The 54,567-nt window shown below is 66.0% G+C and carries 58 protein-coding genes (2 of these 58 cut by a window edge); 28 read left to right on the top strand and 30 right to left on the bottom strand.

Annotation, left to right across the window (positions count from 1 at the left end):
* The 11 genes from flgK to ACQZF9_RS05735 form a co-directional block, all read right to left on the bottom strand.
* Nucleotides 1-1,015: the 5' portion of a flagellar hook-associated protein FlgK gene (flgK, locus tag ACQZF9_RS05785; RefSeq protein ID WP_428312304.1), read on the bottom strand. 872 nt of this gene lie to the left of the window's left edge; the window shows 1,015 of its 1,887 coding nt (coding positions 1-1,015); the start codon lies at nt 1,013-1,015; its stop codon lies beyond the left edge, outside the window.
* A 32-nt stretch (nt 1,016-1,047) separates the two neighbouring features.
* Nucleotides 1,048-1,971 carry a flagellar assembly peptidoglycan hydrolase FlgJ gene (gene flgJ / locus ACQZF9_RS05780; protein ID WP_428312303.1) on the bottom strand — a complete coding sequence of 308 codons (924 nt, stop codon included), beginning with the start codon at nt 1,969-1,971 and terminating at the stop codon, nt 1,048-1,050.
* Between the two features lie 152 nt (nt 1,972-2,123).
* Complete coding sequence (locus tag ACQZF9_RS05775; protein ID WP_428312302.1) at nt 2,124-3,230, bottom strand: flagellar basal body P-ring protein FlgI; 1,107 nt, start codon at nt 3,228-3,230, stop codon at nt 2,124-2,126.
* 5 nt (nt 3,231-3,235) lie between these two features.
* On the bottom strand, nt 3,236-3,907 hold the full coding sequence (gene flgH, locus ACQZF9_RS05770) for a flagellar basal body L-ring protein FlgH (RefSeq protein WP_428312301.1): 672 nt from the start codon (nt 3,905-3,907) through the stop codon (nt 3,236-3,238).
* The gene (flgG, locus tag ACQZF9_RS05765; protein WP_428312300.1) at nt 3,904-4,689 is read right to left on the bottom strand and encodes a flagellar basal-body rod protein FlgG; all 786 of its coding nucleotides are present in this window, start codon (nt 4,687-4,689) and stop codon (nt 3,904-3,906) included. Before flgG ends, flgH begins: the two co-directional genes overlap by 4 nt.
* Nucleotides 4,690-5,213: 524 nt before the next feature.
* The gene (locus tag ACQZF9_RS05760; RefSeq protein ID WP_428312299.1) at nt 5,214-5,960 is read right to left on the bottom strand and encodes a flagellar basal body rod protein FlgF; all 747 of its coding nucleotides are present in this window, start codon (nt 5,958-5,960) and stop codon (nt 5,214-5,216) included.
* 12 nt (nt 5,961-5,972) lie between these two features.
* A complete protein-coding gene (gene flgE / locus ACQZF9_RS05755) occupies nt 5,973-7,190 on the bottom strand; it encodes a flagellar hook protein FlgE (RefSeq protein WP_428312298.1) in 1,218 nt (405 codons plus the stop codon).
* Between the two features lie 60 nt (nt 7,191-7,250).
* Complete coding sequence (locus tag ACQZF9_RS05750; protein ID WP_428312297.1) at nt 7,251-7,925, bottom strand: flagellar hook assembly protein FlgD; 675 nt, start codon at nt 7,923-7,925, stop codon at nt 7,251-7,253.
* Nucleotides 7,926-7,928: 3 nt separating this feature from the next.
* Nucleotides 7,929-8,336: a flagellar basal body rod protein FlgC gene (gene flgC, locus ACQZF9_RS05745; RefSeq protein ID WP_428312296.1), complete on the bottom strand. Its 408-nt coding sequence runs from the start codon at nt 8,334-8,336 to the stop codon at nt 7,929-7,931.
* Nucleotides 8,337-8,350: 14 nt separating this feature from the next.
* Nucleotides 8,351-8,767, bottom strand: coding sequence for a flagellar basal body rod protein FlgB (gene flgB / locus ACQZF9_RS05740; protein WP_428312295.1), 417 nt, complete (start codon nt 8,765-8,767; stop codon nt 8,351-8,353).
* A gap of 152 nt (nt 8,768-8,919) precedes the next feature.
* Nucleotides 8,920-9,849 carry a chemotaxis protein CheV gene (locus ACQZF9_RS05735; protein WP_428312294.1) on the bottom strand — a complete coding sequence of 310 codons (930 nt, stop codon included), beginning with the start codon at nt 9,847-9,849 and terminating at the stop codon, nt 8,920-8,922.
* Nucleotides 9,850-9,985: 136 nt separating this feature from the next.
* Between ACQZF9_RS05735 and flgA the strand changes: the two genes are divergently transcribed.
* The 6 genes from flgA to ACQZF9_RS05705 all read left to right on the top strand — a co-directional run bounded on the left by flgA (nt 9,986) and on the right by ACQZF9_RS05705 (nt 13,747).
* Complete coding sequence (gene flgA, locus ACQZF9_RS05730; RefSeq protein ID WP_428312293.1) at nt 9,986-10,678, top strand: flagellar basal body P-ring formation chaperone FlgA; 693 nt, start codon at nt 9,986-9,988, stop codon at nt 10,676-10,678.
* Between the two features lie 148 nt (nt 10,679-10,826).
* Complete coding sequence (flgM, locus tag ACQZF9_RS05725; RefSeq protein WP_428312292.1) at nt 10,827-11,150, top strand: flagellar biosynthesis anti-sigma factor FlgM; 324 nt, start codon at nt 10,827-10,829, stop codon at nt 11,148-11,150.
* 5 nt (nt 11,151-11,155) lie between these two features.
* On the top strand, nt 11,156-11,584 hold the full coding sequence (locus tag ACQZF9_RS05720; protein WP_428312291.1) for a hypothetical protein: 429 nt from the start codon (nt 11,156-11,158) through the stop codon (nt 11,582-11,584).
* 312 nt (nt 11,585-11,896) lie between these two features.
* On the top strand, nt 11,897-12,517 hold the full coding sequence (locus tag ACQZF9_RS05715; RefSeq protein ID WP_428312290.1) for an energy transducer TonB: 621 nt from the start codon (nt 11,897-11,899) through the stop codon (nt 12,515-12,517).
* Nucleotides 12,518-12,591: 74 nt separating this feature from the next.
* Nucleotides 12,592-13,317 carry a MotA/TolQ/ExbB proton channel family protein gene (locus tag ACQZF9_RS05710; RefSeq protein ID WP_428312289.1) on the top strand — a complete coding sequence of 242 codons (726 nt, stop codon included), beginning with the start codon at nt 12,592-12,594 and terminating at the stop codon, nt 13,315-13,317.
* A gap of 1 nt (nt 13,318) precedes the next feature.
* Nucleotides 13,319-13,747, top strand: a complete 429-nt coding sequence (locus ACQZF9_RS05705) for an ExbD/TolR family protein (RefSeq protein WP_428312288.1) — start codon at nt 13,319-13,321, stop codon at nt 13,745-13,747.
* Nucleotides 13,748-13,854: 107 nt separating this feature from the next.
* On the opposite strand, the gene ACQZF9_RS05700 is transcribed toward ACQZF9_RS05705, so the two are convergent.
* From ACQZF9_RS05700 to ACQZF9_RS05655, 10 genes are all read right to left on the bottom strand, one after another.
* The gene (locus ACQZF9_RS05700; RefSeq protein WP_428312287.1) at nt 13,855-15,279 is read right to left on the bottom strand and encodes a sulfite reductase subunit alpha; all 1,425 of its coding nucleotides are present in this window, start codon (nt 15,277-15,279) and stop codon (nt 13,855-13,857) included.
* Nucleotides 15,280-15,297: 18 nt separating this feature from the next.
* On the bottom strand, nt 15,298-16,224 hold the full coding sequence (locus tag ACQZF9_RS05695; protein WP_428312286.1) for an FAD:protein FMN transferase: 927 nt from the start codon (nt 16,222-16,224) through the stop codon (nt 15,298-15,300).
* A gap of 104 nt (nt 16,225-16,328) precedes the next feature.
* The gene (locus tag ACQZF9_RS05690; RefSeq protein WP_428312285.1) at nt 16,329-17,186 is read right to left on the bottom strand and encodes a DUF4198 domain-containing protein; all 858 of its coding nucleotides are present in this window, start codon (nt 17,184-17,186) and stop codon (nt 16,329-16,331) included.
* Nucleotides 17,186-17,782, bottom strand: coding sequence for a DUF2271 domain-containing protein (locus tag ACQZF9_RS05685; protein ID WP_428312284.1), 597 nt, complete (start codon nt 17,780-17,782; stop codon nt 17,186-17,188). Before ACQZF9_RS05685 ends, ACQZF9_RS05690 begins: the two co-directional genes overlap by 1 nt.
* A 38-nt stretch (nt 17,783-17,820) precedes the next feature.
* On the bottom strand, nt 17,821-18,450 hold the full coding sequence (locus ACQZF9_RS05680) for a PepSY-associated TM helix domain-containing protein (RefSeq protein ID WP_428313377.1): 630 nt from the start codon (nt 18,448-18,450) through the stop codon (nt 17,821-17,823).
* Nucleotides 18,451-18,467: 17 nt separating this feature from the next.
* Nucleotides 18,468-19,148 carry a Fe2+-dependent dioxygenase gene (locus ACQZF9_RS05675; protein ID WP_428312283.1) on the bottom strand — a complete coding sequence of 227 codons (681 nt, stop codon included), beginning with the start codon at nt 19,146-19,148 and terminating at the stop codon, nt 18,468-18,470.
* A 71-nt stretch (nt 19,149-19,219) separates the two neighbouring features.
* Complete coding sequence (locus ACQZF9_RS05670) at nt 19,220-21,538, bottom strand: catecholate siderophore receptor Fiu (protein WP_428312282.1); 2,319 nt, start codon at nt 21,536-21,538, stop codon at nt 19,220-19,222.
* Between the two features lie 244 nt (nt 21,539-21,782).
* A complete protein-coding gene (locus ACQZF9_RS05665; RefSeq protein ID WP_428312281.1) occupies nt 21,783-22,007 on the bottom strand; it encodes a hypothetical protein in 225 nt (74 codons plus the stop codon).
* 14 nt (nt 22,008-22,021) lie between these two features.
* Entirely contained in the window at nt 22,022-23,098 is a 1,077-nt protein-coding gene (locus tag ACQZF9_RS05660; RefSeq protein WP_428313376.1) for a fatty acid desaturase family protein, read from the bottom strand.
* Between the two features lie 113 nt (nt 23,099-23,211).
* Complete coding sequence (locus ACQZF9_RS05655; RefSeq protein WP_428312280.1) at nt 23,212-24,312, bottom strand: ferredoxin reductase; 1,101 nt, start codon at nt 24,310-24,312, stop codon at nt 23,212-23,214.
* A gap of 135 nt (nt 24,313-24,447) precedes the next feature.
* On the opposite strand from ACQZF9_RS05655, the gene ACQZF9_RS05650 reads away from it, so the two are divergent.
* The gene (locus ACQZF9_RS05650) at nt 24,448-25,125 is read left to right on the top strand and encodes a TetR family transcriptional regulator (RefSeq protein WP_428312279.1); all 678 of its coding nucleotides are present in this window, start codon (nt 24,448-24,450) and stop codon (nt 25,123-25,125) included.
* Between the two features lie 108 nt (nt 25,126-25,233).
* On the opposite strand, the gene rmuC is transcribed toward ACQZF9_RS05650, so the two are convergent.
* Entirely contained in the window at nt 25,234-26,631 is a 1,398-nt protein-coding gene (rmuC, locus tag ACQZF9_RS05645; RefSeq protein ID WP_428312278.1) for a DNA recombination protein RmuC, read from the bottom strand.
* 270 nt (nt 26,632-26,901) lie between these two features.
* On the opposite strand from rmuC, the gene ACQZF9_RS05640 reads away from it, so the two are divergent.
* Together ACQZF9_RS05640 and ACQZF9_RS05635 are read left to right on the top strand one after the other, a co-directional pair.
* Nucleotides 26,902-30,534 carry a M36 family metallopeptidase gene (locus tag ACQZF9_RS05640; protein ID WP_428312277.1) on the top strand — a complete coding sequence of 1,211 codons (3,633 nt, stop codon included), beginning with the start codon at nt 26,902-26,904 and terminating at the stop codon, nt 30,532-30,534.
* 207 nt (nt 30,535-30,741) lie between these two features.
* Entirely contained in the window at nt 30,742-31,248 is a 507-nt protein-coding gene (locus tag ACQZF9_RS05635) for a DUF6438 domain-containing protein (protein ID WP_428312276.1), read from the top strand.
* A gap of 9 nt (nt 31,249-31,257) precedes the next feature.
* Here ACQZF9_RS05635 and pspF read toward each other — a convergent pair whose 3' ends face one another.
* Nucleotides 31,258-32,337 carry a phage shock protein operon transcriptional activator gene (gene pspF / locus ACQZF9_RS05630; RefSeq protein ID WP_428312275.1) on the bottom strand — a complete coding sequence of 360 codons (1,080 nt, stop codon included), beginning with the start codon at nt 32,335-32,337 and terminating at the stop codon, nt 31,258-31,260.
* Between the two features lie 203 nt (nt 32,338-32,540).
* On the opposite strand from pspF, the gene ACQZF9_RS05625 reads away from it, so the two are divergent.
* The 4 genes from ACQZF9_RS05625 (at nt 32,541) to ACQZF9_RS05610 (ending at nt 34,341) form a co-directional block, all read left to right on the top strand.
* On the top strand, nt 32,541-32,834 hold the full coding sequence (locus tag ACQZF9_RS05625; protein WP_428312274.1) for a hypothetical protein: 294 nt from the start codon (nt 32,541-32,543) through the stop codon (nt 32,832-32,834).
* A gap of 58 nt (nt 32,835-32,892) precedes the next feature.
* Nucleotides 32,893-33,582, top strand: coding sequence for a phage shock protein PspA (gene pspA, locus ACQZF9_RS05620; protein ID WP_428312273.1), 690 nt, complete (start codon nt 32,893-32,895; stop codon nt 33,580-33,582).
* A 62-nt stretch (nt 33,583-33,644) separates the two neighbouring features.
* Nucleotides 33,645-33,878, top strand: coding sequence for an envelope stress response membrane protein PspB (locus ACQZF9_RS05615; RefSeq protein ID WP_428312272.1), 234 nt, complete (start codon nt 33,645-33,647; stop codon nt 33,876-33,878).
* On the top strand, nt 33,871-34,341 hold the full coding sequence (locus tag ACQZF9_RS05610; protein ID WP_428312271.1) for a PspC domain-containing protein: 471 nt from the start codon (nt 33,871-33,873) through the stop codon (nt 34,339-34,341). Before ACQZF9_RS05615 ends, ACQZF9_RS05610 begins: the two co-directional genes overlap by 8 nt.
* 110 nt (nt 34,342-34,451) lie before the next feature.
* Here ACQZF9_RS05610 and ACQZF9_RS05605 read toward each other — a convergent pair whose 3' ends face one another.
* The 3 genes from ACQZF9_RS05605 to ACQZF9_RS05595 form a co-directional block, all read right to left on the bottom strand.
* The gene (locus ACQZF9_RS05605; RefSeq protein WP_428312270.1) at nt 34,452-35,315 is read right to left on the bottom strand and encodes a hypothetical protein; all 864 of its coding nucleotides are present in this window, start codon (nt 35,313-35,315) and stop codon (nt 34,452-34,454) included.
* Nucleotides 35,305-35,823 carry an RNA polymerase sigma factor gene (locus tag ACQZF9_RS05600; RefSeq protein WP_428312269.1) on the bottom strand — a complete coding sequence of 173 codons (519 nt, stop codon included), beginning with the start codon at nt 35,821-35,823 and terminating at the stop codon, nt 35,305-35,307. Before ACQZF9_RS05600 ends, ACQZF9_RS05605 begins: the two co-directional genes overlap by 11 nt.
* An 83-nt stretch (nt 35,824-35,906) precedes the next feature.
* A complete protein-coding gene (locus ACQZF9_RS05595; protein ID WP_428312268.1) occupies nt 35,907-37,643 on the bottom strand; it encodes a vWA domain-containing protein in 1,737 nt (578 codons plus the stop codon).
* Nucleotides 37,644-37,808: 165 nt separating this feature from the next.
* Here ACQZF9_RS05595 and ACQZF9_RS05590 point away from each other — a divergent pair, with 165 nt between their 5' ends.
* The 9 genes from ACQZF9_RS05590 (at nt 37,809) to ACQZF9_RS05550 (ending at nt 46,134) form a co-directional block, all read left to right on the top strand.
* Nucleotides 37,809-38,465, top strand: coding sequence for a TetR/AcrR family transcriptional regulator (locus ACQZF9_RS05590; RefSeq protein ID WP_428312267.1), 657 nt, complete (start codon nt 37,809-37,811; stop codon nt 38,463-38,465).
* A gap of 33 nt (nt 38,466-38,498) precedes the next feature.
* On the top strand, nt 38,499-39,311 hold the full coding sequence (locus ACQZF9_RS05585; protein WP_428312266.1) for a TIGR00266 family protein: 813 nt from the start codon (nt 38,499-38,501) through the stop codon (nt 39,309-39,311).
* A gap of 90 nt (nt 39,312-39,401) precedes the next feature.
* On the top strand, nt 39,402-40,448 hold the full coding sequence (locus ACQZF9_RS05580; RefSeq protein WP_428312265.1) for a M48 family metallopeptidase: 1,047 nt from the start codon (nt 39,402-39,404) through the stop codon (nt 40,446-40,448).
* Nucleotides 40,449-40,531: 83 nt separating this feature from the next.
* Nucleotides 40,532-41,857: a DUF1329 domain-containing protein gene (locus ACQZF9_RS05575; RefSeq protein ID WP_428312264.1), complete on the top strand. Its 1,326-nt coding sequence runs from the start codon at nt 40,532-40,534 to the stop codon at nt 41,855-41,857.
* Between the two features lie 215 nt (nt 41,858-42,072).
* Nucleotides 42,073-42,645: a glycine zipper 2TM domain-containing protein gene (locus ACQZF9_RS05570; protein WP_428312263.1), complete on the top strand. Its 573-nt coding sequence runs from the start codon at nt 42,073-42,075 to the stop codon at nt 42,643-42,645.
* A 24-nt stretch (nt 42,646-42,669) separates the two neighbouring features.
* Nucleotides 42,670-42,960 (top strand): hypothetical protein, encoded by a 291-nt coding sequence (locus ACQZF9_RS05565; protein WP_428312262.1) that lies wholly within the window; start codon nt 42,670-42,672, stop codon nt 42,958-42,960.
* Between the two features lie 30 nt (nt 42,961-42,990).
* Entirely contained in the window at nt 42,991-43,692 is a 702-nt protein-coding gene (locus ACQZF9_RS05560; protein ID WP_428312261.1) for a response regulator transcription factor, read from the top strand.
* Nucleotides 43,693-43,763: 71 nt separating this feature from the next.
* Nucleotides 43,764-45,131: an ATP-binding protein gene (locus ACQZF9_RS05555; RefSeq protein WP_428312260.1), complete on the top strand. Its 1,368-nt coding sequence runs from the start codon at nt 43,764-43,766 to the stop codon at nt 45,129-45,131.
* 4 nt (nt 45,132-45,135) lie between these two features.
* Entirely contained in the window at nt 45,136-46,134 is a 999-nt protein-coding gene (locus ACQZF9_RS05550) for an alpha/beta hydrolase family esterase (protein ID WP_428312259.1), read from the top strand.
* A gap of 54 nt (nt 46,135-46,188) precedes the next feature.
* On the opposite strand, the gene orn is transcribed toward ACQZF9_RS05550, so the two are convergent.
* On the bottom strand, nt 46,189-46,755 hold the full coding sequence (gene orn / locus ACQZF9_RS05545) for an oligoribonuclease (protein ID WP_428312258.1): 567 nt from the start codon (nt 46,753-46,755) through the stop codon (nt 46,189-46,191).
* A 381-nt stretch (nt 46,756-47,136) separates the two neighbouring features.
* Between orn and ACQZF9_RS05540 the strand changes: the two genes are divergently transcribed.
* Both ACQZF9_RS05540 and ACQZF9_RS05535 read left to right on the top strand, forming a co-directional pair.
* Complete coding sequence (locus tag ACQZF9_RS05540) at nt 47,137-47,526, top strand: energy transducer TonB (protein WP_428312257.1); 390 nt, start codon at nt 47,137-47,139, stop codon at nt 47,524-47,526.
* Nucleotides 47,527-47,639: 113 nt separating this feature from the next.
* Entirely contained in the window at nt 47,640-47,981 is a 342-nt protein-coding gene (locus tag ACQZF9_RS05535) for a 4a-hydroxytetrahydrobiopterin dehydratase (protein WP_428312256.1), read from the top strand.
* Nucleotides 47,982-47,988: 7 nt separating this feature from the next.
* On the opposite strand, the gene recR is transcribed toward ACQZF9_RS05535, so the two are convergent.
* Nucleotides 47,989-48,588, bottom strand: coding sequence for a recombination mediator RecR (gene recR / locus ACQZF9_RS05530; RefSeq protein WP_428312255.1), 600 nt, complete (start codon nt 48,586-48,588; stop codon nt 47,989-47,991).
* A 49-nt stretch (nt 48,589-48,637) separates the two neighbouring features.
* On the opposite strand from recR, the gene ACQZF9_RS05525 reads away from it, so the two are divergent.
* Nucleotides 48,638-49,414, top strand: coding sequence for a sulfite exporter TauE/SafE family protein (locus ACQZF9_RS05525; RefSeq protein ID WP_428312254.1), 777 nt, complete (start codon nt 48,638-48,640; stop codon nt 49,412-49,414).
* A gap of 73 nt (nt 49,415-49,487) precedes the next feature.
* Here the strand turns inward: ACQZF9_RS05525 and epmA are convergent, their stop codons facing one another.
* Nucleotides 49,488-50,438, bottom strand: a complete 951-nt coding sequence (gene epmA / locus ACQZF9_RS05520) for an EF-P lysine aminoacylase EpmA (RefSeq protein ID WP_428312253.1) — start codon at nt 50,436-50,438, stop codon at nt 49,488-49,490.
* Nucleotides 50,439-50,442: 4 nt separating this feature from the next.
* Nucleotides 50,443-51,012, bottom strand: a complete 570-nt coding sequence (gene efp / locus ACQZF9_RS05515) for an elongation factor P (protein ID WP_428312252.1) — start codon at nt 51,010-51,012, stop codon at nt 50,443-50,445.
* A 97-nt stretch (nt 51,013-51,109) separates the two neighbouring features.
* Here efp and epmB point away from each other — a divergent pair, with 97 nt between their 5' ends.
* The 3 genes in view from epmB to ACQZF9_RS05500 are tightly spaced (at most 56 nt apart) and all read left to right on the top strand, a layout consistent with a single transcriptional unit that may run on beyond the window.
* Nucleotides 51,110-52,129 carry an EF-P beta-lysylation protein EpmB gene (gene epmB, locus ACQZF9_RS05510; RefSeq protein WP_428312251.1) on the top strand — a complete coding sequence of 340 codons (1,020 nt, stop codon included), beginning with the start codon at nt 51,110-51,112 and terminating at the stop codon, nt 52,127-52,129.
* A gap of 18 nt (nt 52,130-52,147) precedes the next feature.
* On the top strand, nt 52,148-54,238 hold the full coding sequence (locus tag ACQZF9_RS05505; protein WP_428312250.1) for an EAL domain-containing protein: 2,091 nt from the start codon (nt 52,148-52,150) through the stop codon (nt 54,236-54,238).
* Nucleotides 54,239-54,294: 56 nt separating this feature from the next.
* On the top strand, nt 54,295-54,567 hold the 5' portion of the coding sequence (locus ACQZF9_RS05500) for a RidA family protein (RefSeq protein ID WP_428312249.1). 216 nt of this gene lie beyond the right edge of the window; the window shows 273 of its 489 coding nt (coding positions 1-273); it begins with the start codon at nt 54,295-54,297; its stop codon lies off the right edge, out of view.

Genomic DNA, 54,567 nt, shown 5'->3' with positions numbered 1-54,567 from the left:
CGGTGTTATTGCGCGACGGCGTCGTCGTCGGTGTCGGCACCGTGAACAGGTTGCCGCCCATCTGGCCGTATTGATCCATGCCTTCGGCATGCTGCGCGTTGATCGAGCTGGACAAGGCGGCGGCGATCGTGCCGAGCTGGTTCATCGCCGGGTCCAGCACTTCGCGACGGAAATCCAGCAGGCCGCCGATCGTGCCGCCGGAAACCTGCGAGGTCACCGTGACCGGCGCGCCGCCGCTGTCCAGCAGCAGTTCGCGTGGCCGGCCGTAAGTGTCGGCGGCAAGCGTCAGGCTGCTCGCCCGCGAGCCCAGCACCAGCGCCTGGCCGCTGCCGAGCGTGACGTTGATCGAGCCGTCTTCCGCGGTCGTGGTGCTGATGCCGACCTGGTTCGCCAGCGCGCGCAGCGTGGTGTCGCGCTGGTCCATCAGATCGTTCGGCGCGGCGCCGGCGTTGGCCGCGGTGGCCTGCGCGATGCGCTCGTTCAACTGCGCGACCTGTTTGGACAGCACGTTGATCTGGCTGACCGAGTCTGCGAGACGCGCGTCGATATCGCTGTCGCTCGCGTTGAAATTGCTCTGCAGTTCGTTGAAGCGTGACGCCAGCGCGGACGCACCACTGAGCACCACCTGGCGCGCCGCCGAAGAAGACGAGCTGGAACCGAGGCTGTTCACCGAATCGAAGAAATTCTGCAGCGACGACGACAGCCCGGTGTTGGTGCCGGACAGCCAGCCGTCGACGCTCGCCGCCTGCGCCGAGAACGTGCTGATGCGCGCCAGGCTGCTGTCCTGGCCGACCAGGCGGCCGAGCACGAACTGGTCGCTGAGCCGCTGCACCGAATGTACCTGCACGCCCGAACCGGTCACGATGCCGCCGCCGGACAAGGTGCGCGCGGTCAGATCGATGCGCTGACGGCTGTAACCGGCGGTGTTGGCGTTGGCCACGTTCTGGCCGACCACGTTCAGCGCCGAGCGGTACGCCAGGAGTGCGCTGCTGCCGATGCCGAGTAGGTCTGCCATATCCGTTCCTAAGCCCTTTTTCCCAAGCCTTGCTAGACGCTGATGCGATTGCGCGCCGAATCCAGCGCGGCGCTCATGTTGGAGCTGTTGGCGACGTCGACGATCTTGCCGGCGTAGCCCGGGTCGGTTGCATATCCGGCCTTCTGCAAGCCCTGTGCGAAGCCCTGCACGCTGTCGGCGCGCAGCGCATTCAAGTAGCGCGGGTTGTCCTTCAGAAAGCTCACGTAGTCGTCGAAAGCATCGCCAAGCGAGTCGTAGGACCGGAACGAGGCGCGCTCGGCAGCGAACGCGCCGTTGCTGTATTCCTGCGTCGCGGTCTGCACGCGATCGCCGCTCCAGCTCTTGTTGGCCTTGATGCCGAACAGGTTGAAGCTGCTGCCGCCGTCGCTGTCGCGCGACACGTGCTTGCCCCAACCAGTCTCCAGCGCGGCCTGCGCCATGATCGCGCGCGCCGGCACGCCCAGCGCCTGTGCTGCACGCTCGGCATGCGGACGGATCTTGTCGATGAAATCCTGCGCATCGGTCGGCGGCCAGGCTTCGCCCGCACCGCTTGGTGCGCTCGCCTGCACGTCGGCTTTCGCGGCGACACTCTGATATTGCGAGGCCGCTGCACCGGCGTTGGCAGCAGCTGGCGCCGCCGCCGACTTTGCCTGCGTCAGCTGCTGCACCAGCAGATCCGCCAGGCCCATGCCCTTGCCGCTGGACAGGCTCAGCGACAGCTGCTGGTCGTACATGCCCTGATAGAAATCACCCTGCTCGCCGAGGCCGCTATCGCCCGGCAGCGCATCGCGCATGCTCTTCAGCATCATCTGCGTGAACAGCGCCTCGAACTGCTGCGCGCTCTTGCGGATCGCGCCGGCCTCGTCCGCGTGCACGCCGTTGCGCAGGCTCTGCAGCTGACCGAGGTCGAGCGCGTTGAGCTGCTGGCCCGAGAGGATGGACGAGCTGTTGTTCATGGCTGTTGAACCCGGAAACGCAGCCCGTTCCTCCCGAGTAGACCACGCAGTGGGCGTATCGAGGGACGCATCGCTGTCGTTGCGTCCCTCGATACGCCGCAAGCGGCTACTCGGGAGGAACGGGCTTTGGTGGCGAGCTTCGTGGCCACGACTCAGATCACCACCAGCTCGGCGCGCAGCGCACCGGCCTGTTTCAGCGCTTCCAGAATCGCGACCAGATCACCCGGCGAGGCGCCGATCTGGTTGACCGCGCGGACGATGTCGTCGAGGTTGACGCCGGCCGGGAACTTGAACATCTGGCCGCCGCTCTGCGTGACTTCGATCGACGACTGCGGCGTGACCACGGTGTCGCCCTTGGAGAACGGCAGCGGCTGGCTGACCTGCGGCCGCTCGGTGATCGTCACCGACAGGCTGCCATGCGCGACCGCGGCCGGCATCACCTCGACCTTGCTGCTGATGACGACGGTGCCGGTGCGCGAGTTGATGATCACGCGCGCCGGCGCGTCGCCCGGCGTCACGTCGATGCTCTCGAGCTCGGACATGAACATCACGCGCTGATTCGGATCCTGCGGCGCCTGCACCGCGACGGTGACCGAGTCCACCGCATGCGCCACTGGTGACTGCAGCGCGGCATTGATGCCCTGCGCCAGGCGCGTTGCCGTGGTGAAATCCGCGGTGTGCAGATTCAGCAGCAGATCGCCGCCGGCGTCGAAACCGTTCGGAACGGTGCGTTCGACCGACGCGCCGCCGGGAATGCGGCCGGCGCTGGGCACGTTGACGCTGACCCGCGAACCGTCCTTGCCGGACACGCCGAGGCCGCCGACGATGACGTTGCCCTGCGCGATCGCATAGACCTGGCCGTCGGCGCCCTTCAGCGGCGCCATCAGCAGCGAGCCGCCGCGCAGCGAACCGGAGTTGCCGATCGAGGCGACGGTGATGTCGATCATCTGCCCGGGCTTTGCGAACGGCGGCAGCTCGGCATGAATCGCGACCGCGGCGACATTCTTCAACTGCGGATTGACGTTGGCCGGCACGGTGACGCCGAGCTGCATCAGCATGCTCTTCAGGCTCTGCACCGTGAACGGCGCCTGCGTGGTCTGGTCGCCGCTGCCGTCGAGACCGACGACCAGGCCGTAACCGACCAACGCATTGGTGCGCACGCCCTGCACCGACGCCAGGTCCTTGACGCGTTCGGCGCGGGCCGGCGCGGCGCAGGCCAGCGAAACCGCGACAGTGATACCGATCAGAAAAGTTTTCATGTCGATCAGAACGGCATCCACGGAGAATTGAAGAAGCGCGACACCCAGCCCTGGGCGTTGGAATCGGCCAGCGCGCCGCGGCCGGCGTAGCTGACGCGCGCATTGCCGACGCGGTCCGAGGTGATGCTGTTGCTGGTGCTGATGTCGGCGGAGCGCACGATGCCTTCGAGCTTGACCACTTCGGAGCCCTGGTTGAGCTCCAGCAGCTTTTCGCCGCGCACCAGCAGATTGCCGTTGGCAAAGCGCTGCACGACGGTGACGGTGACGCTGCCCGACAGCGAGTTGCTCTGGCTGGTGTCGCCCTTGCCGTCGAAGCTGCGATCACCGGAGAAACCCACGCCATAGGTGAGCTTCTTGCCGAAGGCGCTGATGTCGCCGAGGCTGGTGTCCTGCTTCTTGCTGGTCGAGGTCGCCGCGGATTTCTTCGCCTGCGTGCTTTCCACCAGCACCACGGTCAGCAGGTCGCCGACGTTGCGCGCGCGGTTGTCCTCGAACAGGCTGATGCTGCCGCCTTCGGCATAGATCGCACCGGCCTGCGGAATCGCCTGCGGCACCGGCGTGATGATCGCGGTGTCGTCGGATTTTTTTTGCATGATGCCCGGCACCGAGCAGGCGCCGAGCAGCGCGGCCGAGGACAACAGCACCAGCTTGCGAATGAGAGCGCTCATCGCGATCACAGATTCTGGGTGATGAACTGCAGCATCTGGTCGGTGGTCGAGATCGCTTTCGAGTTCATCTCGTAGGCGCGCTGCGTCTCGATCATGTTGACCATCTCCTCGACGACGTTGACGTTCGAGGCTTCCAGCGAACCCTGCACCAGCGAGCCCAGGCCGTTGAGACCCGGCGAGCCGGTTTGCGGCGAGCCGCTGGCCGCGGTTTCGGAGTAGAGGTTTTCGCCGCGCGCCTGCAGGCCGGCGGGATTGATGAAGTCGGCGATGGTCAAGGTGCCGATCTGCTGCGGCGTGGTCTGGCCGGCCAGCGTCACCGAGACGATGCCGTCGGCGGAAATCGACAGCCCTTGCGAGCCCGCCGGAACCTGCAGGCCCGGCTGCACCGGATAACCCTTGCTGGTGACGATGTTGCCCTGGCTGTCCGGCTGGAAGGCGCCGTCGCGCGTATATGCCATCGTGCCGTCGGGCTGCAGCACCTGGAAGAAGCCGCGGCCGTTGATCGCGACGTCCATCGAGTTGTTGGTCAGCGACATGTTGCCCTGCGTGAACAGCTTCTCCGTCGCGCCGATGCGCACGCCGGTGCCGATGGCGAGACCGGACGGCGACTGCGTCTGCGTGCTGGTCTGCGCGCCGGCGGTCTGCACGTTCTGGTACAGCAGATCCTGAAAGTCGGCACGGCCGCGCTTGAACGCGGTGGTGTTGACGTTGGCGAGATTGTTGGAGACCACGGCCATGCGCGTCTGCTGCGCATCGAGACCGGTCTTGGCGACCCACAGTGCTGAATTCATTGTGTTGCTCCGACGCCGGAGGGTTGGCGTTTGGAAGCTTCTATACAAGCCGTGGGCCAGGGGCTGCGAGCGGGGTTGTGACGGGTTTTCGGCGCGCGGCTTTAGGGGTTTATTTTTTTGGCCGCCGCTCAATTGCGATCGTCATTCCGTGTTTGCACGCTTAGCAGGCGCGGCCAAAGAAAGCTCGCCCTGGAAAGTCGCCGGCTGCGCCGGTGCCCGATCGTGAGGGCGTGCTCGGGGTCGGCGACTTTCGAGGGCGCCCGGTACAGCGAAGTAACCGGACCTGTAGGAGCGGACCCTGTCCGCGACTGTGCCGTTGGAGTGTGAGTCGCGGACAGGGTCCGCTCCTACAGCCCGAGCGCTTCGCTTTTGACTTTCGGGTTCCCCTGAGAAGCGTCGCGGAAAAAGTCGCGCGCCGCGGGGGACTAAATTGTCCTTTCTTTTGGTTACCTTCTTTGCAGGAGCAAAGAAAGTAGCTCTCGGCCGGACAGGCCAAACCTTTCAGCGTGCAACGACACCCTCTATCACCCGCTCATCTTCATCAACGAGCTGGACGCCTGCGCATTTTCATCCGCCGTCTTCATCAACTTGCTCTGCAACTCGAACTGCCGTGCCAGCGAAATCATGTTGACCATGCTCTCCGCCAGGTTCACGTTCGAGCTCTCCAGCGCGCCCGAAGTCACCACCGCGCCAGGCGCGCTATCGAGCCGCACGCCAGGCGAAGAACGCATCAGGCCATCGGCGCCGCGCGTCAGTTGCGAGGGCTGCGCACTGACCACCTTCAGGCGTCCGACGACGGCCTGCGTCGCCGCGCTCTGGCCGGCCGGAACGATCGAGATCGTGCCGTCGCTGGCGATGCTCATCGCGCTCGCCGGCGGGATCGACAGCGGCCCGCCCTCGCCCATCACCGCTTCGCCGCTGCCGGTCAACAGCCGGCCGAGGCTGTCGATCTGCAGATCGCCGCGACGCGTATATGCCTCGCTGCCATCGGCGCTCTGCACCGCCAGCCAGTTGTTGCTGCCGGACAGCGCGATGTCGAGATCGCGGCCGGTCTGCTGCAGCGTGCCGGCGGACGAATTCCAGCCGCCATCGGTGCTGCGCACGTTGACGCGTGTCTTCAGGCCGTCGCCGCGCACCGTCACCGCCTCGGCCTCGACCAGCTGCGCCTTGAAGCCCAGCGTGTTGGCATTGGCGAGATTGTGGCTGTTGACCGCCTGCGCCTGCATCGTCTGCGTGGCGCCGGTCATGCCGACGTAGAGGGCGCGATCCATGGTCGGGCTCTATTACTTCAGATTCATGATGGTCTGCAGCAGCTCGTCGGTGGTTGAAATCACCTGCGAGTTCGCCTGGTAGTTGCGCTGCGTGGTCATCATGCTGACCAGCTGCTCGGTCAAGTCGACGTTGCTGGCCTCGAGTGCGCCGGACTGCACGTTGCCGAAGTTGGCGCCGCCGGCGACGCCGGAAATCGGTTGGCCGGAGGCGAAGGTTTCCGCCCAGGTGCTGGAGCCAAGCTGCTGCAGGCCCTGCTGATCCGGAAAGATCGTCATCACGATCTGGCCCAGCGGCGTCAGCTGGCCGTTGGTGTAGCGCGCCTGCACGACGCCGGCGTCGGTGATGGTCAGGCCGCTGAGTTCGCCCGCGGCGTAGCCGTCCTGGTTCAAGGTGCCGATCGTGAAACTGTCGCCGTACTGCGAGCTGTTGGCGACGTCGAGCGTCAGCGACAGCGCGCTGGCGCCATTGCCCACATTGAACGCGTCGAGCGCGAGCTTGCCGTCGGCGGGCGTGGTCAACACGCCGGCGCTGTCGAAGCTCAGCTGCGTGCCGGTGCCGACTTCAGTGCCATCGATCGTCGTGTGCACGTCCCAGACGCCGGTGTCGGCGGTCTTGGCGTAGTACAGCGACGCGGTATGCGGCGTGCCCAGCGAGTCGTAGACCGTGGTCGACGTGGTCTTGTTGTAGCTGCTGGCGTCGCTGGCCGAAAACGGCGTCGTCGCCGGCACGCTGGCGCTGGCCGGCAGGTTCACCGACGCGGTCACGTTCTTGGTCGCGGCCGGCGGATTGGTGCTGCCGGAGATGTGCAGGTCCACCGCCGAGGCGGTGTTGAAGGTGCCGGTGCCGGTCGGCGGATACACCTGCAGGCGCGCGCCCGCGGTGTTGCCGACGTAGCCGTTGCGATCGGTCGAAAACGCGCCGGCGCGGGTGTAGACGCGCGTGCCGTTGTCGCTCATCGTGAAGAAGCCGTCGCCGCTGATCGCCAGATCCAGCGCATTGCCGGTGTTGTTGATCGTGCCCTGCGAAAACTGCTGCGCGATGCGGTCGACCTTGACGCCCGAGCCGCTGTTGGAAGCCGACAGGTCATATGACGACAGCCGATAGAAATCGCCGAACTCGGTGCGCGAGCTTTTGAAGCCGACGGTGTTCGAGTTGGCGATGTTGTTGGACAGCGTGGCCAGCTCGGTGGTGGCGGCGTTGAGGCCGGACAGCGCGACATTGAAGGACATGGTGGACTCCGTTGCGCGGCGCCGTTGATGCGCCGCATTGACGAGGAATGAGAAAGAGACTTACTGGATGCGGCTGACGTCGCTGAACGCGACTTCGCCGAGATTGAGCATCTCGACGTTGAGCCCGCTGCTGCTCATCGACACGCTGTTGACGCGATCCAGCGCGTAGGTTGCCGCCGCGGTCGTGGTGCTGCCGCTGCCGACCGTCGCCGAAATCTTGTACATGCCCTGATCCAGCGCGCCGCCGTCGGAATCGGTGCCGTCCCAGTTGAACGAAAGCTGGCCGGCGGGCTGCGTGCCGAGGTCCAGCGTGCGCACCAGCACGCCGCTGCCGTCGCGAATCTCCAGGCGTACGTCGCCGCTGGAGGGCACGTCGACCGCGCCGCTCATGCCGGTGCCGTAGAGCACGCCGACGCTGCTCGGCACCAGCACGTCGTGGCCGATCAGCGTCGAAGCCTGCAGCGACTGCGCGGAGCTGAGCTGTGTCGCCAGATCGCTGAAGGAGCCTTGCAGCTTCTCGATGCCGGAGACCGTGGAAAACTGCGCGATCTGGCTGAAAAACTCGGTGTTTTCCATCGGCTTCATCGGATCCTGATTCTGGATCTGCACCGTCATCAGCTTCAGGAAATCGTCCTGGCCCAGCGTCTTTTTCTTGGTCGTCTCGGTGGTGGAGTTGCTCATGCCCAGCGCGGCGTAGATGCTGTCGCTGGTGGTATTGGAAACGGCGGTGGTCATGTTTTAACGTCCCAGTGACAGCGTGCGGATCGTCAGATCCTTGGCGGTGTTCATCATCTCGACATTGCTCTGATAGGCACGCGATGCGGAGATCATGTCGACCATCTGCTCGACCACGTTGATCTTCGGCGCGTAGACATAGCCGTCGGCGTCGGCCAGCGGATGGCCGGGTTCGTAACGTTTCTCGGGCTCGGCGTTGCTTTGCAGCACGTCGGTGACTTTGACGCCGGGCATATCGGTGCCGCCGGCATCGGCGGAGGCCTCGAACACCGGCATGTGCGCGCGGTAGGCCTTGCTCGGATCGCCGACGACGCTGTCGGCATTGGCCAGGTTGCTGGCGACGGTATTGAGTCGTGTCGATTGCGCCGACATCGCCGAGCCGGCGATATCGAAGATGCGGAAGGAAGACATTTTTCTTGCGCTCCTTACTGGCCGGTGATCGCGGTCATCATGCTTTTCACGCGGCCGTCGACGAAGTTCAGGCTGGCCTGGTAATGCAGCGCGGCGTCGGCGAACTTGGACTGCTCGATCTGCGCATCCACGGTGTTGCCGTCGACGCTGTTCTGCGTCGGCACGCGCCACACCAGGCCGGGAATCGAATCGCCGCCGACATCACCGGTGGCGAGTGAATGGCCACGGCTGCTCGCGGACATCGCCAGTGCGCCGTCGGCGCTGCTGTCGTTGCTGCCGAGCGCCTGCTGCAGGGTCGCGGCGAAGTCGATGTCGCGCGCCTTGAAGTTCGGGGTGTCGCTGTTGGCCAGATTGCCGGCGAGCACGTCCATGCGCTTGCGCTGCACCGCCAGGGCGTCGGCATGCAGGCCAAAGAGAGGATCGAGTGCCATCGAAAGGGTCCGGGTCGTGGGCTAACGAGCCGTACCTCCAAGCGGTGTGCCAGCGGGTGATTCCTGTCGCCCCACTGTAGGAGCGGACCCTGTCCGCGACTGCCGGTGGAGCCTGAGTCGCGGACAGGGTCCGCTCCTGCAACATCAGAATTTCAAGCGGCTTTCTGCAGGTCCAGCCGATCCAGCACCGCACGTGCCAGCTCGTCCGCATTGAGCTTGGCGATGAAGCGATCCGCGCCGACTCGCTTGATCATCGACTGGTTGAAGATGCCCGACAGCGAGGAATGCAGCAGCACGTGCAGGCCGGCCAGGCGCGGGTCGCGCCGGATTTCCGTCGTCAGCCGGTAGCCGTCCATATCCGGCATTTCCACGTCCGAGATCAGCATCAGCAGCTCTTTCTCCAGTGCGCCGGGCGTGGCCGCCAGCTGCTGCAGGTAGTTCAGCGCCTGGCGGCCGTCGTTGAGCATGATCGCCGGCACGCCGATCTGGTCGAGCACGCGCTGGATGTGGCCGCGCGCCACCCGCGAGTCGTCGGCGACCAGCACCTTGCGGCCGGCCAGCGCGCGCTTCACCGCGGCATCGTCGACGGTGGTTTCGGCAACCCCCTGGGCGTCGCCGACGATCTCCGCGAGGATGCGTTCGACGTCAATGATTTCAATCGACTGCTGATGCACCAGCGTGATCGCGGTCAGATAGTTCGGGCCGTTCTCGACCTCCGGCGGCGGCAACACGTTCTCGACGTCGACATGGATGATGCGGTCCACCGAGCGCACCAGGAAGGCCTGGGTGCTGCGGTTGAATTCGGAGACGATGATATGGCCGGCACTGTCGTCGCCGTGGCGGTCCAGCGCCCTCCACATATCGATCACCGGCACCACCTGGCCGCGGATCTCGGCGACGCCGGCGACGAAGGGATGAGCGCTCGGCATATGCGTCAGCGAGGGGCACTTCTGCACCGCCACGACCTTGAGCACGTTGATGCCAAAAATCTGGCGCTCGTCGAGACGGAACAGCAGCAGCGCCAGCCGGTTGAAACCGGCCAGCTGGGTCTGGGCCTCGATGCGTTCAAGCAAACTCGCCATGGTGTGCGCTCGGTGATGTCGACTGCTTATCGGCCCGAATCGCGGCAACTGTAGGCCGGCAATCCTTTATCGCCTTGTACCAGGCACGGCGCTTGCCCCTGAGCCCTGCAATCCCGTGTCTGACCAGGACGCTGCCATGTCTTTCAAACTTCACACCCTGCTGGTGATCGCGCTGCTCGCCCTGCCCTATGCCGCGGTCTTCGCCGACGATGCTCAGGCGGTGGACAGCCTGCGACGCGCCGCCGAAAGCTACGTGCAGGCACAGGCTCCGGCCGGCGCCCAGGTCAACGCCGACGCGATCGACGCGCGCATGCGCCTGCCGGCCTGCGCGGTGCCGCTGACCGCCACCAGCAACGCCGTCGGCGGCGGCCAGCGCTGGACCGTCGCCGTCACCTGCACCGCGCCGCAGGCCTGGACCGTGTATGTGCCGGTAAAAGTCGCCAGCGTCGTGGACGTCGTCGTCGCCGCGCGCAACCTGCCGGCCGGCAGCCAGCTCGCCGCCGCCGATCTGCGCATGGAAAAACGCGATACCTCGGCTTTAGCCCAGGGTTATCTGGCCGATATGTCACTGGCCGTCGGCCAGATGCTGAGCCGGCCGCTGGCCGCCGGCGCCGTGCTGACGCCGCCCGGCATGACGCGCGCCGCGGTGGTCCGCCGCGGCGACCTGGTAACCCTGGTCAGTCGCAGTGGCGGCTTCGAGGTGCGCAGCCAGGGCAAGGCACTGGCCAACGGCGGCCTCGGCGAACGCCTGACGGTGGAGAACAGCAGCTCGCATCGCGTGGTCCAGGGCCAGGTCGCGGCCGACGGCACCGTCGAAGTCGCGCTCTAAAGGCCCCCGGCGGCGTGCGTAAGCCGGATGACGGCTTCCCGTTGCTGCGCCCGCAAAAAAAGACTGAAAGTCGCGTCTAAAGTTTGACGCCAAGCTGCCGATACCGGATTCAACAGGGCAACCGCCCGTCCGATTGAGACCCAAGGTCATGAGCACGAAGATCGACTCGACCCCGACCAGCCTGCCGCCGTCCCCCTCGCCGCTGAGCACCAGCAAGCTGGCCGCCAAGAGCGCCTATGTGTCGGTGGAAACCGGTGCCGGTACGCGCAGCAACGGCCGCGGCGACGACACCGTGGAGATCACCGGTGACGCCATGAAAATGCAGAGCCTGGAAAAGTCGCTGTCCGGCACGACTTCGTTCGACGCCAAGAAAGTCGCCGAGGTGCGCCAGCGGATCGCCGACGGCCAATATCAGATCAACCCCGAGCGCATCGCCGAACGCCTGGTCACCAGCGACGCCCTGCTGGGCTGATCGCGATGAACACCCTATCCGGCGGCAACGGCAGCGACGCAGGTGCGGCGCTGCTGCTAAACCTGATCGAGCGCTCGCTGCTGAGCCTGCGCGGCATGGTCAGCCTGCTCGATGCCGAGCACAAGGCGCTGCGCGGCGGCGACGTGGCGGCGGTGAAGCATCTGAGCCAGGAGAAATCCGCCGGACTGCTGAGCCTGCAGGCGCTGCTGATCCAGTTGCGCCAGCGGCCGTGGCCGGCGCATATCCCGGCCAACGAGCTGCTCGACCTGCTCGATCGCTGCCAGGAACAGAACCGCGCCAACGGCGTGCTGATGAATTTGCAGGCCGCGCGCCGCCAGTCCGGCAGTGCCGGACTGGGCCTCGCCAGCGACGGCTACGGCCGCCAGGGCGCCACGCCGCTGCGCGCGGAAGTGCGCACGCTCGCGAGCTGCTGAGGCGCAAAGAGCCGGTTGAGGGCCTTTCAGGCTCAAACTGCCTTGTATCCCGAGCACCCTCACCCCTGCCCCTCTCCCGGTAGGAGAGGGGTGCATGCGATCTGTTCCAAGGCCGCACGATCCGTCGCATCGCCAAGCTCCGCGGCGCGCCGGTAAAACCCCAGCGCAAACAAACCGCGCTGCTCGCATTGATGCAGCGGATCGCAGCACCTATACTGCGAATCATTCGCAATTACCAAATGGCGCTCCGCCACCATGGCCTCCGTTGCTGCTGCTGGGCCCGTCTCCTACAGGCCATTGAAGGCCGCTTCCATGATCAGCGTGATCGCGGCGCATGCGGCTGCTTTCGGCGTGTTGTTGGTGTTTGCCCAAGAGGCGGCCCAGCCGCCCGAGCCGCAGGTAATGTCGGTCAGCTTCCTGACGCCGGCGGAGCCGGTGAAGCCGCCGGAGCCGGTCCCGCCGGCGCCACCGCCGCCCGAACCGGTGCTCAAGCCCAAACCCAAGCCGGTGATCGCCAGCACCAGGACCACGCCGGTAGCCGACGCGATCGTCGCACCGCCGCCGGTCGACCAGCCCGATCCCGAGCCGGCCGCGCCGGTGCAGGCCTACGCCGAAGCCGCCGAGCCGGCACCGCCCGGCCAGCCGGAGCCGCCGCGTTTCGACATGGCCTACCTCAGCAACCCGCAGCCCAGCTTCCCGGCCATGTCGAAGAAACTGCACGAGGAAGGCACGGTGGTACTGCGCGTGCATGTCAGTGCGGCAGGCGAGGCGCTGACGGTGGAAGTGGCGCAGTCCAGCGGTTACCAGCGGCTCGACGACGCGGCGCTGCGCGCGGTACGCAAATGGAAATTCGTGCCATCCAAACGCGGCGATACGCCGGTCGACGGCGTGGCGATGGTTCCGATGGTGTTTTCGCTGAAGAAGAACGCCTGATACGCGACGTGGCTTTTCACCGCTGATTTTTTCGCCTCACTTTCTCGCTTCACTTTTCAGGGAATCGCATACACATGGAAACGCAGAGTCTGGGCATCGGTCACTTCATCGGACAGGCGGACGTGGTCGCCAAGTTCCTGCTCGCGGTCCTGCTGATCATGTCGATCGCGAGCTGGTACCTGATCGTCAGCAAGAGCATCCGCAATGCGATCGAGCGCCGCCGCAGCGCCGAGTTCCTGAACTTTTTCTGGAACGCGAAAGACCTGATCGAAGTACAGGAGCGCGTCGTGCGTGAGCATCCGGAAGAGCCGTTCTCGCACCTGGCGCATCACGCGATCTTTGCGCGCGAGCATCACGCGCGCTTCGGCGCCAGCCGCCTGGAAGACGCCGGCAGCGGCCCGGAATTCCTGACGCGGACGATCCGCAAAGTGATCGACGAGGAAACCGCGAAAGTCGAAAACGGCCTGACGATCCTGGCTTCGGTGGGTTCCACCGCGCCGTTCGTGGGCCTGTTCGGCACGGTCTGGGGCATCTATCACGCGCTGGTCGCGATCGGCCTGTCCGGCAGCGGCTCGCTGGACAAGGTCGCCGGCCCGGTCGGCGAGTCGCTGATCATGACCGCGGTCGGTCTGGCGGTCGCGATTCCGGCGGTGCTCGGCTACAACTTCCTGGTGCGCAGCAACCGCGTGGTACTGGCGCGCCTGGATACCTTCGCGCACGATCTCTACGCGTTCCTGACCACCGGCACGCAGTTCGCGACCGCCGCGCCGCCGGTGCGCTCCGTCAACAAGGGAGCCTGACATGGCCTTCGGCAGCTTCGGCCACAAACCCAACGCGACCCCGATGACCGAGATCAACATGGTGCCGTTGATCGACGTGATGCTGGTGCTGCTGGTGATCTTCATCATCACCGCGCCGCTGCTGACCAATTCGGTGAAGATCAATCTGCCGCAGGCGAGCAGCGAGCCGACCAAGGTCGAGCCCGACAAGATCGATTTTGCGCTCGACGACAAGGGGCAGATCTTCTGGAACGGCGAGCCGGTGTCGATGGCACAGGCCAGCGCGCGGCTGCAGGAAGCCGGCAAGCAAGAGCCGACGCCGGAACTGCATGTGCGCGCCGATCGCGACACGCGTTACCAGGTGCTGGCGCAAGTGATGGCCGAGGCGGCGAAAGCCGGCGTCACCAAGATGGGCTTCGTGTCGGATCCGGCGGCGGCTTCCGCGCCTTAAGCCGTTATCGCGTCATCCGTAGGAGCGGATCCCATCCGCGACTGTGCTGTTGATGGCCTCAGTCGCGGATAGGATCCGCTCCTACAGGTGATGTAGCGGCAGCATTCTCAATACACGTCGCGACGATAACGTCCCGCCTCGCGCAGGCTCTCCACTGCAGCATCGCCCAGCGCGGCGTGCAGCGCCTGGTCCACACCGGTCGCCATGCCCTGCGCACTGCCGCAGACGTAGATCGCCGCGCCGCGGCTGACCCAGCCACGCAATTCATCGGCACGCGCACCCAGGCGATCCTGCACGTACTCGTGCCTGTCGCCATCGCGCGAAAACACCAGGTCGAGCTGCTTCAGCGAGCCGGCGTCGTGCCAGGCCAGCAGCTCGTCGCGATAATAGAAATCATGCTCGGCGTTGCGCTCGCCGAAGATCAGCCAGTTGTCGTAATGACCGCCGGCGATGCGGGCTTTCAACAGCGCGCGCAAGCCGGCGAGACCCGTGCCATTGCCGATCAGGATCACCGGCCGCGCATCCTCCGGCGGATGAAAACTGTTGTTGGACCGCAGCAGCGCCGGCAGCGTGCTGCCGATCGTGCCGTGTTGCGTCAGCCAGCCCGAGCCGACACCGAGACTGCCGTCGGCGCGGCGCGTCTGGCGGATCAGCAGATGCACGCTGCCGTCCGCGGGCAAGGACGCGATCGAATAATCGCGCAGCACCGGCGGATCGCCCGGTAACTGCACCGCGATGACGTCGCCGGCCTGCCAGCTGGCGTTGCCGGCGAGCGGCGCCAGCGCGACGTGAAAGCATGGCGCGCCGACGCTACCGACGTTGAGCTGACGGCGTTCGATCAGCCGCCAGGGCTGATACTCCGGCTCCTGCCATTGCGCCACGCCGAGACGGCTGCGCCACAGCGCCAGTGCAGCGGCATCGGCGTTGTCGACGTCGATGCGCTCGAACAACGGTGTTGCGCCCTGTTCCTGCAGCCAGCCGTCGAGTCGACGGCCCCAGGCGCAGAACTGCCGATATTCGCGATCTCCCAGTGCGAGCAGGCCGTATTGCAGCTCGCCGAGCTCGGGTGCTTCGGTCATCACATGCCGAATGAAACGCAGCGCGCCATCCGGCGGATCGCCTTCGCCGGTGGTGCTGGCGATGAACAGCGCGCGGCGCGCCTCGCTCAGCGTGGCCGCGTCGAGCGTCTCCAGCGCGACCGGCCGCGCCGGCACGCCGGTGGCCTGCAAGGCCTGCACGGTCTGCAGCGCGATCTGTTCGGCGTGGCCGGTCTGGCTGGAGTGGATCACCAGCAGCGCCTCGCCCGCTTGCGCGGTCTGCTGCTGGCGCCGGCGCACACGACGCCATTGCAGCAGGCCAAAAAACAGCGCGTAAATCAGCAGCGCCGCAATCGCGGCCCGCCAGCGTGCGTCGCCCGGATCGCGCCAGCGCAAGGCAGCCGGCTGCAGTGAAAACAGCCACGCCGCGATCGCGAGCAGCGCCAACAGCAGCAGGCCAGTCGCCAACGCGACCGAGAAAGCGGGACGTTTCATCGCACGGCGAAGCAAGGATCAGGAGTCGAGCAACGCAAGTAACGCGCTGCTGGCGAATTCATCGGTGCAAGCTGCATCGTCACGCCGGCGCACGACGAACAATGCCGCGATGCCATGACGTTCGGCGTAGGCCATGCCGTCCTGCAAACCCAGTACGGTGAGCGCGGTGGCCAGCGCGTCGGCCTGCATGCACTCCGCGTGCAGCACGGTCACCGACGCCGGCGCGTTGCGCACGGGTCGGCCGTTGCGCGGATCCAGCGTGTGCGCATAGCGCCGGGAATCGCGCTCGAAGTAGCGGCGGTAATCGCCCGACGTCGCAACCGACAGACCATCGAGCGCGACGACCCAGCGCCCCGAATCGGAACGAGCATCGGGCACGCTTTCCAGCTCCACCCACCACGGCGAGCCGTCGGGTTTGCAGCCCTGACCGCGCAGTTCGCCGCCGACTTCGGCGAGGTAGTGCGTGATGCCGAAGCGCTCGACGCAATCGGCGACGCAGTCGACGCCGTGGCCTTTCGCGATCGACGACAGATCGACATAAAGACCGCCCGGCTGCAATGCGAGTTGCCTTGCGTCGTCGAGCAGCAGACGAGACCAGCCGACGCGCCGCAGTGCCGCGCGAATGTCGTCGTCGGAGGGAATGTCATCGCGCGGCTCGCCGGGGCCGAAACCCCAGCAATTCACCAGCGCACCGGCGGTGACGTCGTAAGCGCCGTTGCTGCTTTGCGCCAGGGCCTGCGCGTAACTCAGCACCTGGTAGAAAGCACGCGGCAACGCGATCCAGCTGCCCGCTTCGGCCGCGTTGAAACGCGACAGATCCGAGCCCGCCTCCCAGGTGCTCATCTGCGCGACGATGCGATCCAGCGCCGCCTGCACCGCACGCTGCAAGGCCTCGACGTCGAGCGTATCGCCCGCAGCGCAGCGCAGGCTCCAGCTTGTGCCCATCGTCGCGCCCTGCAAGCCGTACAAGCGCGCGCCGGCCAGCGGTCCGGCTTGCGCCGCCGCGCTCAGCTGCGCCGGCAGCAGGACGCGATTCGCCGCTGACCCGCTCAGGGCGCGAGCACCTCGAACACGCCGGCGTAGCTGCTGCGGCGTTCTTTCGCCGGCTTGTCCGCCTTGTTGTCGGTGACCGATGCGGTCAGCAGATACACGCCGGGATTCGGCCAGGCAATGCTGACCTGGCCCTTGTCGTCGGACTTCAGCTCGAGCGCGTCGACGCTGTCGCGATACTGTGTGCGATCGGCGATCACTTCGACGTCGATGCCCTTGGCCGGCTTGCCGTCGAGCAGCAGCTGGAACGTCGCGGATTCGCCGGCATACAGATCGTTGAACGCGGTGACCGGCACCAACTCCAGGCCTTTGCCGCTGGGCTTGAGCGCGCCATCGCTGGGCTTGCCGGCGGTGACGTAGGTTTCGAGCCGGCCGATCATCTGGCTGACTTTCAGATCCTTGGCTTTGGCCGGCACTTCCTTGGCAAAGGCTTCGGCAGTGAACGGCGTGCCGCGCGGCGGCCAGCGCTTGGTCTGGCCTTGCTCGTCCCAGCTCGCCATCGTGTTGCCGTTGATCACCGCGATCTTGTAAGTGCCGGCCTGGCTCAGCTGCAGATCGAACACGCTGCGCGTCTTGCCGGTGGATGCGTTCTCCGGCTGCACGACGCTGCCGTCCGGCGCGGTGATCGTGAGATTGTCGAGCCGCATCGGCGCGTGATCCTTGATGAACGGCAGCGTCGACACGCCGGCGTCAAAGGTGACCCACTGGCCGACCGCGAGCACGGTCTTGGACGGCTCGATCCAGCCCTGGTGAGCGGAGGCGACGAGCGGCATCAGCAGCGCAATGGCGGCGCTGACGGCGGTGGTTTTAAGCGTGCGGCTGCGCATGGCGTTGATCGTCCTTGTGAGAGTCGGCATCAGGGTTTCAGCTGCAGGCTGACCGCGCCGAGCTCGCTCTTGCCCTGCGCTTTCAGCGGTGTTGCGGCGCTGACCGGCCACTCGAACGGGATGTCGAGCAGTTCGCGGCCGCCGTCTTCGCGCGCGGCTTCGACCAGCAGCTTGTACTTGCCCGGCGCCAGCTCGGCCAGCGGCGCGGTACCGGTCTTGAAACTCAGCTTCTGCTCGCCGACCGGACGCGTCGCACCGCTGACGCCGTCGACCGGCAGGCTCAGTTCGCGGCCGCTGCGCCGCCAGAACTGGCGCAGGTCCGGCAGCCACTTGGTACCGCCTTCGCCACCGGCCTGCGGCGGCTTGGCATCGCCGGGCTTGGCATCGCCGGCCGGCGGCGCCGCGCCGGGGCCCGGGCCGCCACCGCCCTTCTTCTGCGAATACCAGATCGCGAGATTGGCGGCGACGCTGCGATCTTCACGCTCCAGCCAGATCGCGACATAGGGGCGGTGATATTCGGCGACATCGAGCTGCGGGATCTGCACGCTGATGTCGAGATCGGCGGCCATCGCCGCGGGCGCCGCAGAGAGGCTGCAAAGCGCCAGGGAAAATGCGGTGCGTTTCATCGTTGAACTCGTCCTGAGTCGGTGAATGTTGGGGAACGTCAGTGAATGAACAACAGCGCCAGCAGCAGCGGGATCAGCAAGCCCAGGCCGGTCAGCGGCCAGGTGCTCGGACGACGCTTGGCGTGCAGCTGCAACAGGAACAATCCGGTGATCGAAAAGATCAGGCAAGCCACTGCGAAGACGTCGATGAACCAGCTCCACATCGTTCCGGTGTTGCGGCCCTTGTGCAGATCGTTCAGGTATGAAATCCAGCCGCGATCGGTGCGCTCGTAGGTCGCCTCGCCGCTTTCAAGATCGATGCTCAGCCAGGCGTCGCCGCCGGGCCGTGGCATCGACAGGTAGACCTCGTCGTCCGACCATTCCGGCGCGCCGTCGGCGCCGTGTAATGACCACTCTTTGGCGAACCACTGCTGCACGTCGGCCGGCAATTCGCTCGCGTCTTTGGCGCCCGGCGCGGTCAATTCGGCCAGCAGGGGCGCCGGCAGTTCACCGCCGTGCTTGCTGATCAGCGGCTTGCTCTTGATCTGCGAGGCGTGATTCAAGGTGATGCCGGTGAGCGCGAAAGCGAGCATGCCGACCAGGCACAGCGCGGCGCTGATCCAGTGCCACTGGTGCAGCTGCTTGAGCCAGAACGCGCGGCGCTGCGCGCGAGAGGCGACTTCGGCCATCGTGGTCGCAGGCGCGTTCACAGATCCGCCCAGCGCCGTAGCAGGTTGTGATAAACGCCGGTCAGTTGCGTCACAGATGGATGGTCGGCCACGGTCTTGTTGAGATTCTGGATCGAGCGATCGAGGTCGTAGAGCAAGGCGCGCTGGCCATCGTCGCGCACCATGCTCTGAACCCAGAAGAAGGCCGCGATGCGCGCACCGCGCGTCACCGGGCGGACTTCATGCAGGCTACTCGCCGGATACAGGATCAGATGTCCCGCCGGCAGCTTCACGCTATGCGTGCCGTAGGTGTCGTCGACCACCAGCTCGCCACCGTCATATTCCTCGGGCGCCGCCAGAAACAGCGTCGCCGAAATGTCGGTGCGCACTCGATAAGGCGCCTCGCGGGTGAGCCTGACCGCGGTATCGATATGGCCGCCGAAATGTCCGCCGCCTTCATAGCGATTGAACAGCGGTGGGAACACCTTCAACGGCAAGGCCGCGGCAGTGAAGAGCGAATTCTGTGCAAGCTGCCGCAGGATGATCTCGCCCAGCTGCTTGGCCAGCGGATGGGTTTCCAGCAGTTGGCGGTTGTGCTTCACGCGCGCGGCCTGCGGCCCGGCGGTGATACGCCCGTCGTCCCAATCCGCGCCGTCCAGCGCCGCACGCAACTGCGCGACTTGTTCGGCATTCAGCAACTCTGGAATCTGCACCAGCATGTGGATTCTCGAAGGAAAGGTGAAGGGCCCGCGCGCTTGCGCACGTGAGCCCTTCTTACCATGTGCAGGCTTCAGAAGCTGACGTTCAACGTCGCCAGATACGAGCGCGGCGTGCCAGGGAAGTAACGCTGACCCGAGTTGTTGACGCTGCCGACATAGTCTTCGTCGGCGACGTTGTAGACGTTGAGCTGCACGCCGAGGTTCCGGGTGACGGTATATTTCGCCATCGCATCGAAAACCGTGTAGCTGTCGATGTCGAAAATGCCGGTGGTCAGAGCGCCGGGGTTGTTGTTGACGGTGCGCGCCTGCGAATCCACGTAGCGCAAGCCGCCACCGATCTGCAGACCAAGCGGAAACTCATACGTCGTCCACAGCGTAGCGCTGTTCTTCGGCGAGAAGTTGATCGCCGCACCGGTCTGCGTAGAGCTGCCGTCGGTTGCCAGCGTGCCTTCGGATACTTCGGTGTCCTGGAAGGTGTAGCCGGCGCTGATCTGCCAGGCTTGCGTCAGCTGTCCAACCACGCCGAGTTCGACACCTTTGACCTCTTTCTCGCCGTACTGAACGATCGTGTCTTCGCCCTGACGCGCCAGATCGTTCTTGTTGGTGCTCTTGAACAGCGCCGCGGTGGCGAGCAGCCGGCCGTCGAGGAATTCCCACTTGCTGCCCAGTTCGAGGTTCTTGGCCTTCTGCGGATCCAGCGCCGGGCTGTTGATGTTGGTCGCCGTCGCGCTCAGCGTGAAGTTGTCACCACCCGGCGGACGCAGCGAATTGGCGTAGGTGAAGTAGACGCTGCCGTTGGGCAAGGGTTTGAAGACCAGGCCCGCCTTCCAGCTGAGCAGGTTGTCGGCGGCTTCGACATGCGACGCGAGCACGGTGCCCACCGGCAGCGTCGGGTTGGCGGTGGCCGTCGACAGCGCGGCGGAATCGGTGACGGTTTCGTACCGCTCCCAACGCAGGCCGCCGTTCACGGCCCACTGCTCGGTGAGCTTCATCGTGTCGAACAGGTAGACCGCGCCGGTGGTGGTGTGGCCGTCGGCATAGGCCCCGGTCTTGACCACGGTGGCCGCGGGCTCGCCCGGGTCCGGGTTGTACAGGTTGGCGGGCGTCTGCGTCTGACCGGTCGCCAGGCCGTAGGCCGGCGTGTCCTGCGATTCGTAGATGAACTCGACGCCGCCGCTGAGCGTATGGCTGAACGAGCCGGTCGCCACGTCGGCGGTGAAGTTGGTCTGGTTGGTCAGGATCTGGTTTTTGCGATAGCTGCCCTGGCGTGAACGGTTCTGCGTCCATTGAGAGCTGTCGGGCTGGAACACCGCCGGCGTGGAGGCGTCGCCGTCGTCGTCGTATGTCAGGTTCGGCGCCTGCAGCGGGGCGGTCAGCACACGCTGCTGCTCGCTCCTGCCGTAGCGCGACAGGTTGCGCACCGTGACGCCCGGCTGCAGATCGTGTTCGATGCGCAGCGTGAACATGTTCGCTGTCAGATCTTCGTAGTCGGCCGAAAGACCGTAGAAGTTATCGGTATCGACCTTGTCGGCTTCCACCGCGGCGGCTTCCAGCGTCGGATTGCGATAGCCGTCGAGACCGATAGCGGAGATGCCGCCGTCCGGCGTGTTGTTCTGCTGGACGTGCTGGCTGAACGCGGTGATGCGGGTCGCGGTGCCCAGACCGAAGGCGATCGACGGCGCGATGCCCCACTGCTGACGCTCGATGAAGTCACGACCGGCGACGCCGCCGTCCTGACCGACCAGATTCAGGCGAACCGCCGAGTGCTCGCCGATGGTTTGATTGAGGTCCGCGGTCACGCGACGACGCGACTCGCTGCCGTAGCTGACCGAACCGGTAGCGGCGTTCTCGGCGAACGGCGTCTTGCTGACCAGATTGACGTAGCCGGACGCCGCACCGCGGCCGTTGTCCGAGCCGGAGGGGCCCTTGACGATCTCGATCTGCTCGATATTGAACACATCGCGTACGGCGGCGCCCAGATCGCGGATGTTGTCGAGGAAGATGCTGCCCTGCGAATCGAAGCCACGCATGAAGATACTGTCGCCGCTCTGGGTGTTGCCGTTCTCGCCAAGCTGGAAGGTGATGCCCGGCACATTGCGCAGCGCATCACTGAGGCTGACCGCACCCTGGTCGGCAATCAGTTCCTTTTTGACCACGATGATGGTTTGCGGCGTATCCACCAAAGGCTGGGTGAACTTGGGCGACGAAACGGTTTCCGGCTTGTAGCTGCCTTCGGTCTGATCTTCGACACGAACCGCCGGCAAGGCGACGGCGCGCTCGGCGCTCGGCGTGGTTGCCGGAGCGCTTGGCTGCTCGCTTTGAGTCATTCCCGGAACGGCGTACACAGCCAATACCGCCGCAGCCAGCGGCGTCATACGGAACCTCATCATCGAATCACTCCCTAAACGATATGGATTGACGGTGGCTAACAGCAGTCCACACCGCGCCTTCCCTGGCCGGCGGTGCTCTGGCTTTCCGGGTCGTTAACTTTTTGTTAATTAACTGAACGCGATTCTACATGAGAATCATTAACATGCAAAAAGAGGATCCGGATGGCTGATTTTTGCTGGCTGCCGGGCGCGGCAACGAAAACGAGCCCCGTCGGGGCTCGTTCCACACATCGTCGGTGCCTGCTTACTTAGCTGATTTTGCGGGTTTTCTTCGGCTGGACTTGGTTGCCGCCGGCGCCTGCTTCGCGGCCTCGACCACCTCGAATACATCGCCCGCCCATTCGCCCAGCTCGCGGCTGACGTCGCGGACCACGCCGGTAATCAGCGTGGTGACGCGCCCGACCCGCTCGGCTCCGGAGTCGACGGCGACCTGTAAAACGTCCTTGATCAGCTCCAGCTTGCTCGGCATCGCGCGGGTCTCGTTCAGGCGGCGACCGGGAGCATCGCAGAACGCGGCGGCAGCGCCAATTGGAAAATGCGCTTGACTACGCTGCCGAACTGCTTGCCCAGCGAGCCGCTGTTGTACTGCAGGCCGTAGCGGACGCAGATTTCGCGCACTTCGGCGGAGATTTCAGCGTAGCGATGGCCGGGCAGATCGGGGAACAGGTGATGCTCGATCTGGTGGCTGAGATTGCCGCTCATGATGTGGAACAGCTTGCCGCCGTCGATATTGGCGCTGCCCAGCAGCTGGCGCAGATACCAGTGGCCGCGGCCCTCATTGTCCAGTTCGCTCTTGTCGAAGGTCTGCACGTCGGTCGGGAAATGGCCGCAGAAGATGATCGTGAACGTCCAGTAGTTGCGGATCAGGTTGGCGGTCAAATTACCGGCGAAAGTGAAGCCGGCACCGGGGCCGGCCAGCGCCGGGAACAGCACATAGTCCTTCATCCACTGGCGGCGCACTTTCTTCCACACGCCTTTCAGGATCGGCATCGCCTGCTTCAGCGAGCGCTTGCCCTCGAACACCTGGTCGAGCTCGGCGTCGTGCACGGCGACGCCGTACTGGAACAGCGAGGCGAGCAGGAAGGCATACAGCGGATTGCCCAGATACTTCGGATGCCAGGCCTGCTTGTCGTCCATCCGCAGAACGCCGTAACCGATGTCGCGATCGACGCCGAGCACGTTGGTATAGGTGTGATGCATGACGTTGTGCGAATGCCGCCACTGGTCGCCGGGGCAGGCCGTGTCCCAGTCGAAATTCTTCGAGTTCAGCTGCGGATCCTGCATCCAGTCGTACTGGCCGTGCATGACGTTGTGGCCGATCTCCATGTTGTCGAGGATCTTGGACACCGACAGCGCGGCGACACCGCCGAGCCAGGCCGGCGGGATGAAGCCGAACTGCAGCAGGCCACGGCCGGCGATCTCCAGCCCGCGCTGCCATTTGACGATGTTGCGGATGTAGGTCGCGTCGCGTTCGCCGAGGTCGGCGAGTACGCGCAGGCGCAGCGCATCGAGCTCCTTGCCGAAAGCCTCGATCTGCGCAGCGCTGAGCGCCGCGATCATCGGATTGCTCGAGCCGCCGGCAACCGGCTTGGACTTGCTGCTCGGATTGCGCGGCTGGGTCAGTGCTTTGCTGCGGGCCATGAGGGGCTCCTGCTGCTTTCTAAAGTGAATGATCAGATGTCGAGCGAAACGTCGCCGACGGCGGCGCTGACGCAGATCTGGATGTCTTCTTCGCCGGCCGAGGACAGCTGGCCGCTGCGCAGATCACGCACCACGCCCGAGGTCTTGCGGCAGGTGCAGCTGTGGCAGATGCCCATGCGGCAACCCGCTTCCGGGCGCAGGCCGGCGGCCTCCGCCTGATCCAGCAGGCTGCGGCCGTCGTTGGCGGCGTAGCGTTCGCTGCGAACGAACTTCAGCTCGCCGCTGATGGTGTCCGGGTCGGCCGGTGCGGCAGCCGGCGCGGCGACAAAACGCTCGACACGCAGCCGCGATTCGCAGCCGCGCTCGGCGCACAGCGTGCTGACGGCGTCGATCAGCGCCGCCGGACCGCAGACGAAAATATCGGTGCCCTGCATATCCGCGATCAGCGCATCGACCTGCTCACCGCAGAAACGGCGCGCGCCGGCGTCGCGGGTGCGGACGATCTGCAGCTTCCAGCCCGGATGCGCAGCGAACAACGCGCTCAGCTCATCGGCAAAAATCGTATCGGCGGCGCTGCGCACGTAGTACATCAGGCTGACCGCGCCGTCGTGGCCGCGCTTATCCAGCGTGCGCAGCATCGACATCATCGGTGTGATGCCGCTGCCGCCGGCGATCAGAAGCAGGGGCGCGCCCGGCGCATCGGGCAGCACGAACTCGCCTTCGGCCTGTGACAGGCCGACCACCAGGCCGGTCCGTGCGTGCTGGTTCAACCACTTCGACACCTGGCCGCCGTCCTGGCGCTTGACGGTGATTTCGATCAGGCCGTCCTCGGCGCCATGCGCATCCGACAGCGAGTAGCAGCGGCTGCGGCGCACGCCGGCAACCTCGACCTGCACCCGCACGTACTGGCCGGCGACGAAGCCTTTCCAGAGCGGATTGGGGCGCAGGCGCAAGGTCACCGAGTCGGCGGTCATGCGGCGCACCGAGACGACGCGGGCGCGGACCTTGCCTACCGACCACATCGGGTTGAACGGCTCCAGGAAGCGGTCCACGCCATGCGGCGCAGTCAGCGCGTCCACCAGCGGCGAGCCGAGGAGGCGGTTGAGGCGGCCTGCGAGGATCGAGTCGAACATGGGCGGGAACCAGACAAGTGAACGTGTGTGCACATCCTGACAAGCCCTCAAGGCGATGTCAACACTTGTTCACATTGAGGTCATCTTCACCTCTGGTCTGCGTATACTTCGGCTTTAGTCACGCGCGCTTAGGCCATGCCGTCGGTTACCGAATCGATTACCGAGAAACTCGAGCAGGTCGCGGCAGGGCGTGAAACCCGGGGCCAGCGCACCCGCATCGCGCTGCAGGAAGCGGCGCTGCGCCTGCTCGGACATGACAAGAGCTTCAGCAGCCTCAGCCTGCGCGAAGTGACCCGCGAAGCCGGCATCGTGCCGACCGCGTTCTATCGTCACTACCAGACGATGGAGGAGCTCGGCCAGGACCTGGTCGCCGACTCCTTCCTGGCATTGCGCCGGATGATCCGCTCGGTGCGCAGCGAGGGCCTGCCGGTCGACAACATCATCGGCCGCACCGTCGAGGTGCTGGTGAGCCAGGTGCACGCCAACCGCCTGCACTTCCAGTTCATCGCGCGCGAACGCTACGGCGGTTATTCCAGCCTGCGCTTATCGATCCAGCAGGAGATTCGCGCCTTCGGCGCCGATCTGGCGACCGATCTGGCGCGCTTTCCGATGCTCGATCGCTGGGACGCCGAAAGCCTCGAAATGCTGACCACGCTGATGGTCAATGCAATGGTTTCGATCGCCGAGCAGATTCTGGATGCGCCGCTCAACGATGCGAAAGTCGAGAAGGACATCATCCGCCGCGCCGAGCGGCAGTTGCTGTTCATTTCGCTGGCGGTGCCGGCCTGGCGGCCGGCGAAGCTCGCGAAGTAAGGCCAATCCGTGATTGCCGCCAGGCGGCAATCCGGAGGTCTCGTCGACCGCTGCCTTGGTTGGGTGCCTTGCGGTTGCCCGCCATCGCGGGGGTGACAGCCTGCGAAGTCAGTCGGCGCTCTGGGTCGTCGAGTTGCCCAGCACCAGTTCCGGCGCCTGCAATTGCCGTGTCGCCTGCTGCAGCCCGTCGAGCGTCGCGATGTCGCCGTTGCCGGCACCGAATTCCTTGAAGCGACGCGCCTGCGGCAGCACTCGCGATTCCAGCGTGCCGACGGCGTCGTTGTAGGTGTTGACCGCGGTGCCGAGATTCTTTCCGAGCTTGCCGAAATGCTCGGCGAGCTTGCCGATGCGCTCGTAAAGATCGCGGCCCAGGATCGCGATCGCCTGCGCGTTTTCAGCGATGGTTTCCTGGCGCCAGCCGTAGGAAACCGCACGCAGCAGCGCGATCAAGGTCGTCGGCGTCGCCACGATCACACCCTGCTTGACGCCGTCCTCGATCAGCGCCGGCTGCTGCTCCAGCGCCGCGCTGAAGAAGGACTCGCCCGGCAGAAACATCACGACGAATTCCGGCGTCGGATCGAACTGCTGCCAGTAATTCTTGGCGCTGAGCTTGTTGACGTGATCGCGCAGCTGCCGCGCGTGATGCGCCAGGTGAGTTTGGCGCAACGTGTCGTCGGTGCTTTCGACCGCGTCCAGATAAGCCTGCAGCGGCGCTTTCGCATCGACGATAACGCGCTTGCCGCCGGGCAGACGCACGATCAGATCGGGCCGCAGACGACCGTCGTCGGTCGTTACCGACACCTGCTGCTCGAAGTCGCAGTAGTCGAGCATGCCGGCCATTTCGACCACGCGTTTCAGCTGGATTTCGCCCCAGCGCCCCCGCGTCTGCGGCGCGCGCAGAGCCTTCACCAGATTGCCCGCTTCGAGTCGCAGCTGATCCTGGGTGACGATCATCGAGCGCACCTGCGCGCTCAGCGAGCCATAGGCTTCGGCACGTGATTTCTCCAGCTCGTCGATCTTGCTGCGCACGCCTTCGAGCGATTTGCCGATCGGCTCGACCAGTGCCTTGACCGCCTGTTCGCGCTGCTCGAGCTTGCCGTCGGTCTGCGCCTGAAGTTTCTCGAAGGTCGCGCCGGCAAGCCGCATGAAAGCTTCCTGGCTGGCCTGCAGCGCGTCGGCGGACAACGCCTTGAACGATTCTTCGAGCTTGTGCTTGGCTTCTTCGAAACTGGCGAGGCGCTCCTGGTTCTGGCGACGCTCCTCGTGCAGCTGTATCTGCAGTTCGGCGATGCGCGACTGCTGCTCGCTACCGCTACGTTGCAGAGTCGCGTTGTCCGCCTCGCGCGACTGCAGGCGCGACTGCAACTCGGCCAGCTGCGTGGACAGATGCTCACTACGCGTCTGCGCCACCGCGATCTGCGTGCGCGCCTGCGCGCGAACCAGCAAGGCAGTCAACGCCGCCGCAGCGACCACCGCCAGCAGGCACACAATCAGGGTCAAGGTCATCGGCATGATGGCTGAGAAAAAGCTCTACAGAATGGATCACCGAGTCTACAGCCTGGGCTCAATCGGGAAGACAAAGTGGCCCTCTCCAGCGCAATTTCGCTGCAAAGCAGCATCGCAATCCTGCGAAAAAAAACCAGCTAGACGGTTAGCCTAGACAAGGGTTTTCCTTCATTGCCGCCGATTGCGCGCGCTGCTTATGATCCCTAGTCGCACCCCAAGACGGGGTGCGTAAACCGCGAACGCGGTTTCGATCATAAGAAGGGAGTCCAAATGAAAAAGCTGTTGATATGCGCCGCAGCCGCGGCGCTTGCGGGCGCATCCGCTGCCTCCGCTGCCGTCAAACCCAACTTCGATGCAAGCTTTGCCGATACCGGCGCGAACAAGTCGGCGAGTGCCAGCCGCAAGCTCGATGCGACCACGCTCGCCAGCGGCAAGATGCGTGCGCTGGCGCCGACGGTGACCTACCTGAGCCAGAACACGCTGCGCAACGAAACCGATAGCAAGCTCGGTGTCACTACCTTCCTGTGGGCCAAGGCCGACGCCGCCGTCGCGCCGATGGCGCTCAAGTCCGCCGACCGCGGCGAAGCCGGTGCACGCGGCTTTCTCGCCGCCAATGCGAGCGCGATGGGCCTGAGCAAGGCGGCGCTCGCCGGCGCCCGTTTGCTCGAAAAGCATGACCTGGGCAGTGGCCCGATCATCACCCGCTTCCAGCAGACTGCCGACGGCATCGATGTGTTCGGCCGCCAGATCAACGTGATGCTGGACCGCGATCTGCGCCCGGTCGCCGCCTCCGGCTACTTCGCGCCGCAGGCCAGCACGTCCCAGCTGAAGAGCGCGCAGCGCTCGCCGGCACCGAGCTTCGACCTGAGCGTCGAGCAGGCGCTGTCTTCTGCGTTCGCCGACATGGGCGGCAAGCTGCCGGCCGGCGTCCTCGCCGCCAAAACCAGCACCGCCGACGGCTATACCCGCTTCACCAGCAATGCCAAGGCCGGCAACGGCAAGCTAACGCTGACCGGGTCGCCGCGCGGCAAGCAGGTCTACTTTGCCAACGGCGACGAACTCGAACCGGCCTGGTACGTCGAACTCGACGGCGGCGGCGCAGCCAATGCAGGCGGATCGTTCGGCTACGTGATTTCAGCCAAGACCGGCAAGGTGTTGTTCCGCAAGAACCTGACCGAATACGAGGCCTTCACCTATCGCACCTGGGCCGACACTAGCGGCACCCACATTCCGTACGACAGCCCGCTGGGCTCGGATTATCCGACCTCGCCATTGCAGTCGCTCGATCCGGCGCAGACGCCGCCGCGCACGCCGATCGCCAGCAGCGTGGTCACCATCGACCACGGCCCGATCTCCACCGGCGACCCGTGGCTGACGGCGGCAGCGACCGAAACCGTCGGCAACAACGTCGACGCCTACATCGACATCGCCGGCAAGCCGGGTGAAGACCCGAGCACCACTGCCGGCGGCTACGATCCGACCCTGGGCGACTACCGCGCCGGCATCTCCTCTCCGCTGTCGTTCGATTACGACGGCGCCGCGGACACCGACCCGCGTACCACCACGGCGCGCAAGAACGCGATCGTCAACCTGTTCTACATCAACAACTGGCTGCACGACTTCTGGTACGACGCCGGCTTCAACGAAGCCTCCGGCAACGGCCAGGCCGACAACTACGGCCGTGGCGGCGTTGGCGGCGACCCGATCGTCGCGCAGGCGCAGGACTGGGGCGGCCGCAACAACGCCAACATGCGCACGCCGGCCGACGGCGCCAGCCCGTCGATGCAGATGTACCTGTTCGACGGCCTGACCACGCTCGGTGTCAACGTGACCACGCCGGCTCTTGGCAGCTTCGACGTCGGCACGGCCTCGTTCGGCCCGACCAACTTCACCACCACCGGCGACATCGTCGCGACCGCGCCGCTGGACGGTTGCACCGCGCTCACCAACGCGGCAGCGGTCGCCGGCAAGATCGCGTTGATCAACCGCGGCACCTGCGGCTTCCAGATCAAGGCCAACATGGCCGAGGCGGCCGGCGCCACCGGCGTGATCATCGCCAACGTCTCGACCAGTTCCAACCCCACCGTCGCCCCCGGCATGGGCGCCACCGACGGCGCGCCGGCCGTGAACATCGGCAGCGTCAGCGTCAACTTCGCCGACGGCACGACGATCCGCGACGCGATCACCGCCGGCGCCACCAGCGGCAGCCTGCAGATCCCGACCGCGACCGACGAGGACGGCACGCTCGACAACGGCATCGTCGCGCACGAGTACTTCCACCACGTCAGCAACCGCCTGGTCAGCAATGGCTCGGGCCTGGTCAACGTGCAGGGTCGCGGCATGGGCGAAGGCTGGTCCGACGTCAGTGCGCTGCTGCTGACGGTGCACGCGGGCGACAACCTGATCGCCGGCAACGAGAACTGGGGCGGCGCTTACTCGACGGCTGCCTATGCGACCAACGATGCCTATTTCGGCATCCGCCGCGCGCCGTACTCGGTGAACCCGGAAGTGTTCCCGATGACCTTCAAGCACATCCAGGAAGGCCTGCCGCTGCCGACCACCGCACCGCTGGCTTACGGCCAGACCGGTGTCGGCAATTCGGAAGTGCATGCCACCGGTGAGATCTGGGCCAATACGCTGTGGGGCTTCTACGTCGAACTGCTGAACCAGTATGGCTTCAACAAAGCACAGCAGCGATTCCAGCGTTACGTGATCGCCGGCCTGAAGATGACGCCGTATGCGCCGACCTTCCTCGAAGCGCGTGACGGCATCCTTGCGGCAACCAAGGCAACCGACACCAAGGACTTCAAGTTCGCCGCCAAGGCATTCGCGAAGATGGGCATGGGCGTCGGTGCAGTGGCACCGGACCGCTTCTCGAGCACCAATGCCGGCGTCGTCGAAAGCTATGTCGCCCTCGCCGGTGCTTTCGAAGTCACGGACGTCTCCGCGGACTTCAGCGGTGGTGATGGCGACGGCGTGCTCGACGCAGGCGAAACCGGCACGGTCACCGTCAGCATCCAGAGCAACGGCACGCGCGACCTGGTCGACCCGATCACGGTAGCCGTGTCGACGGATTCCGATGCCAGTTTCCCCAGCGGCTCGACGGTAACCTTCCCGGCGTTGTCCCCGGACGGCAGCAGCACCGCCAGTTTCCAGGTCAAGCTCAACAGCGCCGCCACCGCTTCCAAGGTCAACCTACAGCTGAAGTTCCCGCAGGTCGGCAACAAGAAGGACACGGTGATCGAGCCGGACAAGGTCATGCTGAGCACCTACGTCAACTACGACATCAAGCCCAAGGTGTTCAGCACCGACACGGTCGAACGTCCGCTTGCCTCCGCAGCCGACTGGACGCCGCGTTTCCTCAGTGGCACCGGCGATCAATGGGCCATCGTCAACGGCGACAGCAACTTCGGCTCCGGCCGCGGCTGGTACATCCCGGATAACGGCGTTGCATCTGACGCCGCATTGACCTCGCCTGGTTTCAAGGTCGACGATAAGCCATTCAGCATCAGCTTCACGCACTACTTCCAGTTCGAAAGAGCCGGGACCCTGGGCGACGGCACGCCGGTCAGCTATGACGGCGGCGTGATGGAGATCAGCCTCAACGGCGGCGCATGGGTCGACGTGACGGCGGCCGGCGGCACTTTCACCGCCGGCGGCTACAACGGTCTGATCATCGTGTTCGACGAAGTCAACGGTCGCGAAGGCTTCGCCTCCTACGCTGACGACTTCCTGCCGACCACGGTCGATTTCGGCACCGCCCTGGCCGGCAAGAATGTGCGCTTCCGCTTCCGCGCCGCGTCCGACAGCAACACCGGCGAATTCGGCTGGTTCATCGACAAGATCAAGGTGATCGGTCCGAAGCCGGTATTCAGCGATGTCGTCGACGACGCCACGCCCTGATCGTCACTGACGCGTAGTAGGCCGCATTGGGGGGGAGCCGCTGGCTCCCCCTTTTTCGTGCGCGACGGCTTTTGCGATCACCTTCACCGCCGACGTAGGCTTGCCCGCATCACCGCCTGGACATTGACGATGCCACGCCTCGCTTGGATTCTGACAACCCTGCCTCTTTTGCTGAGCTGCTCGACGACCCACTCCACATCGGCGGGCGTGGCCACCAGCATGCCCGGCGATGTCGTCGACACCAGCAGCAAGCCCTTAGAGGAATCCACGACGTTCCATGCTGTGCGCGTCGACGAGATGGCGACCGACGAGCTCATCCGGATGTCGCGCTCCGGCTGCGGCTGGGCCTGCCCGGCCTACACCCTGAGTTTTTTTCGCGACGGCACGATTGTGTTCAACGGCCGCTCCCATACCGCGGTGAGCGGAGAACAGCGCTCGCGGATCAGCGAGGCCGCAGTCGCCGACCTGCTGCGCGAGTTGCAGCAGCAACTGCCGGGACTGGCCAAGCGCTACACGCCGGACAGCAAGGACTGCGGCCCGATGTTCACCGACCAGGCGACGACCAAGCTCAGCGCGCGGCTGCAGCAGGGGCTGGTCACGGCTGAGCGTTACGGCGGCTGCCCCGCTGCGCCGAAAACGCTCGCCGCGCTGGAGAAGAAAGCCGATGCCGTCGCCGGCAGTGATCTCTGGGTCAGCAACCGGCCGGCATACTGAATCGGCGCACTATTGCGCTGCGTCTTCGGCGCGCAGCAAGCCGTATTTGCGCAGCTGCCCGCGATACTGGTGGTACGTCAGCCCAAGCAGCTCCGCCGCACGCTTCTGGTTGTAGCGCGCCGCATCGAGCGCGCCCTTGAGCAAGCGCGTTTCGAACTCGGCGACTTCGCGTTCGAACTCCAGTGGATAGCGCGGCTCGTCCGCAGTTGTAGCGGGCACTGAAGCCGCAATGACCGAAGTCGTTGCCACCATCGTCGGCAACACGTTCTGATCGAGCACCCCGGTCGGCAGCACGCCGCGCGGACGATAAGGCGACGCGAACGGGTCCAGCTCCAGCTGCTCGACGACGCGCCGCGCATGCTCGAGCCGATAGACCGAGCGCTCGACGACGTTGCGCAGTTCGCGCACGTTGCCAGGCCAGTCGTGCGCATGCAGCTGGCGCTCGGCCGCCGGCGAAAAGCCGGCGAAATACTCGCGGCCGAGTTCCTTGGCCATGTTCTCGGCGAACTTCTGCGCCAGCAGCACGATGTCTTCCGGACGCTCGCGCAGCGGCGGCACCGTGACCACGTCGAACGACAGACGATCGAGCAGGTCTTCGCGAAAGCGTCCGGCGCGCGCCAGCGCCGGCAGATCCTGGTTGGCGGCGCCGACCAGGCGCACATCGACGCTGATGGTCTCGCTGGAACCCAGGCGCTCGAACTCGCCGTATTCGATCACGCGCAGCAGCTTCTCCTGCAAGCGCAGGCTCATGCTGGCCAGTTCGTCGAGAAACAAGGTGCCGCCGCTGGCCAGTTCGAAGCGACCGACGCGCGCGCGAGTGGCGCCGGTGTAAGCACCGGAGACGTGGCCGAACAGCTCGGATTCGAGCAGCTCCTCGTTGAGCGCCGCACAGTTGAATTTGACGTAGGGCCGCTGCCAGCGCTCGGACAGAAAATGCAGGCGCGCCGCGATCAGCTCCTTGCCGGAGCCGCGCTCGCCGATGATCAGCACCGGCTTCGACAGCGGCGCGACACGCGAGACTTTTTCCAGCACCGCCAGGAAGTTATCGGACTGGCCGATGATCGGGTCCGGGATATCGCGCTGCGCCATGGTCGTGGTTTTCGCCGATCAGCTCACTAGATGGCGCTTTCTACCACAACTTTGCGCCGGTCGCCGATTGCGCCATGTTACAAGCTCACGCAATAAATAATAAAGCTATCATTATCAGTTAGATAAATCGGTTTTCCAACTTGGCACAAGCTTGGCAACAAGACAGGGGCACAGCACAGCAGCAATGACCAGGAGAGCATCACATGATCAACCGTCGCCCCCTCGCCCAGGCCGCCCTCGCCATCGTCCTGATCGCCGGCAGCGCCGCCGCGCAGGCCGCCGATGGCATCGGCAGCCGCGTTGGCGCCGGCCTCGGCCGCTGGATCGCAGCCCAGGGCAACGCCGCGCTCAGCGAGCTGCGCGAAGACCTCAAGCGCGACCTCAGCGAGCGCCTGCAGCCGCTGCTGCCGGAGCGCGAAATGGTCGAAGCCGACACGCTGCGCAAGGTCGGCAACGACCCTGCCGCCGCGCCGAACACTGCCGGGCAGTCGCTGTAGATTGCCCGGCAACCATTCCAATCGCATCTCACCACTACGCACTGACCGGAGCTACACCATGGGCATCTTTTCGCGCCTTTCCGACGTCATCAACTCCAACATCCACGCCATGCTCGACAAGGCCGAAGATCCGGAGAAGATGGTCCGCCTGATCATCCAGGAAATGGAAGACACGCTCGTCGAAGTGCGTTCCACCAGCGTGCGCACGATTGCGCGCAAGAAGGAGCTGCAGCGCCTGCTGAACCAGCTCCAGGCCGAGACCGCCGACTGGGCGGGCAAGGCCGAGCTGGCGCTGAGCAAGGATCGCGAAGACCTGGCCCGCGGCGCGCTGGCGGCGAAGAACCGCGCGCTGGAGCAGTTCTCGATGTACGAGAAGGAGCTGTTCCACGTCGAGGACGAGATCGGCAAGCTCGACGAGGACACCGGCAAGCTCAAGGCCAAGCTGGCCGATGCGCGCCAGCGCCAGAAGACGATCGTGCTGCGTTCGCAATCGCTGACCTCGCGGCTGCGCGTCAAGTCGACGATCCACGATACGAAGATGGCCGACGCCATGCTTAAAATGGAGCAGTACGAGGGCAAGATCGATCGCATGGAAGCCGAGCTCGAAGCCTATGATCTGGGCACGCGCTCACTCAACGACGAGTTCGCCCAGCTTGCCGCCAACGAAAAGGTCGAAGACGAACTGAGCGCGCTGCGCGCCAAGCTCGGCAAGACCCCGCCGAAGGCGAACGAGCCGAGCAAGGAATAGCCCGGGCGCGAGTTCTCACCGACTCGCATTTGTTTTCTTGAGAGGTCGAAGGGGATCCTTTCGTGGAAGATCTGGTTCCGCTGCTTGCAATCGTCTGTCTGTTCGTGATCCTGCCCGGCATGGGGCTGTGGTTCGCGGACCGTCAGCGGCGCTGGAAAGCACAGCAGAGCGAAGCAACAAAAATGGTCGACGCGGATCTGCTGCGTCTGGCCGACCGGCTGGAACGGCGTGTCGAGGCGCTGGAAAAAATCCTCGATTCGGAAGCACCCAATTGGAGGGCGCGTCATCATGGCTAAGCTGTCTTCCCTGCACTCGTCACGCTTTCGCCGTTATCCGGACGAAGGCTATGTCGGCGGCGTCTGCGCCGGCGTCGCCGAGTTCCTGGGCTGGAACGTACGCCTGATCCGCGCGCTCGCGATCCTCACTTTCATCTTCGGCGGCTTCTTTCCGATCGTGCTGGTCTACGGCCTGCTGTGGTACGTGATGGAAGACACGCGCGGCAAGCTGCCGCCGCCGGATGGCGACTACGAGCGCGCCGCGACGAGTGATTTTGGCGGTGGTTCGGGCGGCGCCTATGCCAGCCGCACTTACGGCGGCAGCGGCGAGCGCGAACCTCGCGAGAGCCGCTACACGGCCGCGAGCAGTGCCGATCTGAAGAGCCGTTTTTCGCGGCTGGAACAGCGCCTCAGCAGCATGGAAGAGTGCGTCACCTCCAACGACTACGAGCTGCGCCGCGAGCTGCGCAAGCTGGAGAGCTGAGGCGGTCCCGCAATCCGTAGCCCGGGTGAAACCCGGGACTTGCGGCCCGCATCACCGACGAGCACCGGATTTCACCCCGGGGACTCCAGGCGACGCCGCCCGCGCTTGATTCACTCACACGCGGCAGCGCGGTTCACCTGCAACACGCGCTGCTCCTCGTCCAGCACCAGCCAGGCGCCCCGTGTCGGATAAAACCAGATCGTCTGCGCGGCCGAGGTCGCGCCGGAGGGCCGTTGCCCGCAAGTCCAGTCGTGAGGCTCGATCTGCGGCGCTTCGCTCCAGCCCTGCCCGGCAGCCCACTCCGCAGCCAACGGCAATCTCGCCGGGGCCGCAGCGCGTGCCGGCGTGAACGCACGCGGCGCAGCGGCACCGACGGCTGGCGCGAATGCGCGCGGCGCATCGTCAACGGCCGCCACCGGCACGGGCGGCGCGGCGTCGGCGAACACCGGTGCCGGCGGTGGCGGGGGCGGCTCCATCCGGGCCGCCGCGTCGCGGCGTTCGCGCTCGGCATTGAGCTGCATTTCCGCGGCCGCCGCGGCTTCGCGTTGGCGTGAGTTCGAGGACTCGCTGCGCTTTGCGCTGGCTTCGCGCTTGCGCACTTCAGCCACAGCCTCGGCCGCCTGCGCATCGCGCATTTCCTCTGCGGCAGAAGACACCGACGACGGCTCCGCCATCGGCGCAGCAGCGACCATCTCGGCAGGCGTGCTCGCCGCTTGCGGCGCGCGCACCTGCGGCTCGCGCCACAACTGCAGCACCACGCCCAGGCCGAGCGTCAGCACCGCGGCCAAGGCCAGCGGTGCCTGCCAGCGCCGCCGCGCGCGCACCGGCGCCTGCGCATCGCGCGCGAATTTCAGCACCGCGTCGTCGAGCGACGGCGGCGGCTGCGCCGACTGGGTCGAAGCCCAGGCGCGCGCCACGGCGGCGTCTTCGACGTCGTCATCGCGCTGCGGCGGCAACGGGCGATCAGACGACATCGGCGAGCGCTCCGCGCAATCGGCTCAGCGCATAGCGCAGCCGGCTTTTCACGGTTTCGCGGCCGACGCCGGTGACGTCGGCGATCTGTTCCAGGCTCAAGCCGCCTTCCTCCTTCATCAGGAATGCCTCGCGCTGCTCGCACGGCAGCGCGCCCAGGGCTTGCAGCAGCCGCCTGGCCGTGGACGCCGCAGCGGCCTGCGCCTCGGGCTGCAGATGTTCCGGTGCGGCAAGCTCGAAACTGTCGTCGATTGCTTCAGCACCGGGCTTCGCCGCGCGGTAATGGTCGATCAGCCGGTTGTGCGCGAGCTTGTACAGCCAGGTGGCGAAGCGCGCTTTCACTTGGTAGCGCGCCCGTGACCGCACCACGCTCGCCCACACGTCCTGGAACAGCTCGGCGGCGACGTCCTCGTTGCCGCAGCCGCGCAGCAGGTAACGATAGCTGCCACCGCGGTGGCGCTGGTACAGCAGCTCGAACGCCGCCAGCTCACCGCGCTGATAGCGCAGCATCAGGATTTCATCCGAAGGACCGTCGACGGCCGCGGCTGCGGCAGTCGGGGCCTGCGGTAGGGGCGATGCCGCTGCTTGCAGATTCAGCCTCCGTGGTCTTCGACCGGCGTGTTCAGCGCGGCCGCGTCGAGGCTGCGCGCGAGCTGCACCAGCTGCAGGAATTCGCCGGCCTCGCCATCCTCGTCGCGGCCGCGTGCGTCCTGCGCCAGCTTGATCGCCGCAGTGTAGTCGAAGCCCTGCGTGTACTGGCCGCCGCGCAGCAGCTGGCCGAAGCCGGCGACCGCGGCGGCGAGGCGGAAAGAGTCCGAGCTGGCGGCGAGCGTGCTGCTGTCTTTCGCCGCGATCGCGCGCTCGATCAGCAGGCTCTTCGCCTCATTGCCGTCGCCCGGACGTTTGTAGCGCAGCTGCAGATGCGCGAGTTCGCCGGACTGTGCGGACGCACCCTGCGCCGCAGCGTAGCGCAGCGGCGCGATGCGCTCGCCGCCCTCGCCGACCAGCGCGACCTCAAACAGCGCGGTCACGGTGTGGCCGGCGCCGATGTCGCCGGCGTCGACCTTGTCGTTGGCGAAATCCTCGCGGCGCAGCGCGCGGTTCTCGTAGCCGATCAAGCGATATTCGGCGACCTGCGCCGGATTGAATTCGACCTGGATCTTGACGTCGCGCGCGATCGTCGTCAGCGTCGCGTCCATCTGCCGCACCAGCACTTTCTGCGCTTCCTTCAGCGTGTCGATATAGGCGTAGTTGCCGTCGCCGGCATCGGCGAGCTGCTCCATCAGCGCCTCGTTGTAGTTGCCGGTGCCGAAGCCCAGCGTGGTCAGCGCGACGCCGCTCTTGCGCTGCGTCTTGACGCGATCCAGCAACTGGTCGAAGTCGGTGACGCCGACATTGAAGTCGCCATCGGTAGCCAGCATCACGCGATTGACGCCGCCCTTGATATAGCCCTGCCTGGCCATCGCATAGGCCAGGTCGATGCCCGCGCCTCCATTGGTGCCGCCGCCGGCTTCGAGCTGGTCGAGCGCGGCGATGATCTTCGCCTGCTGGTCACCCGCGGTCGGTTCCAGCACCACGGCGGTACGGCCTGCATAGACCACCAGGCTCAAGCGATCCTGCGGCCGCAGCTGCTGCGCCAACAGCTTCAGCGAGGCCTTGACCAGCGGCAGCTTGTCCGGCGACTCCATCGAGCCGGAGACGTCGATCAGGAACACCAGGTTGGCGGCCGGCCGCTCGCCCTGCGGCTTCCAGCCCTGCACGCCGATCTGCAGCAGATGGGTCTTCGCATTCCACGGCGTCGGCGCCAGCTCGGTACTGACCGAGAACGGCGTGTTGCGATCGCGCGGTGCCGGATAGCGATAGTCGAAATAATTGACCAGTTCCTCGACCCGCACCGCGTCCCGCGGCGGCAGCTGGCCCTGGCTGAGAAAGCGGCGCACGTTGGCGTAGGCGCCAGTGTCGACGTCGATGCTGAAAGTCGACACCGGATTCTCGGCGGCGCGTTGCACCGGGTTGCTGGCGATCGCGGCGTACTGTTCACGCTGCTCGGCGGCAACGCCCGGCATCGGCGCCGGACGCGGCGGCATGAAGCCGATGCGGCTCTGCGACTGCATCAGCTTGGCCGAGCTTTCGGCGCGCACCGCATAGGCAGCCGCATCGGCAGCGGCCATCGGTGCAGCGGCGCCGACGGCCACCGGCGGTGGTGGTGGCGGCTCGGCCGCCAGCGGCGCCGGCTGCTTTTCGTTCACGGCGCAGGCCGTCAGGGCGGACAGCAGCAGGGACGCCAGCAGCAGGCCGGCGCGGGAACTCAGGTTCGGGGACAGGGACATCGGCAACTCCGCAGGACAGGTACGCTGGCCTTAAACGCAGCGGCGCGCCGAATGGGGTTGAACCCCACGAAAAATGTCTCGACGGCAGCGGCCAGGCGGGCAAGGCGTTTCGTCGCCGCTCTTACAAAGCCGCATAATCGACGCTTTCCTACCGCCTGCAGCCGAATGCCGCGTAAACCCGCCCACGAGCAGTTCGACACTCTCTCCGCCCTGCAGGACCGCGCCTTCGAACTGTTCGGCCGCTACGGTTACGAGGGCGTGTCGATCGGCGACATCGCCAAGGCCGCCAAGCTGTCCAAGGGCGCGCTGTACTGGCACTTCGCCGGCAAGGAAGAGCTGTTTCTGGAATGCCTGCGGCGGCTGCACGCGATCTTCACCGAACACGTGATCGAGCCGATGCGCGGCCAGAGCGACGCGGTACTGGCGATCGTCGCGATGTTCCGCGGCCTGGAAAAACTGCTGCGCGATCCCCGGCTGGAGAACGGCGTCGCCGGCTACTGGCTGGTGCCGTCGACGCCGGAGACGATGCGCCTGGTTGCCGAGCAGCGCGCGTTCGAAGTCGCCTCGCAGGCGGCGATCCGCGACGTGATGGCCGAAGGCGCGCGCCAGGGCAGCTTCGACCTCGGCGAAGACCTGGAAGACATGTCCAAGGCGATCATCGCGCTGCTCGAGGCGTCGATCCTGCCGCTGCGCCACCAGGAGCCGGACGAGGTGCACCGCATGATCAGCGTGCTCGCGCGCACGCTGTTCCGCGCCTACGCGCGCCCCGAGGCGCTGAAGAAACTGGCGCCGCTGCTGCAGAAAGATTCCGCCAAAAGCTAAGACTTCACCGATCCTCTTTTAAGGAGCCTTCCCATGGCAATGGACATCATCGATTACAAGATCTACGGCACCGAAACCCAGTTCGTCGAGGTCGAGCTGGACCCGGGCGAAGCGGCGGTTGGTGAAGCCGGCGCGATGATGTTCATGGAAGACGGCATCGTCATGGACACGGTGTTCGGCGACGGCTCGGCCCAGCAGAAGAACTTCTGGGGCAAGCTGGTTGGTGCCGGCAAACGCCTGGTCACCGGCGAAAGCCTGTTCACCACGGTGTTTCAGAACAATGGCAACGGCAAGCGCAAGGTCGCGTTCGCCGCGCCGTATCCGGGCACCTTGATTCCGATCCATCTGCCGGACGTCGGCGGCACGCTGATCTGCCAGAAGGATTCCTTCCTGTGCGCGGCCAAGGGCGTGGCGCTGGGGATCGAATTCCAGCGCAAGCTCGGCGTCGGTCTGTTCGGCGGCGAAGGCTTCGTCATGCAGCGTCTCGACGGCGACGGCCTGGCCTTCATCCACGCCGGCGGCACCTTGTACGAACGCGATCTGCAGCCCGGTGAAGTGCTGAAAGTCGACACCGGCTGCATCGTCGCGCTGACGCGCAGCGTCAGCTACGACATCCAGTACGTCGGCGGTTTGAAGTCGGCCCTGTTCTCCGGCGAAGGCGTTTTCTTCGCGGTGCTGCAGGGCCCGGGCAAGATCTGGCTGCAGTCGCTGCCGCTGTCGCGCATGGCCAATCGCATCGTCATGGCGGCGCCGGCGATCGGCGGCCGCAGCAGCGAAACCGGATCGCTGCTCGGCGCCGGCGCGGCGGGCGGCTTGCTCGGCGGGCTGCTCGGTGACGACGAGTAAGCGCCGTCATTCCCGCGACGGCGGGAATGACCACGTTCCATGATCCTGCCGGGCCGCCTATTCGGACCCGGCCTCGCACCGGCTGGCGTCGTGGTCGAAGCGAAGCTCGATCCGCTGCAGCTGTCGCTGCTGCTGCCGGACGGCCAGCGTCTGTCCTCGCCGCTGGCGCAGCTCGCGCTGCGTAACGCCGGCTTCGACGGCGCGCAACTGGAAATCAGCTGGACGCAGGACGGCGCGCGCTATGCGCTGCTGATCGACGACAGCGCGTTGATCGAAAAGCTGCGCGCGCAGGCGCCGCCGGCCTTGCAGCCAGCGTTGACGGCGGTGTTCGCGCAGCGGCGCAGGGCGCGGCTGCATCGCGGGCTGGGCTTGTCGGCGGTCGCGATCTGGATTGGCCTTCCGCTGATCGCGCTGCTGCTGCTGTTTCTCGCGGCGCGGCCGCTGGCCGGCTGGATCGCCGGCTTCGTGCCGCTGAAGCAGGAACAGCAACTCGGCGAGATGGTGTTCCGCTCACAGGCGGCGCAACTGAAGATGATCGAAGGCACGGCGGCCAACGCGGCGCTGGAGCAGATCGGTGCGCGGCTGACGCAGGGCTCGCGTTACACCTATCGCTGGCATATCGCGCGGAATGCGCAACTCAACGCATTCGCGATTCCGGGCGGCCACATCGTCGTCTACAGCGGCCTGATCGAAGCGGCCGACGATGCCACCGAACTCGCCGGTGTGCTGGCGCACGAGGTCGAGCACGTCGAGCTGCGGCATAGCCTGAAGGCAATGATGCAGCAGGCGGGCCTGCGGCTCGCGATCGCCGCGGTGATCGGCGATTTCGGCATCGCCAGCGAAGCCGCGGGCCGTCTGTCCGGCCTGCAGTTTTCGCGCGACAGCGAGCGCGAGGCCGACACCCAGGGCCTGCAGCGGCTGATCGCCAGCGGCATCGATCCTCAGGGCATGCTGCGGCTGTTCGCCAAGCTCGACACGCAAACCCAGGGTGTCGCGCCTCCGGCCTGGCTCAACAGCCATCCGGCGACGCCGCAGCGCATCACCGGCCTGCGACAAGCCATCGAGCGCAGCGGCGCAAGGCCAGCGCAGCCGCTGAGCATCGCCTGGACCGCCGTTAAGCAAAGCCTCGGCGAATAACGCGCACTGTCGGCCGCAACATACGACGCGCCCTTAACGGCATGCAAAAGGAAGTGGCGATGAGGCAGCACGTTCCCCACATCATGACGAGCGCGCTGCTGATCGCGCTGGCGCTGCCATGCGCGGCGTACGCCAAAGTAGCGGACGAGCAAGCCGCCGAACTCGGCCAGCGCCTGACGCCGGTAGGCGCCGAAGCCGCAGGCAATGCCGCCGGCACGATCCCGGCCTGGCAACCGCTGCGGCAGGAGACCATGAAGCGCGGCGACAATCCCTACGCTCAGGACAAGCCGCTGTACACCGTCACCGCGGCGAATGTCGCGCAGTACCGGGATCGGCTCACCGAAGGCCACCAGCAGCTGTTCAAGATTTTCCCGGACTACACGATGCCGGTGTATCCCAGCCATCGCAGCGCCTCCTATCCGGACTGGTTCATCGAAGCGACGAAAAAAAATGCGCAACGCGTCGAGCTGACCCACAACGGCTACGGCTTCTGCTGCACCGCGCAGGGCTTCCCTTTTCCGATTCCGAAGAACGGCACCGAGGTGCTGTGGAATCACATCATGCGCTACAACACCCGCGGCTTTCGCGGTTACACCAATTCCGCGGAGATCGCCACCAACGGCGCTTACGTCGTCGAGCGCAGCTATTCCGAACTCGCCTACGCCTACAACGATCCGAAGACCACCGCCGAAAAACTCGGCAACCAGAATCTGTACCTGTTCACCAAGGTGGTCGCGCCGGCGACGCGGGCCGGCGATGCGACGCTGCTGCGCGTACCGCTCGACCGGATCAAGGATCTGACCGGCGTCTGGATCTGGACCGAGAACCGGCCGCGGCGCATCGGCGAAGTCGGCTACGACAACCCGCTGCACGACGGCCTGATGACCCACGACCAGGTCGACATGTTCAACGGCCCGCTGGATCGCTACACCATCAAGCTGCTCGGCAAGCGCGAGATGCTGGTCCCCTACGACAGCTACCGGCTCTACGACGACAAGCTCAAGTACAAGGACATCATCCGCGCCGGCCATATCAACCAGGACCTGGCGCGCTACGAGCTGCACCGCGTCTGGGTGCTGGAGGCGCAGGTCAAGCAGGGCACCAGCCACGTCTACAAGCGCCGCGTGTTCTATGTCGACGAGGACAGCTGGATCGTCGTCGCCGAGGACATGTACGACCAGCGCGACCAGTTCTGGCGCTCGGCCGAATCGCATTCGATCAACTTCGCCAACGTGCCGGTGATGGTCAACGGCATCCAGGTGCATTACGACCTGCAGTCGCGCCGCTACGTGATCCTCAACATGACCAACGAGGAGAAGAACACCATCGAGTACGACTGGTCCGAAGGCCAGGGGTATTTCTCGCCTGGCAACCTGAAGCGTTTCGCCGGCAGCACCAACGGTCGCTAAGAGCAGCCAGATGGCACGAAAAGCGCTCGTAAACTGTCGGAATTCCTAAAAAAGTTAAGTTGCAATTCAGCTACTGGCCCTAAGCTGAACCATGCTCGCCGCCGTTGCGGCAGCTCGATGCTCAAAGGAGAGCAACAATGCGTGAACAGGCGCCTTCCCAAGCCCGTCGGTTTGCCCCCCCGGTCGCGATGACTTGCCTACTCGGCTCCGCCCTCGTGGCGAGCCTGGTTTCAGCCCCCGCGTTTGCCGGCCGCTACGATCGCGATGATCGTGACGGTCAGTATTACGACGACTCCTCTTCCGGCGGCGACGCCATTGCCCGCAGCGAATTCGCCAAGGTGCTCAGCGCCCGGCCGATCTACAGCCAGGTGCAGGTCAACCAGCCGCGCAATCAGTGCCAGGACGTGCCGGTGACGTATCGCGAAGCGCCGCGCTACTCCGGCGACAACACCGCCGGCGCCGTACTCGGCGCGGTCATCGGCGGCGTGGTCGGCAACCAGTTCGGCGGCGGCAGCGGCCGTGCGGTCGCCACCGGCCTCGGCGCCGTGGTCGGCGCCAGCGTCGGCAGCCATGCCGGCGAGTACGGCGGTGGATACGATCGCGGCGGTTACACGCGCACCGAATACCAGCGCCAGTGCGAGACGGTCGACGACTATCATGTCGAAAACCATATCGACGGCTACGACGTCGCCTATCGCTATCACGGCGACGTCTACCACACGACCATGCCGTACGACCCGGGTGATCGCATCGCCGTGGACGTCAGCGTGCGCCCGGTCCGCTACTAAGGGAGTCGGCTAACACCGGGAGCCATGCGCTCGAAGCTTCTGCTTTTGTCGGCCCTGCTCGCAGCGGGCCTGCTATTGAATCAGTTGCCCGCACAGGCCCGCGATCTGGGCCTGACGGATCGCCTGCGCCTGCCGCCGGCCGGACTGACGCCCGGCGGCAACGATCGCAACATGTCCCCCAGCGAGGCGGCGCGCATTGCCCAGCAACAGAACGGCGGTGGCCGCGTCCTGGCGGTAGAGAGAAGCGACCGCGGCTACCGCGTCAAATTGCTTAAAAACGGCGACGTCCGGATCGTCAACGTGCCCGGCTACTGAACCGGCACATACAACAACAGGGATTGGAAAATGCGCGCTCTCGTCATCGAGGATGATCCGCACCTGCGGGGACTGGTCTCGCAGTATTTTGCCGACGAGGGCTTTGCCGTCGATGTCGCCGGTGACGGCGAAAACGGCCTGTACATGGCAGAGGAATTCCCGATCGACATCGCCATCGTCGATCTCGGCCTGCCCGGCATCAGCGGCGTCGAGATCATCCGTCGCGCGCGCAAGGCCGGGCGCAAGTATCCGATCCTGATCCTGACCGCGCGCGACGGCTGGCAGACCAAGGTGGAAGGCCTGGAAGCCGGCGCCGACGACTACCTGGTGAAACCCTTCCACCGCGAAGAACTGCTGGCGCGCGTCCGCGCCCTGCTGCGCCGTTCCGGCGGCTGGGCCCAGCCGCTGCTGGAATGCGGCCCGATCGCGGTCGACACCACGGCCAAGACGGTATTCGTGCAGCAGCAGAGCGTCGATCTGACCGCTTATGAATACAAGGTGCTGGAATACCTGATCCTGCACGCCGGCCAGGTCGTGTCCAAGGCGACTCTGGCCGAGCATCTCTATGCCGAGGACGAGGAGCGCGACAGCAACGTGATCGAGGTGTTCATTCGCCGGCTGCGCAGCAAGCTCGATCCGGAAGCGACCTTGAATCCGATCACCACGCTGCGTGGCAGCGGTTATCGCTGGGATCTGCCGCGCGGGCCCGCGCCTGCCTCCGCCGCCGGATAAGGGCGCCCGCCATCGGCGCGCCGTCGCCACCGATACGCTGGATCCATGGTGGCGCCGAGCGCGTCAAAACCATGAAGTGGCCGATCCTCGGAACGGTCTACGCGCGTCTGCGTCCGCAGTCCTTGCGCACGCGCCTGCTGGTCGCCGCTACCGCGGTGCTGACCGCGTTCTTCCTGATCACCGGCGTCGCGCTGGAAAGCGCCTTCGGCGACAGCGCGCGCCAGGCGCAACAGGACAAACTGGAGGGCATCGTCTATTCGCTGCTCGCCGCACTCGGCCCCAGCGCCAGCGGTGAGCTGACGATTTCGACGACGATGGTGCCCGACGCGCGACTGAAAAGCGCCGCGTCCAGCCTGCAGGCGGCGCTGTTCAACGAAGACGGCGTCGCGGTGTGGCGCTCGGTCAATTTCGGCGACATGTCGGCGCCGAAAATGCCGGGCATCGATCAATGGCGCTTCGAGCGCATCGACGATCCCGATGCTTTCCAGATGAGTTACAGCTTCCGCTGGATCGACCTGGCCGACGATCCGCGCCGCTACAACGTCGTGGTGATGGAAGACGCCTCCAGCTTCCGCGCGCAGCTGCGCGCCTACCGGCGCGCGCTGTGGACCTGGCTGGCGGTCTGCGGTATCGGCCTGCTCGGCGTGCAGGTGCTGGTGCTGCAGTGGGGCCTGGCGCCACTGCGCAAGCTGATCGTCGAGCTTCGCCGCATCGAGATGGGCGAGCAGCAGGACATCCGCGCCGAATATCCCGATGAGCTCAAACCACTGACCCAGGGCCTGAACGCGATGATCCAGAACGAGCGCAACCAGCAGACGCGCTATCGCAATGCGCTCGGCGACCTCGCGCACAGCCTGAAAACGCCACTGGCGGTCGTGCAGGGCATCACCGAAGACGCCGACATGCCGCGCACGTTCCGGCTGACGCTGGGCGAGCAGGTGCAGTCGATGCAGCAGATCACCGGCTACCAGTTGCGCAAGGCCGCTGCCGCCGGCCGCCGCACCCTGGCCGAGCCGGTGCAGATCAGGCCGCTGTGCGAAAAGCTGGTCAGCGCGCTGGTCAAGGTCTACGCCGAGAAAAACGCGCGCTTCGATCTGCAGATCGACCCGCGCCTGCGGCTGCGCGCCGAAAGCGGCGACCTGTTCGAGCTGATCGGCAATCTGCTGGACAACGCCGCCAAGTACGGCAACGGCAAGGTGCGGCTGTCGGTGCATCACGAAGGCCGCACCGCGGTGATCGAAGTCGCCGACAACGGCCCCGGCTTCCCGGAAGACGCCGAGGCAATGCTCGAACGCGGGGTTCGCGCCGACATGAAAAAACCCGGCCAGGGCATCGGCCTGGCGGCGGTCTACGATCTGGTGCGCGCCTACGAGGGGCAGCTGCTGCTCGGCACCTCGGACCTCGGCGGCGCGCAGGTCACGGTCCGCCTGCCCGGCTAGCACCATGCGCCATCGCCCTCATTCCGGTCTGGTCACCATCGTCAGCGCGTCCCTGGCCGGCCTGCTGTTGCTGTCGCTCAGCGGCTGCCTGGTCGTGCGCGGCGCGCGCATGATCGAAAATCACAGCGCGACGCAGGGCTTCCCCGACAAGGGCAAGGTCTCCGCCGCGCAGCCGCGCAGCCTCGTCTCCGGCGGCCTGCAGCGCCGTTACCTGGCACAGATTCCCAGCGGCAGCACCGGACCGATGCCGATCGTCGTACTGCTGCACGGCGGCACGCAGACCGCCGAGCAGGTCTGGGAGCAGACCAGCCTGCCGACGCTGGGGCTGCGCGAGCACTTCATCGTTGCCGCGCCCCAGGGCATCGGCAAACACTGGAACGACGGCCGCGGCAGTACGCTGGCCGGCGATGAGGCGTCCACCGCCGACGATGTCGCGTTTATTCGCGACATGATTGCGGGGCTGGTACTGCGCGATCGCGGCGACGCGCGCGCGGTATTCGTGATCGGCGCCTCCAACGGCGGCTTCATGGCGATGTACTACGCCTGCCAGGCCGGAGACTCGCTACGCGCCGGAGCCAACGTCATCTCCGATCTGCCCGCCTCGGTGGCGCGCGGCTGCAAACCGGGCAAGGCGCTGCCGTGGCTGTCGATGAATGGCGTGAACGATCCTATCGTGCCGTTCAAGGGCATGGCCGAAGGCACCATCGTCAAGGGCCAGCCGCAGGCGGCGCTGCTGTCGGCCGACGCGACCTTCCAGTTCTGGGCCGATCGGGCCGGATGCTCGCCGAAGCTACAAAGCACGCGAGTCGCCGACGGCGTTGAGAAACGCCTGCGCTCGTGTGCCCACGGCACGACCTCGCAGCAATACGTGTTCGCCGGGGGCCATGTCTGGCCGGGCCTGCCGATCAACAGCCTGGCCCTGGACTATTTTCTCGGCGGCGCGAATCTGCAAGTCGATACCGGCGAAGTCGCCTGGGGCTTCTTCAAGTCGACTTTGCAATAGCAGACGCGAGCGCCGCTGGCTTTCCCGCTTTCGCGGGCACGGCAGCAGCAAACCTCAGGCGTCGGCACAAGGCGGCGGCAGCCGCAGGAAATGGTCGCGGTAATAGCGCAGCTCGGCAATCGAGTCGCGGATGTCGTTCAGCGCCAGGTGCGTGGATTCCTTGGAGAAGCCCTTGGCCAGATCCGGCGACCAGCGGCTGCACAGCTCCTTGAGCGTGCTGACATCGAGATTGCGGTAGTGGAAGAACTTCTCCAGCCCCGGCATGTAGCGCGCCAGAAAGCGGCGGTCCTGGCAGATCGAGTTGCCACACATCGGCGACTTGCCCGGGACCACCCACTCGCTCAGGAAATTCAAGGTCAGCCGCTCGGCCTCGGACTCGCTGATGCGGCTGTCGCGGACCCGCTGAGTCAGGCCGGACTTGCCGTGCTGCTTGGTATTCCAGTCGTCCATCGCGGTCAGCTCGTCGTGACTCTGCTGCACCGCCAGCACCGGGCCTTCGGCCAGCACTTTCAGATGGGAGTCGGTGACCACGGTCGCGATCTCGATGATGCGGTGGCGCTCCGGGATCAGCCCGGTCATTTCGAGATCGATCCAGATCAGGTTGCTGGGGCTTGCGGTCATCGGTTGCCTGGGAATGTCGAAAAAGGGGCCGGCATGATCGGGCAGCCTACACCGCCGAGCGTGAACGGCCGCGTTAGCCGATGTCAGAGCGAATATTACTAAAGCGAAAGGCCCGTTCCAGCACCGATCTGGGTAGTAACCACGCTTGCTGTACGAAAAAGCCTACGCGAAACTGACACCTCGTTCGCACGGCCCGGCCGGCGCGATACGAACGTAAACCGGTCAGGGACGACGACCGGCTCGTCGGCCTCGCCGACGACACCGCGCAGCCCGCAGGCAGTGGAAGCCGCCATTTGCCGGGCACCGATTTTTTTGCACCGTACTGCCGCGCCATCGCGGCGGGCGGGGACGGCTTTTTCCATTCCGGGGGGAATGATGTCGATGCGCGCGCTGAGCGGTTCACTGTGCCTTGCCCTGACGATGCTGGCCACCGGCTGCGCCGGCGATCCATCCGCGCCCAAGCGCAAGGTCAGCAGCCTGCTGCGGCCCAGCGTCAGTGGCGGGCTGACGCCGGCACAGGTGCAGGCCAGCTTCGAACGGCAGATGGCCGATCTGGAGCGTGTCGCCAACGCCAACTGGCCCGGCGCCGGCAAGGTGCAGGTGAGCTTCATCGTCCGTCCCGACGGCCTGCCGGACTCGGTCAAGCTGATCCGCAACGACTTCGAAAATCCTCAGCTGGATCTGGCGGTGACCAAGATGGTTCAGACGATGAGTTTCCCGCCGGCGCGCAGCGACACCTTCGTCAAGGCCTTCCCGCTGTACTTCCGCTAGCGGCTTCACCGTCGCTGCCGCTTTCGCAGGGCGACAACGCTGCCGCCGCATTTACTTCCGGCCGCTGGCGCGCGAGTATCCGGCCCCGTTTGATCAAGCTGGAGACCGGACCGATGGCCATGCTCGCCGAAAAACGCTGCGCGCCCTGCGAAGGCGGAGTGCCGGCGCTGCAACGCGCCGCCGCCGAGGCGCTGCTCAAACAGCTGGAGCCACGCTGGACGCTCAGCGCCGACGCCAAGCAGCTGCAGGCCAGCTTCGACTTCCGCAACTATTACCGTGTTCTGGCCTTCATCAATGCGGTGGCCTATATCGCCAACCAGGAAGACCATCATCCGGACATCGACTTCGGCTACAACCGCTGCACGATCCGCTGGTGGACGCACTCGGTCGACGGACTGAGCGACAACGACTTCATTTGCGCGGCCAAGGTTGACCGCCTCGCCGACGGCAAATAAGCGGCGATCAGACCTGGCGGCGGCCGCTGAGCGCGTGCGCCAGCGTGCCGCCGTCGACGTATTCGAGTTCACCGCCCACCGGCACGCCATGCGCGATGCGACTCACCGCGACGTTTTGCGCGCGCGCGATCTGCGCCAGGTAATGCGCGGTGGCCTCGCCCTCGACGGTCGGATTGGTGGCAATGATCAGCTCCTGATACTGGCCGCCGGCGAGCTGCTGCTGCAGCAGGTCCAGGCCGAGTTCATCGGGTCCGATGCCGTCCAGCGGCGACAGCCGCCCCATCAGCACGAAATAGCGGCCGCGATACGGCGTGCCGGATTCGATCGCCATCAGGTCGGCCGGGCCTTCGACCACGCACAGATGGCCGCTGGCGACGCGCGCCGGCGTGCAAAAACGGCAGTCGCCGTTCTCGCAGAACATGCGGCACTGCGGGCAGCGGCCGATCTGCTCGAGCGCATCGTTCATCGCCTGCGCCAGGTTGCGCGCCGCGCCGCGGTCGCGGTCCAGCAACTGGAAGGCCATGCGCTGGGCGGACTTGGGGCCGACACCCGGCAGGCGGCGCAGCGCGTCGATCAGGCGGGCCAGGCTCGGCGAATAAACGGACATGTCGGGAAATGATCTCTGATACGCAAGCCGCCATTCTAATGGCCCGCCGATGACTCCCGAACTGACGATGCTGGCGCTGTGCGCCATGGCGATGCTCGCCGGCTTCGTCGACGCCGTCGTCGGTGGCGGCGGGCTGATCCAGGTGCCGGCCTTGCTGGTGCTGCTGCCGGGCTATCCGGTGGCAACGCTGTTCGGCACCAACAAGGCGGCGTCGATCTGGGGCACCGCCGTCGCGGCCTGGAACTACGCGCGGCACATCTCCACACCGTGGCGCGCGGTGCTGCCGATGGCGCTGGCCGCATTGGCCGCCAGCTTCGTCGGCGCAGCCGCGGTCAGCCGTCTCGACAACGCCTCGCTCAAGCCGATCATCCTCGGCGTGCTGGTCGTGGTGCTCGGCTACACCTTGTGGAGGAAGGACTTCGGCAAGCTGCACGCACCGCGGCTGTCGGCCGCGCAGCAGTTGCTGATCGGCTTGCTCGCCGGCAGCGCGATCGGTTTTTACGATGGCTTTCTCGGCCCCGGCACCGGCAGTTTCCTGGTGCTGGCTTTCGTCGGAGCGTTCGGCTTCAGCTTCCTGCACGCCTCGGCCGCGGCCAAGGCGGTGAACGTGATCACCAACTTCGCCGCGCTCGCCTACTTTCTGAGCCATGGCTCGGTGCTGTGGCATTACGCGCTGCCGATGGCGGCGTGCAACGTCGCCGGCTCGCTAATCGGCACGCGGCTAGCGATCCGCCGCGGCGCGGGGTTTGTACGCGGACTGTTCATTGCCGTCGTCGGCTTGCTGATTCTGCGGCTGGCCTACGACGTGTGGAGGCCACACCTGTAGGAGCGGACCCTGTCCGCGACTGAGGCTTCGAAGCCTGAAGTCGCGGACAGGGTCCGCTCCTACCATTTGCAGCTCAGGCGCGATCGGCAGAAAAGGCCAGCACCTGCTTCAGCTCGCTCAAGCCCAGCTTCAGCATCAGCAGCCGATCCAGTCCCAGCGCGACGCCGCTGCAATCCGGGAAAGCGCCCGAGTCCAGCGCCGCGATCAGATGCGCGTCGTACGGCGGCACGACCAGCTCCGCGTCGCTGCGATATTGCTGGTCGGCCTCGAAGCGCGCGCGCTGTTCGTTGGCATCGGCCAACTCGTGAAAGCCGTTGGCGAGTTCGATGCCGCGCCAGAACAGCTCGAAGCGCTCGGCCACCGGCGGCTGGTCGTGGCGGATCCGCGCCAGCGCCGACTGGCTTGCCGGAAAGTCGTAGACAAAGCTGGGCGTACTCAAGCCGAGCGCCGGCGAGACCACGCGCGACATCCACAGGTCCAGCCAGAAATCGGCTGTCTCTTCGGCGAAATCCCCGGACGAAACCAGATCGGACGCGATGGCCGCCGCGCGCATTTGCTCAGCACTCGAAACATGCGGATCGAAGCCCGCGTAGTGCACGAAGGCCTCGCGATAGCTCATGCGCTCGAAGGCCGCGTCGTTGCCGACCAGAAGGTGCATCAGCGCCTCGACCTCATCCATCAGCTGATGCAGCGAAAACCCGGGCCGATACCACTCGAGCATCGTGAACTCGGGATTGTGATGACGGCCCTGCTCCTCGAGCCGGAACACGCGCGCGATCTGGAAGATGGCGCCGCTGCCGGCCGCGAGCAGCCGCTTCATCGCGAATTCCGGCGAGGTCTGCAGCCAGCGCCCGTCGCGCGTCTGGAAACTGTCGATGAAGCGGTCGACGGTCGCGTGCGCCGACAGGATCGGCGTCTCCACCTCGAGCACGCCGCGCTGACAAAAAAAAGCGCGGACGGAGCCGTTGAGCTCCGCCCGCGCTTTCAGCGTCGCCAGACTCGCGTCGGGACGCCAGCGCTGCATGGCCTTACTTGCCGACGCGGCCCAGGTAGTCGCCGGTGCGCGTGTCGACCTTGATCACCTCGCCCTGCTGCACGAACAGCGGCACGCGCACCACCGCGCCGGTTTCCAGCGTTGCCGGCTTGCCGCCGCTGCCGCTGGTGTCGCCGCGCAGGCCCGGATCGGTTTCGGTGATCGTCAGCACGACGTAGTTCGGCGGCGTCACCGACAGCGGCACGCCGTTGAAGAACAGCACCTTGCAGGCTTCCTCGCCCTTGAGCCACTTGGAGCATTCGGCCACCGCGGTGGCGCCGGCCTGGACCTGCTCGAAGCTGACCGGGTTCATGAAGTGCCAGAACTCGCCGTCGCTGTAGAGGAACTGCATGTCGACTTCCTCGATGTCCGCGACTTCCCAGGTGTCGCCGGACTTGAGGGTACGGTCGATCACGCGGCCGTTCTTCAGATTGCGGATCTTGATCGTGTTCGTCGCCTGGCCCTTGCCCGGCTTGCGATACTCGTTGTCGACCACGGAATAGGGTTCGCCGTCCACCAGAACTTTGGTGCCGGACTTCATCTCATTGGTGCTGACGGTAGCCATTGTCGAAGTCTTCTAGATTGTTGGTTGTTTCGTAGGCGGAAAATGCCGGGTGCCGTGTTTGCTCCCTGGCACCCCGCAGCGCGAAAATGCGGCGCAGATGATAACCCCTAGCCCCAAAACCCGACAGGCCCGGTCGGCGCGCGCCTGGCAGCATGCGCTGCGCGAAGCCTTCAAGCAGCCGGCCGAGCTGCTGCGCTTCCTCGAAATCGACCCCGACCTGCCGCAGCTGGACGCGGCCGCGCTGGCCGGTTTTCCGCTGCGCGTGCCGCGTGGTTTCGCGCAGCGCATGCGCAAGGGCGATCCTTCCGACCCGCTGTTCTTGCAGGTCTGGCCGGTCGGCGCCGAAGCCTTGACCGTGGACGGTTTCGGCCTGGACGCGGTCGGCGACAAGGCCAGGCTCAAAGACGGCGGCATCGTCCACAAATACCAGCACCGCGTCCTGGTGATGGCGACCGGCGCCTGCGGCGTGCATTGCCGCTACTGTTTCCGCCGGCATTTCCCGTACTCCGAGGCACTCGCCGGCCGCGACCACTGGCGCGAGGCGCTGGCGCAGATCCGTGCGGACCGCTCGATTTCCGAAGTGATTCTGTCCGGCGGCGACCCGCTGTCACTGTCCGACGAAAAACTCGGCGAATTTCTCGACGGCCTCGACGGCATCGCCCACGTTCGCCGGCTGCGCTTGCACACCCGCCAGCCGATCGTGCTGCCGGAACGTGTCGACGACGGCCTGCTGGCCTTGCTCCGACGAACGCGGCTGCGCACGGCGATGGTGCTGCACGCCAACCACGCCAACGAGCTGGACGAGAGCGTCGCCCTTGCCTGCAGCCAGCTGCGCAATGCCGGCGTCAGCCTGCTGAACCAGTCGGTGCTGCTGCGCCGTGTCAACGACGACGTCGCCGCGCTGCAGGCGCTGTCCGAGCGCCTGTTCGACTGCGGCGTGCTGCCCTACTACCTGCACCTGCTGGACCGGGTGGCCGGCAGCGCGCACTTCGAAGTCGACGAGGACCAGGCGCGCGCGCTGATGCGTGAACTGTCGACTCGCCTGCCCGGCTACCTGTTGCCACGTCTGGCCCGTGAAACCGCCGGTCTGCCGGCGAAAGAAGTCATCGCCTGGTAGTGCCAGCATGGCGGTACCTTGCTAGCCGATACGATCGATCCTGTTACATCCGGTAGCCTGCTGTTGCTGGTCGGCGGCAGCGCGGACGGCGCGCGGCTGGTGGAAACCGCGCTGCGCAAGGCCGCGTTCGGCGTGCGCGCCGCCTGGATCGCCGATCTGGAAGAACTAGAGGACGCGTTGCGCCGCGGCAGCGGCGCCGACCTGCTGCTGTGCGCCGACAGCGCGCAGAGCCCGCTGGCGCGCGTCCTCGAGCTGAGCGCCCGGCTGGCGCCCGGACTGCCGGTGCTGGAAATCGGCCAGACGCCGGACTGGCTCGCCACCAGCAACGCGATGCGCCTGGGCGCCCGCGACCGCGTCTGCGCCGGCAGCGACGCCGATCTGCAGCATCTGGCCCAGGTCTATCGCCGCGAATGCGCCAGCCTCAAATGCGAGCGCGAGCTGGTCCAGGCGCGCGCGCGCATGGCCGCCTTCGAAACCCGCCACCGCGAACGCCTGGACGAAATCACCGACGCGGTGATCCACGTGCAGGACGGCGCGCTCAGCCGCGTCAACCGCGCATTCGCCGGGCTGGTGCAGAAACCGACCGACACCCTGATCGGCACGCCGCTGCTGGAGCTGATCGCGCCCGAGCAGCAGCCGCGCGTCAAAGAGCAACTGCGCCAGCTGGCGCGCGGCAAATACGCCGGCATTCCGCTGGACACCGTGCTGGTGCGCGCCGACGGTCGCAGCCTGCCGGTCAGCGTGCAGCTGACCCAGGGCACGGTCGGCCGCCAGTCCTTTGTCGAATGGCTGATCCGCATCGAGGCCGCGTCGCCGCCGCTGCCGACGCCCCTGCCCGCGCCCGCCGTCAGCATCACGCCGGCGGCGACGCCGGACCGTCTGGCCTTGTTCCGCTCGCTGGACAAAGCGCCGGACGACGCGCGGCCGCGCGCGGTGCTGCTGTTCCTGATCGACGGCTTCGCTTCGCTGGAAACGCGCGTCGGCCTGCAGGACGCCGAGTTGCTGATGAGCCAGGTGTGCAGCGCGATCGTCACGCGCCTCGGCGCGCCGCAGCCGCTGTTCCGCTTCTCCACCGACGAATGGGTGGCGCTGGTGTCACGCGCCAGCGCGCCGGAATTCGAAAAACTCGCCGAGCGCCTGGCGCGCGAACTGGCGCAACAGGTGTTCACCGCCGGCGCCCACGAAACCCGCATCACCGTCACCGTCGCCGCCTATCCGATCGGCGCTGGTGAGCCCGCGGTGCAGGCGATCGATCCGCTGATCCGCGAAGGCCGGCGCGCCTCGGCGCAGCGTGGCGGCCAGTCGCTGCTGATCGGCCCGACCGCGCAGGCGCACGGCGAAGCGCGCGAGGCCGCGCGCCGCGCCGCGCAGCTCAAGCGCGCGCTCGAGCAGGACCGCATGCGCCTGGCCTACCAGTCCATCGCCAGCCTGGAAGGCGAAACCCGCCAGCACTTCGACGTACTGGTGCGCATGGTCGACGAGCAGGGTCTCGAGCATCGCGCCGGCGAATTCATCCCGGCAGCGATGCAGTTCGGCCTGATGCGCCTGGTCGATCGCTGGGTGATCAAGCAGGCGCTGAAAGTGCTGGCCAAGCGCGACCAGTCTCAGGAGCCAGCGGTGCTGCTGGTGAAGCTCTCAGAAGAAAGCCTGCGCGACACCGACGGCCTGATCGCCTGGCTGCGCGGCCTGCTCGCGGCGCGGCCGCTGAGGAATCGCGAGCTATGCTTCGCGGTGCAGGAGATGGCGGTGCAGAATCACCTACACAAAACCCAGCTGCTGGCCGGCGCGCTGGAAGAACTCGGCTCTGGCCTGGCGATCGAGCACTTCGGCGTCGGCACGCATCCGGCGCAGCTGCTCGAGCAATTGCCGGCGCGCTTCATCAAGTTCCACGCCTCGTATACGCGAGACTTCGGCAATCGCGATACGCAGAAGAAGATGGCCGAACTGCTGACGATCGCGCGCCGCCGCGGCATCAAGACCATCGTCAGTCATGTCGAAGATGCCAACGTGATGGCACGGATGTGGCAGCTGGGAGTGCACTACATCCAGGGCTACCACGTGCAGGAGCCCGAGGTCGTGCTGCTGGCGGCGGACCCGGTCCGCAGCTGAGCGCGACGGCAAGGAGCACACTGAAAGCCACCGTTCCAAGAAAAGGGAGATTCGCCTTGAACAAGCTCGTACTCACCACCGCCCTCGCCGCCAGCCTGCTGGCCGGTGCCGCCCACGCCGAAGTGAAGCGCTACCCGCTGGTCGGTTCCAACTTCCCGATTTCGCGCGCAGTCGAAGTGCCGGGCAAGCAGACCTTGGTTTTCCACAGCGGCATGACGCCGGATCCGGCCAAGCCGGACGCGACCAAGTACAGCCCGGAATACTGGGGCGACACCAAGACGCAGACGCTGTCGGTGCTGAACAAGACCAAGGCCTCGATCGAAAGCATG

The sequence above is a fragment of the Hydrocarboniphaga sp. genome (assembly GCF_965279055.1).
Classification (GTDB): Bacteria; Pseudomonadota; Gammaproteobacteria; order Nevskiales; family Nevskiaceae; genus Hydrocarboniphaga.
This window is presented reverse-complemented; position numbering and strand designations above follow the sequence as displayed.

What these genes read in the sequence shown, in the direction of transcription:
- flgJ (WP_428312303.1), bottom strand. Translation starts at nt 1,971, where the DNA reads ATGAACAACAGCTCGTCCATCCTCTCGGGCCAGCAGCTCAACGCGCTC.
- ACQZF9_RS05775 (WP_428312302.1), bottom strand. Translation starts at nt 3,230, where the DNA reads ATGAAAACTTTTCTGATCGGTATCACTGTCGCGGTTTCGCTGGCCTGC.
- flgG (WP_428312300.1), bottom strand. Translation starts at nt 4,689, where the DNA reads ATGAATTCAGCACTGTGGGTCGCCAAGACCGGTCTCGATGCGCAGCAG.
- ACQZF9_RS05760 (WP_428312299.1), bottom strand. Translation starts at nt 5,960, where the DNA reads ATGGATCGCGCCCTCTACGTCGGCATGACCGGCGCCACGCAGACGATG.
- flgE (WP_428312298.1), bottom strand. Translation starts at nt 7,190, where the DNA reads ATGTCCTTCAATGTCGCGCTGTCCGGCCTCAACGCCGCCACCACCGAG.
- ACQZF9_RS05750 (WP_428312297.1), bottom strand. Translation starts at nt 7,925, where the DNA reads ATGACCACCGCCGTTTCCAATACCACCAGCGACAGCATCTACGCCGCG.
- flgC (WP_428312296.1), bottom strand. Translation starts at nt 8,336, where the DNA reads ATGTCTTCCTTCCGCATCTTCGATATCGCCGGCTCGGCGATGTCGGCG.
- flgB (WP_428312295.1), bottom strand. Translation starts at nt 8,767, where the DNA reads ATGGCACTCGATCCTCTCTTTGGCCTGCATGCCGACGCCCTGGCGGTG.
- ACQZF9_RS05735 (WP_428312294.1), bottom strand. Translation starts at nt 9,849, where the DNA reads ATGGCGAGTTTGCTTGAACGCATCGAGGCCCAGACCCAGCTGGCCGGT.
- flgA (WP_428312293.1), top strand. Translation starts at nt 9,986, where the DNA reads ATGTCTTTCAAACTTCACACCCTGCTGGTGATCGCGCTGCTCGCCCTG.
- flgM (WP_428312292.1), top strand. Translation starts at nt 10,827, where the DNA reads ATGAGCACGAAGATCGACTCGACCCCGACCAGCCTGCCGCCGTCCCCC.
- ACQZF9_RS05720 (WP_428312291.1), top strand. Translation starts at nt 11,156, where the DNA reads ATGAACACCCTATCCGGCGGCAACGGCAGCGACGCAGGTGCGGCGCTG.
- ACQZF9_RS05715 (WP_428312290.1), top strand. Translation starts at nt 11,897, where the DNA reads ATGATCAGCGTGATCGCGGCGCATGCGGCTGCTTTCGGCGTGTTGTTG.
- ACQZF9_RS05710 (WP_428312289.1), top strand. Translation starts at nt 12,592, where the DNA reads ATGGAAACGCAGAGTCTGGGCATCGGTCACTTCATCGGACAGGCGGAC.
- ACQZF9_RS05705 (WP_428312288.1), top strand. Translation starts at nt 13,319, where the DNA reads ATGGCCTTCGGCAGCTTCGGCCACAAACCCAACGCGACCCCGATGACC.
- ACQZF9_RS05700 (WP_428312287.1), bottom strand. Translation starts at nt 15,279, where the DNA reads ATGAAACGTCCCGCTTTCTCGGTCGCGTTGGCGACTGGCCTGCTGCTG.
- ACQZF9_RS05695 (WP_428312286.1), bottom strand. Translation starts at nt 16,224, where the DNA reads ATGGGCACAAGCTGGAGCCTGCGCTGCGCTGCGGGCGATACGCTCGAC.
- ACQZF9_RS05690 (WP_428312285.1), bottom strand. Translation starts at nt 17,186, where the DNA reads ATGCCGACTCTCACAAGGACGATCAACGCCATGCGCAGCCGCACGCTT.
- ACQZF9_RS05685 (WP_428312284.1), bottom strand. Translation starts at nt 17,782, where the DNA reads ATGAAACGCACCGCATTTTCCCTGGCGCTTTGCAGCCTCTCTGCGGCG.
- ACQZF9_RS05680 (WP_428313377.1), bottom strand. Translation starts at nt 18,450, where the DNA reads ATGGCCGAAGTCGCCTCTCGCGCGCAGCGCCGCGCGTTCTGGCTCAAG.
- ACQZF9_RS05675 (WP_428312283.1), bottom strand. Translation starts at nt 19,148, where the DNA reads ATGCTGGTGCAGATTCCAGAGTTGCTGAATGCCGAACAAGTCGCGCAG.
- ACQZF9_RS05670 (WP_428312282.1), bottom strand. Translation starts at nt 21,538, where the DNA reads ATGATGAGGTTCCGTATGACGCCGCTGGCTGCGGCGGTATTGGCTGTG.
- ACQZF9_RS05665 (WP_428312281.1), bottom strand. Translation starts at nt 22,007, where the DNA reads ATGCCGAGCAAGCTGGAGCTGATCAAGGACGTTTTACAGGTCGCCGTC.
- ACQZF9_RS05660 (WP_428313376.1), bottom strand. Translation starts at nt 23,098, where the DNA reads ATGATCGCGGCGCTCAGCGCTGCGCAGATCGAGGCTTTCGGCAAGGAG.
- ACQZF9_RS05655 (WP_428312280.1), bottom strand. Translation starts at nt 24,312, where the DNA reads ATGTTCGACTCGATCCTCGCAGGCCGCCTCAACCGCCTCCTCGGCTCG.
- ACQZF9_RS05650 (WP_428312279.1), top strand. Translation starts at nt 24,448, where the DNA reads ATGCCGTCGGTTACCGAATCGATTACCGAGAAACTCGAGCAGGTCGCG.
- rmuC (WP_428312278.1), bottom strand. Translation starts at nt 26,631, where the DNA reads ATGACCTTGACCCTGATTGTGTGCCTGCTGGCGGTGGTCGCTGCGGCG.
- ACQZF9_RS05640 (WP_428312277.1), top strand. Translation starts at nt 26,902, where the DNA reads ATGAAAAAGCTGTTGATATGCGCCGCAGCCGCGGCGCTTGCGGGCGCA.
- pspF (WP_428312275.1), bottom strand. Translation starts at nt 32,337, where the DNA reads ATGGCGCAGCGCGATATCCCGGACCCGATCATCGGCCAGTCCGATAAC.
- ACQZF9_RS05625 (WP_428312274.1), top strand. Translation starts at nt 32,541, where the DNA reads ATGATCAACCGTCGCCCCCTCGCCCAGGCCGCCCTCGCCATCGTCCTG.
- pspA (WP_428312273.1), top strand. Translation starts at nt 32,893, where the DNA reads ATGGGCATCTTTTCGCGCCTTTCCGACGTCATCAACTCCAACATCCAC.
- ACQZF9_RS05610 (WP_428312271.1), top strand. Translation starts at nt 33,871, where the DNA reads ATGGCTAAGCTGTCTTCCCTGCACTCGTCACGCTTTCGCCGTTATCCG.
- ACQZF9_RS05605 (WP_428312270.1), bottom strand. Translation starts at nt 35,315, where the DNA reads ATGTCGTCTGATCGCCCGTTGCCGCCGCAGCGCGATGACGACGTCGAA.
- ACQZF9_RS05600 (WP_428312269.1), bottom strand. Translation starts at nt 35,823, where the DNA reads ATGCTGCGCTATCAGCGCGGTGAGCTGGCGGCGTTCGAGCTGCTGTAC.
- ACQZF9_RS05595 (WP_428312268.1), bottom strand. Translation starts at nt 37,643, where the DNA reads ATGTCCCTGTCCCCGAACCTGAGTTCCCGCGCCGGCCTGCTGCTGGCG.
- ACQZF9_RS05590 (WP_428312267.1), top strand. Translation starts at nt 37,809, where the DNA reads ATGCCGCGTAAACCCGCCCACGAGCAGTTCGACACTCTCTCCGCCCTG.
- ACQZF9_RS05585 (WP_428312266.1), top strand. Translation starts at nt 38,499, where the DNA reads ATGGCAATGGACATCATCGATTACAAGATCTACGGCACCGAAACCCAG.
- ACQZF9_RS05575 (WP_428312264.1), top strand. Translation starts at nt 40,532, where the DNA reads ATGACGAGCGCGCTGCTGATCGCGCTGGCGCTGCCATGCGCGGCGTAC.
- ACQZF9_RS05565 (WP_428312262.1), top strand. Translation starts at nt 42,670, where the DNA reads ATGCGCTCGAAGCTTCTGCTTTTGTCGGCCCTGCTCGCAGCGGGCCTG.
- ACQZF9_RS05560 (WP_428312261.1), top strand. Translation starts at nt 42,991, where the DNA reads ATGCGCGCTCTCGTCATCGAGGATGATCCGCACCTGCGGGGACTGGTC.
- ACQZF9_RS05555 (WP_428312260.1), top strand. Translation starts at nt 43,764, where the DNA reads ATGAAGTGGCCGATCCTCGGAACGGTCTACGCGCGTCTGCGTCCGCAG.
- ACQZF9_RS05550 (WP_428312259.1), top strand. Translation starts at nt 45,136, where the DNA reads ATGCGCCATCGCCCTCATTCCGGTCTGGTCACCATCGTCAGCGCGTCC.
- orn (WP_428312258.1), bottom strand. Translation starts at nt 46,755, where the DNA reads ATGACCGCAAGCCCCAGCAACCTGATCTGGATCGATCTCGAAATGACC.
- ACQZF9_RS05540 (WP_428312257.1), top strand. Translation starts at nt 47,137, where the DNA reads ATGCGCGCGCTGAGCGGTTCACTGTGCCTTGCCCTGACGATGCTGGCC.
- ACQZF9_RS05535 (WP_428312256.1), top strand. Translation starts at nt 47,640, where the DNA reads ATGGCCATGCTCGCCGAAAAACGCTGCGCGCCCTGCGAAGGCGGAGTG.
- recR (WP_428312255.1), bottom strand. Translation starts at nt 48,588, where the DNA reads ATGTCCGTTTATTCGCCGAGCCTGGCCCGCCTGATCGACGCGCTGCGC.
- ACQZF9_RS05525 (WP_428312254.1), top strand. Translation starts at nt 48,638, where the DNA reads ATGACTCCCGAACTGACGATGCTGGCGCTGTGCGCCATGGCGATGCTC.
- epmA (WP_428312253.1), bottom strand. Translation starts at nt 50,438, where the DNA reads ATGCAGCGCTGGCGTCCCGACGCGAGTCTGGCGACGCTGAAAGCGCGG.
- efp (WP_428312252.1), bottom strand. Translation starts at nt 51,012, where the DNA reads ATGGCTACCGTCAGCACCAATGAGATGAAGTCCGGCACCAAAGTTCTG.
- epmB (WP_428312251.1), top strand. Translation starts at nt 51,110, where the DNA reads ATGATAACCCCTAGCCCCAAAACCCGACAGGCCCGGTCGGCGCGCGCC.